44 protein-coding genes, 2 tRNA genes and 1 pseudogene are annotated in these 46,502 nt (G+C 59.5%); 13 read left to right on the top strand and 34 right to left on the bottom strand.

What is annotated here, in order from left to right; translation table 11 throughout:
• The 9 genes and pseudogenes from ACEN2R_RS17415 to ACEN2R_RS17375 all read right to left on the bottom strand — a co-directional run.
• A pseudogene (locus ACEN2R_RS17415) lies at positions 1–77 on the bottom strand (succinyl-CoA--3-ketoacid-CoA transferase); the annotation flags it as partial.
• Positions 74–910, bottom strand: a complete 837-nt coding sequence (locus ACEN2R_RS17410) for a 3-keto-5-aminohexanoate cleavage protein (RefSeq protein ID WP_442043958.1) — start codon at positions 908–910, stop codon at positions 74–76. The gene ACEN2R_RS17410 and the pseudogene ACEN2R_RS17415, both read right to left, overlap by 4 nt.
• Positions 911–918: 8 nt before the next feature.
• Positions 919–1,941, bottom strand: a complete 1,023-nt coding sequence (locus ACEN2R_RS17405) for a branched-chain amino acid ABC transporter permease (protein WP_442043957.1) — start codon at positions 1,939–1,941, stop codon at positions 919–921.
• Between the two features lie 3 nt (positions 1,942–1,944).
• Complete coding sequence (locus ACEN2R_RS17400; RefSeq protein ID WP_442043956.1) at positions 1,945–2,811, bottom strand: branched-chain amino acid ABC transporter permease; 867 nt, start codon at positions 2,809–2,811, stop codon at positions 1,945–1,947.
• Positions 2,811–3,527 carry an ABC transporter ATP-binding protein gene (locus ACEN2R_RS17395; RefSeq protein WP_442043955.1) on the bottom strand — a complete coding sequence of 239 codons (717 nt, stop codon included), beginning with the start codon at positions 3,525–3,527 and terminating at the stop codon, positions 2,811–2,813. The genes ACEN2R_RS17400 and ACEN2R_RS17395 overlap by 1 nt, the downstream gene beginning before the upstream one ends.
• Positions 3,524–4,267 (bottom strand): ABC transporter ATP-binding protein, encoded by a 744-nt coding sequence (locus tag ACEN2R_RS17390; RefSeq protein ID WP_442043954.1) that lies wholly within the window; start codon positions 4,265–4,267, stop codon positions 3,524–3,526. Before ACEN2R_RS17390 ends, ACEN2R_RS17395 begins: the two co-directional genes overlap by 4 nt.
• A gap of 43 nt (positions 4,268–4,310) precedes the next feature.
• A complete protein-coding gene (locus tag ACEN2R_RS17385; protein WP_442043953.1) occupies positions 4,311–5,606 on the bottom strand; it encodes an ABC transporter substrate-binding protein in 1,296 nt (431 codons plus the stop codon).
• Positions 5,607–5,646: 40 nt separating this feature from the next.
• The gene (locus ACEN2R_RS17380) at positions 5,647–6,504 is read right to left on the bottom strand and encodes an alpha/beta fold hydrolase (RefSeq protein ID WP_442043952.1); all 858 of its coding nucleotides are present in this window, start codon (positions 6,502–6,504) and stop codon (positions 5,647–5,649) included.
• Positions 6,501–6,881, bottom strand: a complete 381-nt coding sequence (locus ACEN2R_RS17375; protein WP_442043951.1) for a hypothetical protein — start codon at positions 6,879–6,881, stop codon at positions 6,501–6,503. The genes ACEN2R_RS17380 and ACEN2R_RS17375 overlap by 4 nt, the downstream gene beginning before the upstream one ends.
• A gap of 264 nt (positions 6,882–7,145) precedes the next feature.
• Between ACEN2R_RS17375 and ACEN2R_RS17370 the strand changes: the two genes are divergently transcribed.
• The 3 genes from ACEN2R_RS17370 (at position 7,146) to thpR (ending at position 9,579) form a co-directional block, all read left to right on the top strand.
• Positions 7,146–8,021, top strand: a complete 876-nt coding sequence (locus tag ACEN2R_RS17370) for a dioxygenase family protein (RefSeq protein WP_442043950.1) — start codon at positions 7,146–7,148, stop codon at positions 8,019–8,021.
• A 95-nt stretch (positions 8,022–8,116) separates the two neighbouring features.
• Entirely contained in the window at positions 8,117–9,013 is an 897-nt protein-coding gene (locus tag ACEN2R_RS17365) for a LysR family transcriptional regulator (protein WP_442043949.1), read from the top strand.
• Positions 9,014–9,036: 23 nt separating this feature from the next.
• Positions 9,037–9,579 (top strand): RNA 2',3'-cyclic phosphodiesterase, encoded by a 543-nt coding sequence (gene thpR / locus ACEN2R_RS17360; protein WP_442043948.1) that lies wholly within the window; start codon positions 9,037–9,039, stop codon positions 9,577–9,579.
• Between the two features lie 9 nt (positions 9,580–9,588).
• Here thpR and ACEN2R_RS17355 read toward each other — a convergent pair whose 3' ends face one another.
• The 19 genes from ACEN2R_RS17355 to ACEN2R_RS17265 all read right to left on the bottom strand — a co-directional run bounded on the left by ACEN2R_RS17355 (position 9,589) and on the right by ACEN2R_RS17265 (position 30,262).
• Entirely contained in the window at positions 9,589–10,287 is a 699-nt protein-coding gene (locus ACEN2R_RS17355; protein ID WP_442043947.1) for an ABC transporter ATP-binding protein, read from the bottom strand.
• Entirely contained in the window at positions 10,280–11,023 is a 744-nt protein-coding gene (locus ACEN2R_RS17350; RefSeq protein WP_442043946.1) for an ABC transporter ATP-binding protein, read from the bottom strand. The genes ACEN2R_RS17355 and ACEN2R_RS17350 overlap by 8 nt, the downstream gene beginning before the upstream one ends.
• A complete protein-coding gene (locus ACEN2R_RS17345; RefSeq protein WP_442043945.1) occupies positions 11,016–12,008 on the bottom strand; it encodes a branched-chain amino acid ABC transporter permease in 993 nt (330 codons plus the stop codon). Before ACEN2R_RS17345 ends, ACEN2R_RS17350 begins: the two co-directional genes overlap by 8 nt.
• Before the next feature lie 4 nt (positions 12,009–12,012).
• Positions 12,013–12,882 (bottom strand): branched-chain amino acid ABC transporter permease, encoded by an 870-nt coding sequence (locus ACEN2R_RS17340; protein ID WP_442043944.1) that lies wholly within the window; start codon positions 12,880–12,882, stop codon positions 12,013–12,015.
• 65 nt (positions 12,883–12,947) lie between these two features.
• Positions 12,948–14,114: an ABC transporter substrate-binding protein gene (locus ACEN2R_RS17335; RefSeq protein WP_442043943.1), complete on the bottom strand. Its 1,167-nt coding sequence runs from the start codon at positions 14,112–14,114 to the stop codon at positions 12,948–12,950.
• 39 nt (positions 14,115–14,153) lie between these two features.
• A complete protein-coding gene (gene benD / locus ACEN2R_RS17330) occupies positions 14,154–14,930 on the bottom strand; it encodes a benzoate diol dehydrogenase BenD (RefSeq protein ID WP_442043942.1) in 777 nt (258 codons plus the stop codon).
• A complete protein-coding gene (gene benC / locus ACEN2R_RS17325) occupies positions 14,927–15,946 on the bottom strand; it encodes a benzoate 1,2-dioxygenase electron transfer component BenC (RefSeq protein WP_442043941.1) in 1,020 nt (339 codons plus the stop codon). The genes benD and benC overlap by 4 nt, the downstream gene beginning before the upstream one ends.
• Positions 15,947–16,027: 81 nt before the next feature.
• Positions 16,028–16,552 carry a benzoate 1,2-dioxygenase small subunit gene (gene benB, locus ACEN2R_RS17320; protein ID WP_442043940.1) on the bottom strand — a complete coding sequence of 175 codons (525 nt, stop codon included), beginning with the start codon at positions 16,550–16,552 and terminating at the stop codon, positions 16,028–16,030.
• A 5-nt stretch (positions 16,553–16,557) separates the two neighbouring features.
• Entirely contained in the window at positions 16,558–17,943 is a 1,386-nt protein-coding gene (gene benA, locus ACEN2R_RS17315; RefSeq protein WP_442043939.1) for a benzoate 1,2-dioxygenase large subunit, read from the bottom strand.
• A 50-nt stretch (positions 17,944–17,993) separates the two neighbouring features.
• Complete coding sequence (locus tag ACEN2R_RS17310) at positions 17,994–19,145, bottom strand: muconate/chloromuconate family cycloisomerase (protein ID WP_442043938.1); 1,152 nt, start codon at positions 19,143–19,145, stop codon at positions 17,994–17,996.
• A 295-nt stretch (positions 19,146–19,440) separates the two neighbouring features.
• Positions 19,441–20,844: a UDP-N-acetylmuramoyl-L-alanine--D-glutamate ligase gene (gene murD / locus ACEN2R_RS17305; protein WP_442043937.1), complete on the bottom strand. Its 1,404-nt coding sequence runs from the start codon at positions 20,842–20,844 to the stop codon at positions 19,441–19,443.
• Entirely contained in the window at positions 20,845–21,927 is a 1,083-nt protein-coding gene (mraY, locus tag ACEN2R_RS17300; RefSeq protein WP_442043936.1) for a phospho-N-acetylmuramoyl-pentapeptide-transferase, read from the bottom strand.
• Positions 21,928–23,376, bottom strand: coding sequence for a UDP-N-acetylmuramoyl-tripeptide--D-alanyl-D-alanine ligase (locus tag ACEN2R_RS17295; protein ID WP_442043935.1), 1,449 nt, complete (start codon positions 23,374–23,376; stop codon positions 21,928–21,930). It lies immediately after the preceding gene.
• Complete coding sequence (locus tag ACEN2R_RS17290; protein WP_442043934.1) at positions 23,373–24,863, bottom strand: UDP-N-acetylmuramoyl-L-alanyl-D-glutamate--2,6-diaminopimelate ligase; 1,491 nt, start codon at positions 24,861–24,863, stop codon at positions 23,373–23,375. The genes ACEN2R_RS17295 and ACEN2R_RS17290 overlap by 4 nt, the downstream gene beginning before the upstream one ends.
• An 18-nt stretch (positions 24,864–24,881) precedes the next feature.
• Positions 24,882–26,666 (bottom strand): peptidoglycan D,D-transpeptidase FtsI family protein, encoded by a 1,785-nt coding sequence (locus tag ACEN2R_RS17285; RefSeq protein WP_442043933.1) that lies wholly within the window; start codon positions 26,664–26,666, stop codon positions 24,882–24,884.
• Positions 26,663–27,010 carry a cell division protein FtsL gene (gene ftsL / locus ACEN2R_RS17280; protein WP_442043932.1) on the bottom strand — a complete coding sequence of 116 codons (348 nt, stop codon included), beginning with the start codon at positions 27,008–27,010 and terminating at the stop codon, positions 26,663–26,665. The genes ACEN2R_RS17285 and ftsL overlap by 4 nt, the downstream gene beginning before the upstream one ends.
• On the bottom strand, positions 27,003–28,016 hold the full coding sequence (gene rsmH, locus ACEN2R_RS17275) for a 16S rRNA (cytosine(1402)-N(4))-methyltransferase RsmH (RefSeq protein ID WP_442043931.1): 1,014 nt from the start codon (positions 28,014–28,016) through the stop codon (positions 27,003–27,005). The genes ftsL and rsmH overlap by 8 nt, the downstream gene beginning before the upstream one ends.
• 3 nt (positions 28,017–28,019) lie before the next feature.
• Entirely contained in the window at positions 28,020–28,523 is a 504-nt protein-coding gene (gene mraZ, locus ACEN2R_RS17270) for a division/cell wall cluster transcriptional repressor MraZ (RefSeq protein WP_442043930.1), read from the bottom strand.
• Positions 28,524–29,176: 653 nt separating this feature from the next.
• Positions 29,177–30,262: an Mrp/NBP35 family ATP-binding protein gene (locus tag ACEN2R_RS17265; RefSeq protein ID WP_442043929.1), complete on the bottom strand. Its 1,086-nt coding sequence runs from the start codon at positions 30,260–30,262 to the stop codon at positions 29,177–29,179.
• Positions 30,263–30,568: 306 nt separating this feature from the next.
• Between ACEN2R_RS17265 and ACEN2R_RS17260 the strand changes: the two genes are divergently transcribed.
• Complete coding sequence (locus ACEN2R_RS17260; protein WP_442043928.1) at positions 30,569–30,784, top strand: DUF1127 domain-containing protein; 216 nt, start codon at positions 30,569–30,571, stop codon at positions 30,782–30,784.
• A gap of 529 nt (positions 30,785–31,313) precedes the next feature.
• Here ACEN2R_RS17260 and ACEN2R_RS17255 read toward each other — a convergent pair.
• Entirely contained in the window at positions 31,314–31,766 is a 453-nt protein-coding gene (locus ACEN2R_RS17255) for an Lrp/AsnC family transcriptional regulator (RefSeq protein ID WP_442043927.1), read from the bottom strand.
• A gap of 72 nt (positions 31,767–31,838) precedes the next feature.
• Here ACEN2R_RS17255 and ACEN2R_RS17250 point away from each other — a divergent pair, with 72 nt between their 5' ends.
• Complete coding sequence (locus ACEN2R_RS17250) at positions 31,839–32,450, top strand: LysE family translocator (protein WP_442043926.1); 612 nt, start codon at positions 31,839–31,841, stop codon at positions 32,448–32,450.
• A gap of 53 nt (positions 32,451–32,503) precedes the next feature.
• Here ACEN2R_RS17250 and ACEN2R_RS17245 read toward each other — a convergent pair whose 3' ends face one another.
• Positions 32,504–34,885: an ATP-dependent helicase gene (locus tag ACEN2R_RS17245; protein ID WP_442043925.1), complete on the bottom strand. Its 2,382-nt coding sequence runs from the start codon at positions 34,883–34,885 to the stop codon at positions 32,504–32,506.
• Positions 34,886–34,987: 102 nt separating this feature from the next.
• Between ACEN2R_RS17245 and ACEN2R_RS17240 the strand changes: the two genes are divergently transcribed.
• From ACEN2R_RS17240 to ACEN2R_RS17225, 4 genes are all read left to right on the top strand, one after another.
• The gene (locus ACEN2R_RS17240; RefSeq protein ID WP_442043924.1) at positions 34,988–36,118 is read left to right on the top strand and encodes an alpha-hydroxy acid oxidase; all 1,131 of its coding nucleotides are present in this window, start codon (positions 34,988–34,990) and stop codon (positions 36,116–36,118) included.
• Between the two features lie 115 nt (positions 36,119–36,233).
• A complete protein-coding gene (locus tag ACEN2R_RS17235) occupies positions 36,234–39,674 on the top strand; it encodes a pyruvate carboxylase (protein ID WP_442043923.1) in 3,441 nt (1,146 codons plus the stop codon).
• A 163-nt stretch (positions 39,675–39,837) separates the two neighbouring features.
• Positions 39,838–39,912 (top strand) — tRNA-Gly (locus tag ACEN2R_RS17230).
• Positions 39,913–40,048: 136 nt separating this feature from the next.
• Positions 40,049–40,123 (top strand) — tRNA-Gly (locus ACEN2R_RS17225).
• 77 nt (positions 40,124–40,200) lie between these two features.
• On the opposite strand, the gene ACEN2R_RS17220 is transcribed toward ACEN2R_RS17225, so the two are convergent.
• Both ACEN2R_RS17220 and ACEN2R_RS17215 read right to left on the bottom strand, forming a co-directional pair.
• Complete coding sequence (locus ACEN2R_RS17220) at positions 40,201–40,470, bottom strand: hypothetical protein (protein ID WP_442043922.1); 270 nt, start codon at positions 40,468–40,470, stop codon at positions 40,201–40,203.
• Between the two features lie 201 nt (positions 40,471–40,671).
• Entirely contained in the window at positions 40,672–40,899 is a 228-nt protein-coding gene (locus tag ACEN2R_RS17215) for a hypothetical protein (RefSeq protein ID WP_442043921.1), read from the bottom strand.
• Between the two features lie 43 nt (positions 40,900–40,942).
• Between ACEN2R_RS17215 and ACEN2R_RS17210 the strand changes: the two genes are divergently transcribed.
• From ACEN2R_RS17210 to ACEN2R_RS17200, 3 genes are all read left to right on the top strand, one after another.
• Entirely contained in the window at positions 40,943–41,431 is a 489-nt protein-coding gene (locus ACEN2R_RS17210; protein ID WP_442043920.1) for a helix-turn-helix domain-containing protein, read from the top strand.
• A 79-nt stretch (positions 41,432–41,510) separates the two neighbouring features.
• Positions 41,511–41,984, top strand: coding sequence for a hypothetical protein (locus tag ACEN2R_RS17205; RefSeq protein WP_442043919.1), 474 nt, complete (start codon positions 41,511–41,513; stop codon positions 41,982–41,984).
• Between the two features lie 141 nt (positions 41,985–42,125).
• Positions 42,126–43,118, top strand: coding sequence for a hypothetical protein (locus ACEN2R_RS17200; RefSeq protein ID WP_442043918.1), 993 nt, complete (start codon positions 42,126–42,128; stop codon positions 43,116–43,118).
• 351 nt (positions 43,119–43,469) lie between these two features.
• Here ACEN2R_RS17200 and ACEN2R_RS17195 read toward each other — a convergent pair whose 3' ends face one another.
• Together ACEN2R_RS17195 and ACEN2R_RS17190 are read right to left on the bottom strand one after the other, a co-directional pair.
• Positions 43,470–44,036 carry a DUF6680 family protein gene (locus ACEN2R_RS17195; protein WP_442043917.1) on the bottom strand — a complete coding sequence of 189 codons (567 nt, stop codon included), beginning with the start codon at positions 44,034–44,036 and terminating at the stop codon, positions 43,470–43,472.
• Positions 44,023–44,382, bottom strand: a complete 360-nt coding sequence (locus ACEN2R_RS17190; RefSeq protein WP_442043916.1) for a hypothetical protein — start codon at positions 44,380–44,382, stop codon at positions 44,023–44,025. The genes ACEN2R_RS17195 and ACEN2R_RS17190 overlap by 14 nt, the downstream gene beginning before the upstream one ends.
• Before the next feature lie 369 nt (positions 44,383–44,751).
• On the opposite strand from ACEN2R_RS17190, the gene istA reads away from it, so the two are divergent.
• A complete protein-coding gene (istA, locus tag ACEN2R_RS17185; protein WP_442043915.1) occupies positions 44,752–46,305 on the top strand; it encodes an IS21 family transposase in 1,554 nt (517 codons plus the stop codon).
• Positions 46,306–46,502: the final 197 nt, after the last annotated feature.

Raw genomic sequence — 46,502 nt, 5'->3', positions numbered from 1 at the left:
CCCCCCGCCGCGATAAGCATGCCGTCAAACAAAAGGCCATCCAATGCCTCTGCCGCCGTGCCGTAAACCTTTTTCATGCGTCTACCTTTCGCAGTCCAAGTATATCCCGTGCTTGCTGCCATGTGGCGACGGGGCGGTGGTATTTCTCGCAAAGCCCGACCGCACGTCTGACCAACGCGGCATTCGACGGCGCAAGCCTGTCGCGATCCAGCCGGACGTTATCCTCCAGGCCGGTCCGCGTATGGCCACCCTTGGAAATCGCCCATTCGTTGATCACATATTGCGCGGGCCCGATCCCTGCCGCGCACCATTGCGCTTCGGGAGCAAGCCGGTTCAGGGTTCTGATATAGAAGTCCAGAATGGGCTCGTCTGCGGGCATGGCGTTTTTGACCCCCATGACGAATTGCACATAAAGGGGCCCGGCAAGGCGACCATCGGCGGCCATCCGAGTGGCCTGCACGATGTGGCCCAGATCGAATGCCTCGATTTCCGGTTTCACATTGTATTTCAGCATTTCAGACGCCAGCCAATCTACCAGATCAGGGCTGTTTTCATAAACGCGGGTCGGAAAGTTGTTCGACCCGACTGAAAGCGACGCCATATCCGCACCCAGCGGCAACATGCCGCCGCGGTCTTTGCCCGCCCCCGAACGGCCACCGGTGGACAGCTGCACGATCATGCCCGGGCAATGCTTTTCGATGCCCGCCTTCAGGCGCGCGAACCGCTCCGGGTCCGACGTTGGCTTGCCGTCATCATCGCGGACGTGGCAATGAACAATGCTGGCGCCCGCCTCAAATGCCTCGTGTGTGCTTTCGATCTGTTCGGCAATGCTGATCGGCACGGCTGGGTTGTTCGCCTTGGTCGGCAAAGACCCCGTAATCGCGATGCAGATGATGCAGGGATTGGTCACTGAAGTCGTCACGTCAGGCTCCTTGATGGCCGGGGGGATGTGGCGTTTATGGTGTTACGTCCAGACAGACGCGCCGTGGGAAACAGGACCAACGGGACATGGCGTGTGACAAGCCCCCACAGGCCTTTCGGTTCCAGCAACATGATCGCAACAGAGATCGAGCCGAGGATAATCATGTACCAGGTGCCCAGATCGGCTAGCGTTTCGCGCAGCAAGAAAAACAATATGCAACCAAGGATCGGACCTTCCAGCGACCCGATACCGCCGATCACGACGATGAAAATCACCAGAACCGACCAGTCGTTCACGCTGAAGGCCGCCTCTGGCGTAATTCGCAGCTTTTGCAGGAATACCAGCGCGCCGATCAATCCGGTCATGCCCGCAGTCCCCACATAGACGATCATTTTCAGGCGGGATGTCCTGACGCCCACGCTTTCGGCGGCACCTTCGTTGTCGCGGATTGCCGCAAGCCCAAGACCGGCACCAGAGCGCATCAGAGCCCAGACCCCCAGCACGACGGCAAGCATGATGGCCAGCGCGATCCAATAGGTCAGATCCTCGCGCGCACCACGGCTTGCCGCCATGTCCTTGACCAGTTGCACGGGCAATGAAATGCCCGAGCCACCCCCCAAAAGCGTGATTTGCGCAAAGCCCAGACGAAAGACCTCGGCGATGACCCAAGTTCCGATGGCGAAATGCGGACCGCTTAGGCGGAACGCGACAAGGGCAGTCGGGATCGCCACCAGCGCCGTCAAAACACCGGCCAGCGGCAGCGCGAGCAGGACAGGAACGCCGGCGAACATCGCCAGCAGGAACAGCAGATAGCCGCCAAGCCCCACAAAGGCTTGCTGACCGACGGAAAGCAGCCCCGCATAGCCTGCCAGCAGGTTCCAAAGCTGTGCCAGCGCCAGAAAGTAGAACACCTCGACCAGCATCCGCTGCGTGCCGCCGCCGGCCCAGAATGGACCTGCGATCAGGATTGTGACGGCACAGAAAATGACAGCGCCTCTAATGATATTAGCTGTCTTCATGGTCTAGCCCCTTTGCCTTGCAAACAGACCCTGCGGACGCAGGACAAGAATGAAGAGGAACACGATATGCCCCGCCAACACCTGAAAACCGGGGTCGATCTGTGCGCCAAGCCCCTGACTGACCCCAAGGATCACACCGCCGGCAAGGGTCCCCCAAAGGCTGCCAAGGCCCCCCATGATCACCGCTTCGAAGGCGAAAAGCAGACGGATCGGGCCCGTTGCCGGGTCGAAATTTGTCTTGATCGCCATCAGCACGCCCGCAATTGCGACCACCGCACTTGCCAAAGAGGTGGCGATTGCGAACAGATGCCGCCTGTCGGCCCCCATGAGTCCGACAATCTCGGGGTCATCGGATGTTGCGCGCAGCAGCCGTCCGGTGTTCGTTTTTGCCAAGAACCAGCTTAACGCTCCCAGAACCACAACCGCCGCGACAAACATAAGAACTGGCACCGCGCCTATCGACAGCCCCTGCCCCAGGCTAAGGTTCGCCGTATCAAGCGCACCTGCCGAAATTCGTTGGCTATCGGCGCTGAACGCCTCTTGGAGCAGGTTTTGAAGGATCACCGCAAACCCGAAAGTCACAAGGATCGGCGGCAGGATGTCACTGCCAACAAGACGGTTCAGGATCAACCGTTGCCCGACATAACCGATCGTCGCCATCACTGGCACCAACACGATCAAAGTCCACAGCGGGTTGATTCCCGTGGCGTCGACCAGCGCAAGCGCCCCGAATGCCGCCAGCACGATAAAGTCGCCATGCGCCAGATTGACGAACCGCATGACCCCGAACATCAGCGAAAGGCCCGCGGCGAAAAGCGCGTAGAGCCCGCCAAGCAAAACACCCTGCACGACTGCATTGACCCATTCCATCACGCTACATCCCTTGTCTTGCCAAAATATGCTGCCGAAAGCATCGCCCTATCCAGATCGGCGGATCGTCCGGTCAGGCTGACACGTCCCTCTTGCAGGCAATACAGGCGGTCGGACACGGACATGGCGGTCCCGATATCCTGCTCGACCATGATCACCGCCGCGCCGCTGTCCCTGATCTGCGGCAGGGCTGCATAGATGTCGCGCACGATCACGGGGGCCAGCCCAAGGCTCACCTCGTCAAGCAACAGCAGTGCAGGGTTGCTCATCAAGGCGCGGCCAATGGCCACCATCTGTTGCTGCCCGCCCGACAAGAGCGTGGCAGGCACAGCGGCTTTTTCCCTCAGGATCGGAAAGAGGCCGCGCACCGTATCCAGCGTCCAGTAGCCATTGCGACCAACCGTTGCGCCAAGCAGCAGGTTTTCCTCGACCGAAAGCGACGGGAACAAGCGCCGACCTTCAGGTGACAGGGCCATGCCCAGCCGCGCGATCCTGAACGCCGGCAGACCGGCGATTGGGGCACCCTGAAATGTGATGTCCTGCCCCTGCGTCGCAAGCAGTCCGGTCAGGCTACGCAAGAACGTCGTCTTGCCCGCGCCATTCGCGCCGACAAGCGCCACGACCTCGCCCTCGGCAATTTCAAAATCAACGTCAAAAAGGGCCTGAAAATCACCATATCCAGCGTTCAGTTTGCGGGTCTGAAGAACATCGCTCATGCTTCGATCCCCAGATAAATTTCCTGAACCTCGCGGCTGTCAAACGTCGCCTGCGGTGCCCCCTCGGCGATTTTGGCACCAAAACTGATCACCGCCAGCCGGTCCACAACCGCCAGAAGGGCATGCACTACATGTTCAATCCAGATGATCGCCACGCCGCTTTCGCGGATCTCGCGGATGGTTGCGATCAGGTTGTCGCATTCCAGATCGGTAAGCCCGCCCGCGATCTCGTCCAACAACAATAGCCGCGGCTTTGTCGCCAGCGCCCGCGCCATTTCCAGACGCTTACGCTCCAGCAGGCGTAGCCCGCTGGCCGGACAGTCGGCCAGATCCCCCAGTTCCAGCCGGTCAAGGATCGCAAGGCAATCGCGCCTGGCGTCACGCTCCCGCTCTCCGCCTCCGAACCGCGCTGCAACAAGCAGGTTTTCCAATACCGAAAGGCCGCTGAACGGTTTGGGGATTTGATAGGTGCGACCGATGCCGTCACGGCACCGTTGCGCCGCGCCTTTGCGTGTCACATCAATGCCGTCGATTTTCACTGTGCCGGCTCCGGGGGCCATGGTTCCGGCGATCAGGTTGAACAATGAGGACTTTCCGGCGCCGTTCGGCCCGATGATCCCAAGGGCCTCACCCGCGCCCAGCGACAAGCTGACATCGTCAACGGCACGCAAGGCGCCAAAATTCTTGGACAGACCATCGGCTTGCAGCAAAGGGGGCACAGCATTCACTTTCAATGTCATGAAAAGCGGCCCCGGCGGCAGCTGCCAGCCGGGGTCCGCAGGATCAATAGGTGATCAGGCGCATTTCGCCTGTGGTCGCGATTTCAGGGTGATCCCCGTTTTCGACGACAACAAGGCTGGGCTTGCCGTCCACCAACTGCCATTGACCACCGACCAGCGGCGTCTTTGAGATGTTCGGAACCGGACCGGTCTGAAAGTTGACGGGCCCGGCGACAGAGGCGTAATCTGTCGCGGCAATCGCGTCGCGGATCGAGGCTGCATCTGTCGGGTCCAGCGTGCGGCGCAGGGCGTCGACCGCCACTTCGAACAGCGAGTGTTTGAAGGCCAGCGGCATGGTCCATGGGTTGCCCGTCGCGGCCTCGTAGGCGGCGGCAAGTTCGGCAGAGCTTTGACCGGTGAAGCCCGACGAGAACGGGTGGTCCGGCGACCACCAGACTTCGACCGACAGCCCGTCGCCGCGATCACCAAGCGAGCTGATGACCTGCGGGAATTCCAGTGCCTTGCCGAAGGTGACAACCTTTGGGTGAAAATCCTGCTGAGCCGCCTGCAACCAGAAGGTGGAAAAATCGGGTGGCGGAACCACGCCGGTCAGGATTTCGACGCCAGCAGATTTAAAGGCGGAAATCTGGGTGCTGAAATCGTCGCTCAGCACCTGATAGCGGCCCGGATCAACCAGCGAATAGCCCATTTTCTCTGCCACGGGGGGAAAGCCGATTTCCGGGCTGCCCCAGGCGTTTCCATCTGGATCGTTTGGCCAAAGTGCACCGACCACCTTGTTGGTTTCAGTTTTTTCCCAGATGCCGGTGAAGGTCGAAATCACGTCCTCCAATCCCCAGAAAAAGTGATAGGTCCATTCAAACCCGACCTTCGGATCGCCACCGCGGCCGAAGAAATGCGGCTGCCAGGGGGTGTCGTTGGTGATGCAGGGCACGCCGTTCAGCTCTGCCTGATCGGCTACCGGATTGGTCGTATCGGGTGTCGATGTGGCAAGCAAAAGATGCACTTCATCGTCAAAGATCAGTTCCTGCGCGACGCTTGCTGCGCGGTTAGAACTGGATTGGCTGTCTTTTACGATGATCTCGACGGTCCATGTTTCACCATTGATCTGAAGACCATCGGCAAGCCCCTGACGGAACTGGTCCAACACAAAGGCGTCGGATTCCGCAAATACGGCCAGCGGGCCGGTTTGGGGCGTGACAAAGCCGATACGGATAGTTCTGTCCTGCGCATGTGCCTTGAATGGCAAACTTGCCGCCGCACCAAGGGCGAAAACACCCTGACCGAAAGAACGGCGGTTCAATTGGGCGAATCCTTGGTTGATCGGGCTGTTCGTGGTCATATTGGGTTCTCCTCCCCTGCCCCGGAAACGGGCTGTTGAATCAGCTTGTTGCCTGCTTGGCTGCGGGCATCTTTTTTAGTGCGTCAATGAAATACGGGCGGAACCCTTCGGGGTGTTCGGACATCGGGAAATGCCCCAGTTCGTCCATCACCGATAGCGTCGCGCCGGAAATGGCGTCGGCGGTGCGCCTGGCGTCCTCGGGCGTACAGGTCAGATCATAGGCCCCGACGATCAGGTGCACGGGTGTCCTGGTGGTGTCGATTTGGGCCAATCGTCCGATCAAGCTATCGTCGCGTGTGTAAAAGCTCAGATCGCCACGGAACACGCCCGGTCCAGATTGCATGAACATCCAAAGGGTGTTCCAGCGCTCTGCCTGAGGCGCATATGGCGAGATATTGGCAGAAACCAACGCCGCACCCATTTCGCCACCGTGCCCGTCGGGGCGGTGGAACCAGTCGATATCATACCAAGCCGGTTGAAAATCACTTGCCTCGATCGCGATAAATCCTGCGAATTTATGGCTGTGCAAAGCGGCCAACTGCAACGCGATCCGCCCGCCCATCGAGCAACCGGCCAGCACAGGGCGGTCAAGCCCGAGGCCGTCGATCACGGCGATAATGGTCTCGATATAAGCCTCGGTGGTCAGCAGATATTCCTGTGTCTCGAACCCCTCGGGCGGCAGAGATTTTCCGTGCCACGGCATGTCGAAGGCAATCATGCGATTGCCCGCAGTAACGTCAGCATCGTTCATCAGGTGACGCCACTGTCGCGTATCGGCACCTGCGGTATGCAGACACAATACCGGACGGCCCTGTCCGGCCTCCTCGAAATAGATGCGCTGCGGAACGCCCCCGATGGTAACAGTGACATAGCGGCCGGTTATAGGTTCAATGCTCATGCTGCGACCTCGCGTTGCGGGCGGCCAAGCGCCATGAATTCCTTGAAAAACCTGAGGTTCTGGACCAAGCACAGAATGTCGCCATCGACACGCCCGCGACCAATTTTCACCAATCCGAAGATGTCGTGAAATCCGGGGGCGGGAACCGGCTCCCAGAACCGGGCAAGGGCACCGGCATCGGTGATCAGCGCAAAACGCCATGGCGTCTTGCGGCTTGGTCCCGGTTGCACAGTGGTCAACAGCCCCTTCTCGAACGTCAGATAGAATTCGTCGTCTCCGACACGCAACAGGATTGTCTGCGAGAACAGCCGTCCCAGACGGGTCAGATGCGGCGTAGCGTTCAGCCGGGTCTGCATATCGTGCAGCGTGCTTAGCATGGGGGGCTCCTATCAGCGCAGTTGTTGACCAACCCTGTGCCAGCAGGTGGGGCCATAGCAATGTCGCTGCGGGTATCCATCAATACCCATGACGGCCATCTGCAGCTGCCCCGCAGAGGATTGGCGAAATTGGTATTGGCCGATACCGTGGCGGGCATTGGTCTGGGCATCGGCTTGGGGAAGTATCGCCAACATTCGGGCCCGCCGGTTTTGTTCCGGTGATCGTCCACACGACACCCAGATCCTTGAGGAGGAGGAAACACGATGAGCAATGTAACAATCGAGAATGTCACCGATGTGGTAATCGCGTCGCTTGGCGAGAACGGAGACATCTCCGGGCGCCAGCGCGAGATCATGACGGCGCTGCTGCGTCACCTGCATGGGTTTTGCAAAGACGTTAATCTGCAGCACAGCGAATTCATCGACGCCTGCATGTTCCTTGCCCGCGCTGGCGCGATTTGCGACGACAAGCGTCAGGAATTCATCCTGCTGGGCGATATTCTGGGTGTCGAAGTTTTGTGCGACATGCTGTCAAACCCGGTCGAAGGCAGCGAGAGCGAAGGCACGGTTCTGGGGCCATTCTACCGTGAAAACCCACCCGTTCTGCCAAAGGGGGCCTCGACCGTCCAGACCCATTTCGACAACGAGGAAACAGTTTACTTCGAAGGTTATGTGCGCGACGCCTCCGGTGCGCCGATCGAAGGCGTGACGCTGGATGTCTGGGAGGATGCCCCTAACGGTCTCTACGAGAACCACGATCACAATCAGGCTGATTTCAACCTGCGTGGTCGTTTCGTGACTGACGAAAATGGCCACTATGCCTTCCGCGCTGTCCGCCCGGTGCCCTATCCGATCCCGGACAACGAGACCGCAGGCGAGCTGTTGCGGTACATGGGTCACCATCCGATGCGCCCCGGCCACATGCACTTCATCGTCTCCAGGGACGGCTTTCGCACTTTGGTCAGCCAGATTTACGACTCGAGCAGCGCCTACCTCGACAATGACTCGGTTTTTGCGGTCAAGGACAGCCTTGTGGCCGACTTCAACAAGGCCGGTCCCGATCTCGACACCGATCTGCACGTCAAATTCGACTTTGTTCTGAAGGCAGAGTCGGCAAGCAAAGCAGTCGCCGCCGAGTAACTCCAATATCTCCTGATCAGTACCCCCGCTAAGGCGGGGGTATTTTTTTGCATAACACGCCCTGAACGGGCTATGCTGACGCAGGAGCGGGGGATGTGTTTGTGAACTTCAAGCAGTTGACGTACTTTATAGCCGTGGCCGAAGAACTGCATTTCGGTCGCGCGGCCGAACGACTGGACATGGCGCAACCGCCCTTGTCCCGTCAGATCAAACAAATCGAGGAAGAGCTTGGCGCCTTGCTGTTCAATCGCGGGCGCAATGCGATCACCCTGACACAGGCCGGGTCCAGATTGCTGGAGCGCGGCAAGACCATCCTGCGCGATTTCGAGGACACCAAGCTGGAAGTCAAACGTCTTGGTCAGGGCGCAGAGGGTCGCCTTCGGATCGGGTTTGTCGGGTCATCCACCTTCGGGATCCTGCCAAACATCATCAAATCGTTCCGCGCCAATTACAAGGACATGTCGCTTAGCCTCATTCCGATGAACAATGCGCAACTGCATCGCGCCTTGGTCTCGCGCGAGATTGACGTGGCCTTTGCGCGCCCGGCGCTGAAAGACAGTGAATTCGTGACACGCAAGCTGGGCGAAGAGCCGCTATCGCTCGCCGCGCCGGACACCTTGGAGACCACTTCGCGGGGGGCCGTCAATCTGGCGGAATTGATGGAGCAGAATTTCATCCTCTACCCCGAATATCCGCGCCCAAGCTTTGCCGACTTCGTGCTGGACAGCTGCAAGGATCAGGGTCTGACGATCCGCAACCGTGTTTTCACCATGGACCTGCAAACCGCTCTCAGCCTTGTGGCGATCGGCGAGGGCGTCTGCATCGTGCCTGCCTCGGTCGGATCGGCACATCGCAATGGCGTGCGGTTCCTCAAAATATCGCCGCCGCTGGCCAATACCGAACTTTCACTGAACTACCGTCTGGACGAACAGGGCGTGCATGTCCGCAACTTCGTTCAGATCGCCCAAACGGTTGCGAGAAAGACGATTTAGGGTCGACTTTGAAGGGTGGAAAGATGCGTGCCTTCCTTGCCATAGACTTGCCCGATCCCGTCACCGATGCGCTGGTCGATCTACAGGAAACCCTGCCCCTTGATTGCCAGACACAAGCAGACAATTTCCATCTGACGCTGGCCTTTCTGGGCGAACAGCCAGAACGAATGATCGAAGACATTCACGACGCAATGCGAGAGGTGAACGCCCCGACGTTGGAATTGGAGCTTGCAGGTCTGGACACCTTTGGAGATCCTTACCCAAAGGTGCTGTTTGTCGACGTGGCAAAGAATACTGCGCTTGAACGTCTGCACCACAAGATCCGTGGCGCGATACGCGACGCCGGGCTACAACTTGCAAGGGAACGGTTTCGTCCCCATGTGACGCTGGCCCGTTTCCGGCGCCGGATGCCGCAGGCCGATCTGGAACGGTTGCGGATTTTCTTGCTGCACCATGCGCGTTTCCGATTGGAGCCGATCACCGTCGAGGGCTTTTCGCTTTACCGCTCAATCCTGCACCCCGACGGTGCAATTCACGAAAAGCTTGCCCATTATCCCCTGAAGTGATCAGGCATATCAGACGCCAAGCCACCGATGCTGCGCTTCGGTGTCGGCGCGGATCGCGTCCGGTGTGCCGGTCCAGACCACCTGCCCCTTGCTGACAATGACCACATCGTCAGCAAGCGAGGTGGCAAAACCGAAGTTCTGTTCGACCAATACCATCGACAAACCCGCAGTCCGCAAGTCTTGCAGCTTGTCATGGATCAACTTGACGATGATCGGGGCAAGCCCCTCTGTCGGCTCGTCAAGGATCAGAAGTCGCGGGTTCATCAACAGCGCCCGGGCGATGGCCAGCATCTGCTGCTCGCCGCCCGAAAGCTGCATGCCGCCATTGTCCATCCTCTCCCCCAGACGCGGGAACAGTTCCAGTACGCGGTGCATCGTCCAGCCGTCATCGCCGCCCGGAAATCGCTTTGAGGCAATCTCAAGATTCTCGCGCACGGTTAGCGACGGAAAGATATCGCGCGTTTCGGGAACATAGGCGATGCCTGCCCGTGCAATATCGTAGGGGCGGCGCGGAATCGGTTTGCCGTCAAAAGTCATGGACCCTTCCTTTGTCGGCAAGAGGCCCATGATGGTTTTCAATGTTGTGCTTTTTCCCGCGCCATTTCGTCCGAGGATCGCCAGAACGCGGCCCGGCCCGGCCTTGATTGACATGCCGTATAGCACTTGGGTTTCGCCGTAACCGGATTGTACATCACACAGCTCAAGCATTTTCCCAGCTCCCCAGATAGATTTCCTTCAGCAGGCTAGATCCCCGCGCGGCCTCCGGCAGACCGTCGAACACCACTTCGCCGTAGTTCAGAACGGTGATCGTGTCGGCCACATCAAAGGCCAGATCCATGTCATGCTCGATGATCAACAGGGTCAGGTCGCGTGGCAGATCGTTCAGCAGGTCGTGAAACCCTTTGGACATCTCGGGGCCAACGCCGGACGTCGGCTCGTCCATCAGAATGACCATCGGTTGCGTGGCCAGCGCCACCCCCACCTCTAGCTGGCGACGCACGCCGTAGGACACATCCATGACTCTGGCATGAAGATAGGGCATCAGCCTGACCTGCTCTGCCACCGCCCGGACGATCTCTCGCACTTCGGGTTTGGCCAGACTATCACTCCACATATTGGTAGAGTGGCCGGTTGCGACTGCGGCGGCAAGGCCCAGATTTTCCTCGACGGTCAGACCATCGAACAACGTGTTCTTCTGATAGCTGCGCGAAAGGCCGCGCTTGGCGCGCGCAGCCACATTCAGGCCGGTCACATCCTCGCCCGCCAGATGGATGCTGCCGGCGTCTGACGCCAATTCGCCCACCAACTGGTTGAACAATGTCGTTTTTCCCGCCCCGTTGGGGCCAAGGATCACACGGCGTTCGCCCCGCTCAAGTTTAATAGAGACGTCTTTGGTGACGTGGATTGCGCCAAAACTCTTGGACAGATTGCGTGTCTCAAGCATCGCTCATCACCTCCTTTGGCAGGGCACTCTGAATGCGCCTTTGACGTTTCGCCTCGACCAGATTCTCGACAAAACCGAACAACCCGTTGGCGCGGCTCATCACTACGGCGATCAGGATCACGCCAACGACAAGGTGCCAATAGTTGGTCAGGCTGCTGACTTCGTGCTTCAGCAGAACAAAGGCCACAGCACCGACAAGTGGCCCGACAAGCGTTCCTAGCCCCCCCAGAATAACGACAACCAGCGCCTCGCCTGAAACCGTCCAGGCCAATTGGCCGGGCGAAACAAACATGATGTGCTGCGCCGCGAGGGCCCCGGCCAGACCCGCGATCATACCGGACAGACCAAAGACATCGGCCTTGACCCGCCAGACGTTCAGACCAAGCGCGCGCATACGCTGCTCGTTGTGCATGACCCCCGTCAGACTGCGGCCAAGTCCCGACTGAAGCACAACAACGACAAGCATGTAGCACAGCGCCAGAAGCGCGCCGCAGAACAGAACGAAGGTCGTGCTGTCGCCCAGATCTATGCCCACCATCGAAAGATCAAGCCTTGGAATGCCTGCGAACCCATCGCTGCCGCCAAAGATTGGTGCCTCAAATACAAACGAATAGGCCATCTGCCCAAAAGCCAGCGTGGCCATGATGAAATAGATGCCGTGCGAACGGGCGCAGACTGCCCCGATCACCCAGGCAGCGCCACCGCCGACAGCCACTGCCGCCGCCATGGCAAGAGGTGGGCTAAGCCCCGTTTTAGCCGCCAGAAGGGCATAAGCATAGGCCCCGAGGCCCATCAACGCACCGTGGCAAAGTGAGACCATCCCACCAAAGCCCGCGACCAAATCAAGGGCTAGAACCAACATCGCAAGGATGATGATCTCTGTCAGGATTTCCAACCCGAAATAACTGGCGGTGAAGGCGCGGATCACAAGGACGGCCGTCAGAATGGAAAGTGTTGCATAACGCAGCGGAGTATGACGGAACATCAGGTCATCCTTTCGCGGGGAAAAGGCCCGCCGGCTTGATCACAAGGACCGCAGCAAGCAAGGCATAGATGAGGACAGAGGAGACTTGCGGGAACAGAACCGCGCCAAAGGTTTGCACAAAGCCGTAAATCAACGAGCCGGCAATCGCGCCTTTGAGGCTTCCAAGACCGCCGATCACGATGACAATCAGTGTCGGGATCAGGATTTGCAGACCCATTCCCGGCGATACCGACAAGAGCGGTGCAGCGACCGCGCCGGCAAGACCCGCCAAAGCGCAACCGACGCAAAACACGACAAAGAACATCCTCTCGACATTTATACCAAGACAGGCTGCCATTGCGTCGTTGTCCACGCCCGCGCGGATCATCGCCCCGATCTGGGTGCGGCCGAGAACAAAGGCGAGTATGGCAAGAACCACCCCCCCAAGACAGATGATGAACAGTCGATATGTGGGGTAAGCAACGCCAAGAAGAGCTGATTGACCCGACAGGATCTGCGGCACTTCTGCCGCAAGGGCGATATCGCCCCAGACGATACGGGTCAGATCAAACAATGCGAAAATCAGACCGAAGGTCACCAGCACCTGCGCCATGGGCCCGGATTTTCGCATCCGCTGGATCAACCCGCCATAAAGAACCACCCCAACGGCGGCGACGGCGATCGGTGCCACCAGCAGCCCGAACCAGAACCCGCCGATTGCAGAGGCGCTGGCTGCAAAATACGCACCAAGGGCGTAAAGCGCCCCATGCGCGAGGTTGACGAAATGCATCAACCCGAAAATCACGGTCAACCCGACCGAAAGCAGGAACAGCAGCATCGAAAGTTGCAACGCGTTAAGCGCCTGAAGCACCCAAAAACCGACATCCGTAGTCATCTGAACCTCCTCCGTTCGAGATAGGGATGCAGCCCCGCCCATGTTCGGGCGCGGCTGCGTTTGGCTTATTTCATCACACAGCCGTTTGCCGGATCAGCTTCGGCTGGCAGCGTTGCAAGAACCTTCTGGGTCAGACCGTTGTCACCTGCGACAGTCTCATAGACGTAGATCGGTTGAACCACGTTGTTGGTTGCCGCGTCGATAGACAGGGCACCGCGCGGGCCGTCGAATGTGACCTTCGGCAATGCGGCTGCGATTGTTTCGGCATCGGTTGCGCCAGACTTCACCGCCTCGATCAGGGCGCGGGCAGAGTCGTAGCCCTGCACTGCGAATTCGGACGGCAAGTGGCCATTGGCAGCCTCGAACGCCGTGACGAAGGCGGCGTTGGGGGCATTGTCAAGCGTCGGCACATAGTGCAACGCGGTAATAACCCCTTCGGCTGCGGGGCCTTCGGCCTTGACGTAGAGCGGCGAGGTCAGGAAGCCGGAGCCAAAAAGCGGCAGATCGGCCTTCAGGCCAAAACTGTCATACTGCTTGACGAACGAAATCGCTTCGCCCCCAGCATAGAAGACATAGACGGCATCGGCACCACTGGCCTTTGCCTCGGCAAGGAAGGGACCGAAATCTTCGGTTTTCTGGAACGGAGTGTAGGCTTGGCCGACAACTTCGCCACCAGAAGCCGTGTAAGATGCTGCAAAGGCGTCGATCATCTGATGACCAGCGGCATAATCGGGTGCCAGCGTGTAGACCTTCTTGATGCCCTGATCGAACATCCACCTACCCATGGGGCGGTTGACCTGCATGTTGGAAAAAGACATGCGGATAATGTAGGGGCTGCAGGACTCGCCGGTGGCTTCGTCGTTGCCGGCATTCGCAACGATCAATGGCACTTTCGCTCCGTCAACGACGTCGCGCACCGCCGCCAGAACACCCGAGGACACGACACCGGCGATCACGTCGACTTTGTCCTGCAAGATCAGCTTGCGGGCTTTGCCAAGACCAACACCGGGCGTCACTTCGGTGTCTTCGCGAACAACTTTGAAGGTTGCGTCGGTTTCACCGCCGAATGTCTCCAGTCCCAACTGAAAGCCGGCGTCGATTTCATTGCCGAGTGCGGCGTAGACACCTGAATAGGGCAGCAAAAGGCCGACAGAGATTTCTTCAGCGGTTGCCGTATGAGCGAGAATAGTGGTGGCAAGCCCCACAAGGGTCGCCTTTGTGATCGTTTTCATTGATTCCTCCAGGTTTAAAAAACAGCCGTCCTCTCCGGCCTATCCGAGATCGCCGCCCCCAACCGGCAACACCGTGCCGGTGATATAGGCGGCGTCATCCGACGCCAGAAACAGGATCGCGCCTGCCTGTTCGTCGAGTGTTCCATAGCGCTTCATCAGGCTCGATTGGACCGTCTGATCGACGATCGTCTGATACCAGTCAACGCGCTGTTCTTTGTCTGCGTTGGGATTGCGGGGCACGGCGCGCGGCGGGGCTTCGGTTCCTCCGGGGGCGGTGGCCACCACACGGATGCCGCGCTCTGCGACCTCCCACGCAAGGCTGGCGGTGATCGCGTTCACGCCGCCTTTGGCCGCCGCGTATGGCACACGGTTCAAACCGCGCGTCGCAATGGAAGAGACATTGACGATCACCCCCCGCCCCGCCGCCAGCATCGGTTCAAGTGCTGCGCGGCAGCAATAAAGCGTCGGGAACAACGAGCGCTGCACCTCTGCGTCAATCTCGTGCGGGGCGTAATGCTCAAAGGGTTTTGCCCAGATCGTGCCACCGACGTTGTTGACCAGAACATCAATCTTGCCGAATTTCGCAATCGCATGGTCTATGGCAGCCTTGCAGCCCGTCCACGTTTCAAGATCGACGTTGAGCTCTTCCGCCCGACCGCCTGCGTCTCGAATACCCTGCGCGACGGCAATGCGCATGTCGGATCGGTCCACGATCAGCACCTCGGCACCTTCCGCCGCAGCGCGTTCCGCGACACGCTGGCCGATACCTTGTGCAGCCCCTGTCACGACAAATGTCTTGCTTGCAAACCGTGTCATGCCGCGTCTGCCTTGGTCTCTGTCGGATTGAATTTCTCGAAGTGAAAGCTGGCAGGTTTGACGCCAGCGGCATCCAGATGCTGGCGCACGGCCTCGACCATCGGGGGCGGGCCGCACAGATAAACGTCAACGTCGCCGCCGTTCAGGTCCGCTGTGCTCAAGTGATCTGTCACGAACCCCTTGCGGGCGTGCTCTTCTTCAGCGGCCGCCAGAATGGTAATGACGGTGACATTGCCGATCTTTCCCGCAAGGGCCGACACGCGGTCCAGCTCGACCAGATCGGCGGCACGTGTGACCGCATAGTAAAGCGTGATCGGCTGGTCCGTGCCCTCTGTTGCAACAAGTTCCAGCATCGACAGAAACGGAGCAAGGCCAGTGCCACCAGCCAACCAAAGCTGCGGACGCGCCATCGGGCGAAGATAGAAGGCACCCATCGGTCCCGTCAGATCCACCGCATCGCCGGGTTTGGCCGTTTCGGCAAGCCAGGTGCTCATCAACCCGCCGGGGATATTGCGGATTAGAAACGAGCCATCCTCGCCCGCAGGTCCGGACGAGAAGGAATAGGAGCGGTGCTGCCCCGATCCGGGGATGGAAATATTAACATACTGGCCCGGCAAAAACGCGATCTGCTTTGCTGGTTTCACGCGCAACCCAAAAGAGGTGTCCGACAACCTGTCCACCGCGACCACTTCGGCGCTGACAGTCTCGGCACCGGTTTTGCAGGCCAGCGACGAGGTCGGCACGCGGATCACACAATCACTTTGTGGCATCATCTGGCACGTCAGGACATAGCCCTCTGCGGCCTCGTCCTCGGTCATCGCCTCGTCGAGGTAAAATTCCAGTTCGTACTCGCCTTTTTCGGCAAAGCACTTGCAGGTGCCGCAGACGCCATCACGGCAATCCATCGGGATGTTGATCTTTTGGCGGAAGGCCGCATCGGTGACCTTTTCGTCGTCATCGCAGTCGATGATCCGCGTAACACCGTCCTCGAAGTTTAGCGCGATCTTGTAAGTCATGTCAGATACTCCTCCCCTGTCCGCGCCCCCCCTTCCTCCAGGGTGGCGCGTCGGTCTGTGACTGGGATCCGTCAACCCGGATCAGATGTGATAGACGTCGATAACGTGGTGGATCGTATCGTTTTTCAGGACCACCTTCTTGAAGGTGATCAATGGCTTGTCGCCTGTCGTGTCGATCGTGTAGAACGAAGTGCCCCAGTGCTGGTCCGTCTTGTTGTAACGATAGTTCAACGTGAACCAGTTGAACCGCAGCGTGATTTCACCTTCATTCTGCGACAGCACTTCGATGTTGGATATGTTGTGCGACGTGCGCGGCTCTGGCAACGAGGTGGCCGATGATCGGTCGGTCTTGATCCGAAAAACCCGATCTTCGATCCCCGCCTTGGTCGGATAGTAGATCAGCGACATCTCGTTCAGCGGATCCTCGGTCAGGGTATCGAAATCATCCCAGGCGGGCATCCAGAAGACGCAATCATCGTGGTAAAACGCGAGCCAGTTGTCCCAGTCCCGGTCATCAAGACAACGTGCCTCTCGGAACAGGAATGTCTGGATATCATGATAGCTCAGGACATTTCCTGTGGTGCGTTCCAGCGTTGTTGTGGTCATATCCGTTACTCCGCAGCGATTGGGTTGATTTCGACTTCGGTCCGTTCTTTGGCAACGGCCGCAGTCATACGATCAACCCACTGTTTGTGCTGAACCACGAAAAGCCCCTCGTCCTCGGTTCGTGCGCCCGACAGGATCGGATTCAACCCGATGGCTTTGGCGTCTTCGTCAGGGCCAGTGATCCATTGCGTGGCACCACGGGTCAGATCATTCCATTTGGCAAACCGTGCACCGGCATAGCCGCGCTGGGTTGCACGGAACTCTTCCGTATCGTCGGGTGTTGCCATGCCAGAGGCGTTGAAGAAATCCTCGTACTGGCGGATCCGCAAGGTCCGAGCAGTCTGATCTTCGCCCTTCGGTGCGATGCAGTAGATCGTGACTTCGGTTTTATCGACGCTGATAGGACGGAACACGCGCAACTGGCTGGAAAACTGGTCCATCAGAAACAGGTTGGGATAAAGGCACAGATTGCGGAGATACCCGATCATCCAGTCGGCCTTGGCCTGACCGTATTTCTCGACCAGCTCCTCGCGGCGCGGTGCCAACGGGCGGTTAGTCGGATCGGCCCAGACGGTCCAAAGCAAGAGGTGACCATTCTCGAAGCTGTAAAAGCCACCCTTTTGCTTGTTCCACTTCGAGGCATCGACAGCCTTGATCTTGTCTTCTTTCTCTTCGCCGCGATGCGATGTCGTGGCGACATAATTCCAGTGGACAGCGCTGACGTGATAACCGTCGGCCCCGTTTTCAGCCTGAAGTTTCCAGTTGCCATCGTAGGTATACGTGGACGAGCCGCGCAGAACCTCGAGCCCCTCGTCGGACTGGTCGGCAACCATGTCGATCATGGTCTTGGCTTCACCCAGATAGTCGGACAGCGATGACACGTCTTTGTTCAGCGATCCGAACAGGAAGCCACGGTAGCTTTCAAACCTGGCGACCTTGGTCAGGTCATGGCTGCCGTCGCAGTCAAACTGCTCGGGGTAGCCTGCACCCTTGGGGTCTTTGACTTTCAGCAGCTTGCCGGTATTCGCGAAGGTCCAGCCGTGAAACGGGCAGGTGAACGTTGCCTTGTTCTGCCGCTTGAACCGGCACAGCATCGCGCCTCGATGCGAACAAGAATTGACCAGAGCATGCAGCTCGCCTGTCTTGTCACGAGTGATGACGATCGGCGTGCGGCCCATATGGGTGGTGAAATAGTCGTTGTTGTTCGGGATCTGGCTTTCGTGGGCAAGGTAAATCCAGTTGCCCTCGAAGATGTGCTTCATCTCAAGCTCGAACAGTTCTTCATCCGTGAACATATCGCGGCGCGCCCGGAAAATACCGTTTTCCGGGTCGTCCTGCACCATGCCGTCAAGGCGGCGATCCAGTTCATCAAGAGCGGTGAGTGTAAACATTTGTCTTTCCTCCTCCAATGGTCCGGCGACAGGCGCGCGAACCGAAATTCCTAGATTTTTGCGCCGACAACATGCAGGCTTTTGCTGCGGTCGCGCCGATAGAATTCGACCTTCTCCGGGTCGACTGTCACGCCCAGTCCCGGCCCGTCTGGCAGGTGAACATTGAAATCGTGATATGCGATCGGAGTTGCCAGGATCTCCTCCTTGAACAACAACGGCCCGAACAGCTCTGTCCCCCATTCGAGCGTCGGGATCGTCGAGAACAGTTGCAGCGCGGCTGCAGTGCCGACGCCGGCCTCCAACATAGTGCCCGCGTACAGTCCGATATTGGCCGCCTGTGCGATGGCGATCACCTCGCTCGCCCGCTTCAGTCCGCCCGATTGTGCGATTTTCACGGCAAACACATCGGCGGAACGATCGGCTGCAACATGCATCGCATCCTCCGGCCCCTGCAGCGCCTCGTCCGCCATCACGGCGATTTCGTAGCTGTCTGTCAGAGATTTGAGCGCCTGGGTATAACGGGCACGGATCGGCTGCTCGACCAGATCGACGCCGATCTCCTGCAAACCCGCCAGACCCCAGCGGGCATCAGCCACGTTCCACGCCTGATTGACATCGACGCGAATGCTGCCCTTGTCGCCCACAGCCTGCTTGATCGCGGCGACATGTGCAATGTCGTCCTTGACCGCACGCTTACCGATCTTGAGCTTGAAGATGTTGTGACGCCGCGCCGCGATCATCTCCAGCGCCTCGGTGATATCGGTCTGCGAATTGCCGCTGGCCAGCGTCCAGGCGACAGGCATCTCGGTGCGAACCGACCCGCCGAACAACTGCGCAACCGAAACGTTCAACCGCCGCGCCAGACCGTCCCAAAGGGCTGTTTCAACGGCGCAACGGGCAATCGGGTTGCCCCGCACCATCTTTTGAACGAGGTCGATAACCGCATTGATATTGTTGCCCTCCAACCCTTCGATGGCAGGAGCAATATAGGCGTCGATGGCAAGTTTGATGCTTTCCGGGCTTTCAGCTCCATAGCTCAATCCGCCGATGGATGTCCCTTCGCCCAAACCCTCGGAGCCGTCGGCAAACTTTACCCGCACCAGAACGATCGACTGCATCATCATCGTCGTCATCGACAGGACATGACCCCGAATGGTCGGAATGTCGATAATGCTCGTTTCAATCCGCTCGATCTTGGCCATTGGTTCTACCATTTCCACAAGTAATCCGATGACTTGTTTATGCAGAACCGGGGCCACAACTGTCGATAACTGCCACGGTCTTGGTTGATACCCTTTTGCGATGCGATTGCGACCAAAGCCACCGCTGCTCGGCGAGAGAAATCCTCGCTGCAGGACCGACTTGGCGGCCGACGGTTCCGAGGAAGGACACTAAATCAATCCGAGTGAGGGTCACACCACAGCCAGGTGCCCCGCAGCACCAGTAACGATGATGACGCCTTCGGCGAGGATATTTTTACCAAGAAGAACTGGCAGGTCAGTCGGCAAGACGCGCCTGAACCTGCTGCATAAAGTCCTCGCCGCGTTTTTCGAAGTTCGGATATTGGTCGAAACTTGCTGCGGCCGGGGCCAGCAACACCGTCTCGCCCGCCTGCGCGTCAGAGGCGGCAAGATCGACGGCCCGGGCCATTGTCTCGCAGATCTCATAGGGGGTGTCGCCCAGTTGCAGCGCGAAATCACGTGCGGAATGGCCAATGAGATAGGCTTTCACCACCGATCCCAAATGCGGCTTCAGCGCCTCGATGCCGCCATCCTTGCCCAGCCCCCCCGCAATCCAGCGGATGCCGGTGAAGGCTTGCAGCGCCTTTGCCGCACTGTCGACGTTTGTTGCCTTGCTGTCGTTCACATAGCTGACGCCGGCTTTTTCCGCGACGCGCTGGCTACGGTGCGGCAGACCTTCAAAGCTGTGGAATGCGGTCTCGATCGTGCGCGGTGCGATCCCCAGAGCGCGACAGGCGGCATAGGCGGAACAGGCGTTCTGGTGGTTGTGGGTTCCAGGCAGGCCGCGCACCTCTCGCAGGTCGATGCTGCCGGTTTGTCGGCCCTTGCGATATTCGGACAGGAAGCCCTTGCGGGCAAAGACGGTCCAGCCCGCATCGGTCAGCTTCCGCTCGACCGAAACGCGGATCACGCGGTCATCTTCGGGGACTTCGGCCAGTTGGTTGGCCAGATAGCGCCCTTCGTTTTCATCCACGCCGATCACGGCGCGGTCGGGCCCGCCCTCGGCGAACAGGCGGCGTTTGGCCGCGAAATAGCCGCCCATGCCACCGTGGCGGTCCAAATGGTCCGGGGATAGATTGGTGAACACTGCCACATCGGGCGTCAATGCCCGGGCAAGGTCGGTCTGATATGACGACAGTTCCAGCACGATCACCTCGCCATCGCGGGCGGGGTCCATATCCAACACACCGCGCCCGATATTGCCCGCAAGCTGGGTGGGGCGACCGGCGACGGTCAGAATGTGATGGATCAGGGCGCTGGTGGTGGATTTTCCGTTGGAGCCGGTCACGCAGATCACGCGGGGTGCGGTTTCGAAATCCTCGAATTCATATGTCGCAAAGGACCGGAAAAACAGGCCGATGTCATTGTCCACCGGCACGCCTGCATCCCATGCGGCCGCGATCACCTTGTTCGGTTCTGGATAAAGATGCGGAATACCGGGAGAGACAATCAGGGCGGCAACGCCATCCCACGCGCCGGCGCGCATCGGGTCGTGCGGCACAAAGCCTTCGGCCTCGGCCTTGTCGCGGGCCTCGATGCTGTCATCCCAGACCAGCGGCTCTGCCCCGCCGTCACGTAACGCGCGGGCGGTGGCAAGGCCAGAGCGGCCAAGGCCCAGAACAGCAACCTTGCAGTCTTCGAAACCAAGAACGGGGATCATTTAGCGGACCTTCAATGTGGCAAGACCGATCAGAGCAAGGATCAGCGAGATGATCCAGAACCGGATCACGATCTGCGGCTCTTTCCAGCCCTTCTTTTCATAGTGGTGGTGGATTGGCGCCATCAGGAACACCCGCTTGCCGGTGCGCTTGAAATAGCCGACCTGAATGATCACGCTCAGGGCCTCGACCACGAACAGGCCACCGACAATCGCCAGCACGATCTCGTGCTTTGTACTGACCGCGATTGCGCCCAATGCGCCGCCAAGCGCCAGAGACCCCGTATCGCCCATGAACACCGCGGCGGGCGGCGCGTTATACCACAAAAAGCCCAAGCCCCCCCCGATCAGCCCGGCGCTGAACACAAGGATCTCGCCGGTGCCGGGCACATAGTGGATGTCCAGATATTCGGAAAAATTCACGTTGCCGACGAAATAGGCGATGATGCCCAGCGTCCCCGAAGCGATCATCACCGGCATGATCGCAAGCCCGTCCAGACCGTCCGTCAGGTTCACCGCATTGGCGGCGCCCACGATCACGACCATCGCGAAGGGAATAAACAAAAACCCGAGGTTCAAGAGCGCCGTCTTGAAGACCGGAAAGGCCAGTTGGTGGGTCAGATCCGCCGGATGATAGACTGAGGCCCAATAGGCCGCGATGGCGGCAATCAACAGCCCGAGGCCAAAGCGGATCTTGCCCGACACGCCTTTGGTATTATTTTTCGTCACCTTGGCGTAGTCATCCGCAAAGCCGATCGCGCCAAACCCCATGGTCACAAACAGGATCAGCCAGACAAAGGGGCTGTCCAGACGCGCCCAGAGCAGCGTGGAGACCAGAATGGCGGCAAGGATCAACACACCGCCCATCGTCGGCGTGCCCGCCTTGGCAAAATGCCCCTCGGGGCCGTCATCGCGGATTGGCTGACCATGGGTCTGGCGGCGGCGCAACAAATTGATCAGTGGAAGGCCAAAGACAAAGCCGAAGACGAGCGCGGTAAAGAATGCGCCGCCCGCGCGGAATGTGATGTAGCGGAACAGGTTGAAAAAATCGCCCCCATCCGAAAAGGTCGTCAACCAGTAAAGCATTTACTCTGTCCCTCTTTGATCACTTTGCGCGGGATGGCCCAATTTGCGGATCGCGTCAACGACAAGGCTGACTTTGCTGCCCTTGGAGCCTTTGACAAGGATCACATCGCCCGCATCGACGATGGAATGGGCGCGCGCCGCCAATTTGGGGGCGCTGTCGAACCACAAGCCGCGCTTGGTGTCCGGCAGCGCCTCATAAAGGGCGCGCATCAGGGGGCCTGCACAATGCACCAACTGGATATTCTTCATCGCGGGCAAGGCCGCGATATCGGCGTGCAATTCCACCTCGTTCGTTCCAAGTTCCAGCATATCCCCCAGAATGGCGATCCGCCGGCCGCTATCATACCGGCCAAGCCCGTCGGTTGTTCTGGCAGCGGCCAGAACCTCGAGGCTGGCGGCCATCGAGGCGGGGTTGGCGTTGAACGCGTCGTCGATCAGGTCGAAGGTCATGTGGTCATCGACAATATCCATCGCCAGCCGTTCGCGGGTGCCGCGCCCTGCCGGCGGCGACCATTGCCCCAAAGCGCACAGCGCGCGGGCGCGATCCGCCCCAAGGGCGGTGGCTGCGGCGATCACGCCAAGCCCGTTGACCGCGAAATGCCTGCCGGGGGTCGAGACCTTCAGCAACATCGGCGTGCGCCAGGCGCGGGCGCGGGCGACGGTGCTCGACTCGCCCTGCGTCAGTTCAAGAATGCGGTGGTGGTTGCTGGCGCCCATCCCGAAGGTAACGATCCTGGCCCCTGCCTTTTTTGCCGCAGCAACCAGCAGCGGCGTGGTGTCCAGATCGCCGTTGATGATGGCGATGCCCTTCGGCTCCAGTCCCTCGAAAATCGCGGCTTTTTCACGGGCGATGCCCTCGACGTTCTCGAACGCCTCCAGATGGGCGGCGGCGACGGTGGTGATCATCGCCACATGGGGGCGGCACATGCGGACCAGCGGCGCGATCTCTCCGGGGTGGTTCATGCCGATCTCGAGCACGGCGAAATCGGCGTCTGCCGGCATCCGCGCAAGGGTAAGGGGCACACCCCAGTGGTTGTTAAAGCTTTTCTCGGCGGCATGCACCTTGCCCTGACGCCCCAAAACCGCGCGCAGCATTTCCTTGGTCGAGGTCTTGCCGACCGATCCGGTCACGGCAATCACTTTGGCGCGGGTGCGGGCGCGGGAATGGATGCCCATCCGCTCCAGCGCCGGCAGAACATCGTCGACCAGCAACAGCGGCGCATCGGCAGGAACCCCGTCGGGTATGCGGCTGACCAGCGCGGCAGACGCCCCGGCAGCCAGCGCCTGTGCGACAAAATCATGCCCGTCGCGAATGTCCTTCAGTGCCACGAACAGATCACCCGGCGCAATTTCGCGCGTGTCGATCGAAACGCCGTTTGCAACCCAGGCCGCCGTTGCGCGCCCCCCCGCGGCCCGCGCCGCGTCATCCGATGTCCAAAGAGCCGTCATGCCAGATGTCCGTCCAGTGCAGCCACCGCAACGCTGGCCTGTTCCACATCGTCAAAGGGGAAAACGTCATCGCCGACGACCTGCCCGGTTTCGTGCCCCTTGCCCGCGATCAGCAGGGCGTCGCCCGGCTGCAACGCGTCCACGCCGCGCAGGATCGCCTCGGCGCGGTCGCCGACCTCTGTGGCGTCGGGGCACCCCTCTATCACCATGGCGCGGATATCGGCGGGGCGCTCGGACCGGGGGTTGTCGTCGGTGACGATGACCACATCGGCATGGGCGTCAGCGGCAGCACCCATCAGCCTGCGTTTGCTTGTGTCGCGGTCACCGCCTGCGCCGAACACCACAATCAGGCGTCCCATCACATGCGGGCGCAACGCGGTCAGCGCGGTTTCCAGCGCGTCGGGCGTATGGGCGTAATCGACAAAGACTGCCGCGCCGTTTTCGCGTGTCGCCGCGTGCTGCATCCGGCCCCGCACGGTTGTCAGTTGCGGCAGAATCTGGAACACCCGCATGGGATCGGCGCCGCAGGCAATGGCCAGCCCGACGGCAATCATGATGTTTTCCGCCTGAAAACCGCCGATCAGCTTCAGGCGCACCTGATGGATGTTCCCGGCCCATCCGAACCGAAGATCCTGCCCTGTGGCGTCAAACCGCTGGCCGTGAATGCGCAAATCGCATTCGGGGCCGGACCCGACGGTCAACAGGTCCTGTCCCCGCTCCAGCGCGATTTCGGCCATGTCCAGCCCGCGCGGGTCGTCCATGTTGATGACGGCGGTGCCCTCTTCCGGCAACACCCTCTCGAACAGGCCGGCCTTGGCGTTGAAGTAATCCTCGAAGGTGGCGTGATAGTCGAGATGGTCTTGCGTGAAATTCGTGAACGCCGCGGCCATCAGGCGCACACCGTCAAGACGGCGCTGTTCCAGCCCGTGACTTGAAGCCTCCATCGCGGCATGGGTCACACCGGCACCCGCGATCTGCGCCAGAACTCTGTGCAGGGTGATCGGTTCGGGGGTGGTGTGGTTCAGCGGGGCCTCGAATGCGCCCTCGACCCCGGTGGTGCCCAGATTGACGGCGGAAATATCCAGAAGCATCCATATCTGGCGGGTAAAGGTCGCCACAGAGGTCTTGCCGTTTGTGCCGGTGACGGCCACCATGACATCGGGCTGCGCGCCGAACCAAAGCGCCGCGGCATAGGCCAGCGCCTGACGCGGATCTTCGGCGATTACGACGGGGATATTCGCCTTGTCCAGATCATTGCGCGCCAGGATCGCACCCTCCCTGTCGGTTAGGACAGATCCGGCCCCCATGCGAATGGCGTATTTGATGAATTCGGCACCGTGAACCCGCGATCCGGGAAGCGCCGCAAACAGATGCCCCGGCTTTGTCAGGCGGCTGTCAACGGACAGCCCCGTAACCTGCGCCTCGCGTCCGCCGCTTGCGGTCAGGCCAAGTGCTGCCAATGATGTCCCTAGTGCCGCGCTTGCCATGATATTCCCGTCCGAGTCCTAGTTGCTGGTAAGTGTTACCTCAACTGGGACCAAAGGTTCAATCTGTGGTCTCAAGCCAAGAAGCGGTGCCATGCGGCGGATCATCTCTGCCGCGACGGGAACCGCTGTCCAACCGGCAGTGCGCCGCGGCTCTTTGCCGGAATTCTCGGATGGCTCGTCCAGCGTCACGATCAGCACGTATTTAGGATCGTTGGCCGGAAAGACCGAGGCAAAGGTGGCGATCACCTTGTCTTTGTAATAGCCGCCGCCGTTTTCCTTCGGCTTGTCGGCGGTGCCGGTCTTGCCGCCCACCATATAGCCCTTGACCTCGCCGAAGCTGGCAGTGCCGCGCGTAACCACAGCCCGCAGCATGTCCCGCGCCACGGCCGACGTGTTCTCTGACACCACACGGTCGCCGTTCTGGCGCGCGTTCTGCTTCAGCAGCGTCGGTTTGATCCGCGTGCCGCCGTTCAGAATTGTCGCATAGGCGCTGGCCAGATGCAGCGGGCTGGCAGACAGGCCATGCCCGTAAGAGATGGTCATCGTCGACAGTTCTGACCATTGACGGGGGGTCAGCGGTTTACTGCCTGCCGCCTCGACCAGTTCGACCTGCGTCGGCTCCAGCAGGCCCAGCTTACCCAGGAATTGCTGCTGCCGCTCTGCGCCGATCTGCATTGCAATCCGGGCGGTGCCGATGTTCGAGGATTCAACGATGACATCCGTCACCGAAAGTTCCGGCCCGTAGTTATGAAAGTCACGGATGCGGAATTTGCCCCAGGTCAACGGCCCTTTGGTGTTGATCATTGTCGTCGGGCTGACCAGCTTCTCCTCGAGCGCCTGTGACACCGCGAAAATCTTGAAGGTAGAGCCAAGTTCGTACAGGCCCTGCACCGCACGGTTGAACAGCGGGCTGTCCGACGCATCACCCTTGGTCGCAATGGGCGGGCGGGTGTTGGGGTCGAAATCGGGAAGCGAGATCATAGTGACAATCTCGCCCGTATGCACATCCATCAAAACTGCGGCGGCGCCTTTGGCGTTCATCAGTTTCATGCCGGAATAAAGGACGCTGCGCGCGGCGGACTGCACGGTCAGGTCGATAGACAGTTGCAGCGGGCGCCCCTCTTCGGCGGGGTCGCGCAGAAAACCGTCAAAGGCTTTCTCGACCCCTGCGGTCCCGATCACCTCTGCCGAATGAACCCCTTCGCGCCCGAAGGACGCGCCGCCCAGAATATGCGCAGCCAGCTTGCCGTTGGGGTAAAGGCGCATCTCGCGCGGGCCGAACATCAAGCCGGGATCGCCGATATCATGGACCAGTTGCTTTTGCTCGGGGCTAAGCTTTTTCTTGATCCACAGGAACTTGCGCGGACTTTCGAACTGCTTCAGCAGCGTTTCTTCTTTCAGGTCCGGGAAAATCAGCGCCAGTTCCCTGGCCACTTTTGCCTTGTCGATCATGATCGGCGGCTGCGCATACAGGGAATGCGTGGTCAGGTTCGTGGCAAGGATACGACCGTTTCTGTCAACGATATCAGACCGCTGCGCAAGAATTGCGGCACCGCTGGCGGCGGCCTGCGGTTCTTCTGGTTCTGATGCGGACAACAGGCTCATGCGGGCGCCGACAACCGTGAAGGCGCAGAAAAAGAACACGCCCAGCACAAGAAGACGCCCCTCGGCACGAAGCCGCGAGCGGTCGCGCATGTCCTCGTGGCGCAAGCGGATATTCTCGCGTTCGATGGCGTCGGGGTTCTCGCCCTTGCTTCGGGCGGCCAGAATGCGGGCCAGAGGGCGAAGCGGTGTGCGGATCATAGCGGTTCCTCCAGCGTTCCCATCACATCCACAGGATCGGTGACCGGCAACATCGGCGGCGCCGGAAACGAGACCTGATCAATATTGCCGAACTGCTCTGGCATCAGGGGCAACAGGCCCAGCCGGTCAAAGTTGATCTCGGCCAGTTCGCGCAGGCGCTCCGGTCTGTTCAGATAGGCCCATTCGGCACGCAAAACGGCCGCCAATTCATGCTGTTCGCCGATCTGGCGTTGCAGGGCACCGACGTCCTTCAGGGCCTGCTGTGTCTTGTAGTTTTCCTGATAGGCCCAAAAAGCCAACCCCATGACGGCAAGTGCTGACAGGACGTAAAACAGGCTACGCATGGGACCGATGTCCTTTGTCCGGAATGCTGGGCATGCCAATCGCATCGCGATCAACGGGGGTCGCGGGGGCATCCGTGCGGACACCCACGCGCAGCTTGGCAGAGCGTGATCTGGGGTTTTCCGCCAGTTCTTCGTCATCGGCAACAATGGCGCGGCGGGTCAACAGCCTGAACGGGGCCGCCGCCTCGACGGTTTCGGGTGCATAGCGGTTGGCCCGCCCCGCCCCGCCGGATGTCACCGCGAAAAACCGTTTCGCAATGCGGTCCTCGATCGAATGAAAGGTCACGACAGCCAGCTTGCCACCCGGTTTCAGCGCGCGCATCGCGGCCTCCAGCCCGCGGGCAAGTTCGGCGTATTCATCGTTCACCGCGATGCGGATCGCCTGGAAACTGCGCGTCGCAGGATGGCTTTGGCCCGGCTTGGGGCGCGGCAGGCACCGCTCTACAATCCCCGCCAGACGCGCGGTTGTTTCAATCGGCGCATCGCCGCGCGCCGCAATGATCGTGCGGGCGATGCGGCGCGAGGCGCGCTCTTCGCCGTAATGATACAGGATGTCGGCCAGCGTCGCCTCGTCTGCGGTGTTTACCAGATCGGCGGCACTTGGGCCATCCTGGCTCATTCGCATGTCCAGCGGCCCGTCGCGCATGAAAGAAAAGCCGCGGTCGGGCTGGTCCAGCTGCATGGACGACACCCCAAGATCCAGCACCACACCATCAAGCGGCGCGTCGGTATATTCGTCCAGCTTTCCGAACGTGCCCTGTACCAGTGTCAGCCGGTCGCCGTATTCGTCGGCCCAGTCTTTGGCCATCTCGAACACCGCCGGATCGCGGTCAACACCGATAACACGGTCGGCGCCCGCCGCCAGCAGCCCACGCGTATAGCCACCGGCCCCGAACGTCCCGTCCAGCCACAGGCCGGTGATGGGGGCGCAGGTCGCCAGAATGGGGCGCAGCAATACGGGAATATGGGGGGCTGCGTCGGGCGTTTCGCGGGCTGGTCCAGCCATTGATCAGGCCCCTTTTGCAGTTTCCAGAAGAGAGAGAACATCGAAGTCCTCCGGCAGCTGGTCCAGCCACTCTTCGGTTTTATGGGTTTCGACCTCGGCGTATGTTTCCGGCTTCCAGATCTGGAAGGTGTCGCCCGAGGCAATGAAATAGGCTTCGTCGTCCAGCCCGATTTTCTCTCGCAGGGCCTTTGGCAGAACGAAACGTCCGGTGTTATCCAGCTGCGTCGGCAGCGACTGACCGTTGAACATGCGTTCCAGCATCCGGCGCTCGATAGAGCCGCGCGCAAGACCGGCGATGCGTTCGTCAACCTCTTGGATGGCTTCGATGGTATAGCATTCCAGGAATTTGCGGCGGTGATCGCCATAGACAATCACCATGTTCGGCAGAAGGCCTTCTTTCCAGTCGGGATCCGCAGATTCAAGCACACGGCGAAACGGGGCCGGAATGGAAACCCGACCCTTCGCATCTACCTTGTGGTGGCCTTCGCCTCTGAACCTCTGGCCCACTGTCCCGCGGCCCTTTCTGTTACAAAACCAAACCCGACCCCTGAAATGGAAAACGGCGGTTTGAGCTGCTGCCACTGCTCAAACCGCCGCCCTCGTCCCATTTCTGGGTGTGTCCAACTACGCGCGCCACCTGGGGGGATGTCTGCTCGCTCGCGCGTCGGATCTCTTCGTAGATGAAAGCAGGTGCCTGTATGAAACCTGACTTGGTGCCGTTTTCGGGATCTTGATTGTCCCTATTTTTTGTCTGCTCGCATCTTGTGTAATTGGTATCCCATGGGAATTCATGGAAATCAACAACTTTTAACGGGAAATACCTATCACATCGGCGTCCAAAGGCAGGTTCGGATCAAAGTTTGGGGCTTGCACGGCAGCACCAAAACCTCTTGTGGTGGCAACAATTCGCCTACGCACTACATTTAGTATCGCTAAGGCGCAGGATGTCAATTCCCATAAATTCCAAGATTTTTTGAACTTTTCGGGGGAACATGGCAGTGACGTGGCGGATTTTCAGAAATCTACGCCAATCAACGTCTGGATTCGATGCAATTTGCCGTGATTCCAGCGTGATTCACCCAAGTGATTCGCGATAGACCGGCCGTGGGGGCGCAGGCGTCCCACGTTTTCCCACGACCGGTCCCGTTATTTCCCCCGGATCAGGCCATGCCACCCAGAATCAACCCTTTTGCAAGGTTGGCATAGGCGTCGGCCAATGGCCCCTCGCCCGCAGCGATCGGTGTGCCCGAGTCTCCGGCCAGCCGAACCTCCAGATCCAGCGGCAGCTCTCCAAGAAAGGGGATGCCCAGCTTTTCGGCCTCGGCCTTGACGCCGCCATGGCCGAAAATATGCGCCTCGTGCCCGCATTTCGGACAGATATAGGCAGACATGTTTTCGATCAGACCAAGAACTGGCGTCTTGAGCGTTTTGAACATGTTCAAAGCGCGACGCGCATCAATCAGGGCAACATCCTGGGGCGTAGAGACCACGATTGCGCCGGTCAGTTCGGTCTTTTGGCACAGGGTCAACTGGACGTCGCCGGTGCCCGGAGGCAGATCGACAAGCAGCACGTCCAACTCTCCCCATTGAACCTGCCCCAGCATTTGCTGCAACGCCCCCATCAGCATCGGGCCACGCCAGACAACCGCCTGATCGGGGTCGACCATCAGCCCGATCGACATCATGGTGACGCCATGCGCCTGAAGCGGGATAATCGTTTTGCCGTCGGGCGAGGCCGGTCGTTTCGATACGCCCATCATGCGGGGCTGACTGGGACCGTAGATATCCGCATCCAGCAGGCCGACGCGCCGCCCCTGCCGCGCAAGCGCCACCGCAAGATTGGACGAGACGGTGGATTTCCCCACGCCCCCCTTACCCGACCCGATGGCCAGAATCCGGTCGATCCCTGCAACGCGCTGGCTGTTCTCTTGCGGTTTGGCATGTCCGCCGAATGTCATCTTGGGCGGGGCCGCGTTCGGGTTCGGTGCCTTCGACGCGGGGCCATGGGCCGTCAAAACAACGCTGGCCGAGGTGACGCCGGGCAATTTGCGCACCACTTGTTCGGCAGCAAGGCGCACAGGCTCCATCGCGCGGGCCAGTTCCGCGCTTTCCGCCTCGATCACGAATCGCACATCGCCGTCCTTGACCTGAAGCGCGCGAACGAGATCCCGTTCCACAATACTGCTGCCGTTGGGCAGGGTCAGCCTGGCAAGCGCTGTCATGATATCGTCACGCGTTACGGTCATAGTAATTGTCCTTCAATGTTCTCGGGCGGTGTTCCCGTGGAATGCCCCGGGGCCGCCTGTCAAATCCACCCCGCGGCAGCGCATTAGTTTAGCGCTTTGCCTTCAAGGACAAGCCCTGAACTGAATTGGCGTTCCCAATGCGCCCGAAAATCAGGCGCGATGCCTTACTTTAGGTCAACAATACGTATGCATTTTCTGCATAGCAGCATTGAAGCCAAAAGGGATTGTGCATCCGCAGCATTGGCCTATCTTCAATTGCAAGGACGAACGATGTTTCCTCCGAACCCGAAAGAAAGAGGCCCTGATATGGCAACCACAGCAAACATCCGCAGCATCGAAGCTGGCATCGTAGAGCGTACCGTCGCGCTGTTCAAGTTCGCCGCCGATCGCTACGCCCGCTACACCGTATACCGCAATACGATCAACGAACTGAGCGCGCTGTCTGACCGCGACCTGTCCGATCTGGGCTTGGGCCGTTCGATGATCAAAAGCGTCGCTTACGAGGCCGCTTACCTGGCCTAAGAGTTTTCTACAAACGGCCCTCTCCTCCTCCCTGGGCTGTTTGATCTAGCGGCGACATTGCCTCCTCCCTGATGTCGTCGCCCTTTTATTCGAAGCAATTGCTTCAAAAGAATACGGCCTTCTTTCTCCTCCCAGAGAACGGTCGTTGTAAAGACCGGCGGCGCTTTCTCCTCCCTGGCGCCGCCGATCTAAAATCCGGGGCTTCGGCCCCACACCAGATACGGTCCTCTTTCTCCTCCCAGAGAACGACCGTTGTAAAGACCGGCGGCGCTTTCTCCTCCCTGGCGCCGCCGATCCCAAAATTCGGGGCTTCGGTCCCACACCAGATACGGTCTTCTTTCTCCTCCCAGAGAACGGCCGTTGTAAAGACCGGCTGCGCTTTCTCCTCCCTGGCGCCGCCGATCGGAAATAAGGGGTTTCGACCCTGTGCAGATACGGTCCTCTTTCTCCTCCCAGAGAACGGCCGTTGCAAAGAGCGGCGATGCGGTCCTCCCCCGCATCGCCGTTTCTGTTTCAAAATCCCGATATGTCAGGCGCGGTCGTCCTTGGGCGAATCCATGACCACATAGGTCGTAATCGCGTTGACGAAGGGAATGGTGCCCAGCACCTCTGTGTGGAAAACCTTGTAGGCCACAAGATCCGCAGCCTCGACCCGCAACAGATATTCATAGGCGCCAGCCACATTGTGGCACTCGCGCACCTCGGCGGATCGCGCAATACAGCGTTCAAAGGTTTCCTGTGATTTTTTGGTGTGGTCCGACAGGCCAACCGTCACATAGGCGGTGAACCCAGACCCGGTTTTTGCCCGATCAATGACGGCGCGGTAGCCTTTGATCACACCGCTTCGTTCCAGTTCCTGCACGCGGCGCAGGCAGGCGGAGGCGGACAGATTGACCCGTTCGGCCAATTCGATATTGCTGATCCGACCCTCTCGGGACAGCTCGTGCAATATATTCTCGTTTATTGAATCCAGTTTGCTCATTAATTGCGAAAATATACGGAATTCAGCGCATTTGGCAATTCAATTGCGCTCGTAACCGCATAACCTTGCAAAATGTTTACGTTTAACCAGATAGCGGCACTGACCGCATTCGCCTTTGTCAGCTCGATCACACCGGGCCCGAACAACCTGATGTTGATGGCATCCGGCGCCAACTTCGGTTTGCGCAGAACCCTGCCCCATATGATGGGCGTGGGGCTCGGTTTTGTCCTGATGATCGTTCTGGTCGGGGCAGGATTGATGCAGGTGTTCGATCTGTATCCCGTCGCCCATGTCATTTTGAAAACCGCAAGCGTCATCTATCTTGTCTATCTTGCCTACCGGATCGCCACCGCCGGACCGCCGCGCGTAAAAGACGCCGGGGCAGAGGGAAAACCCCTGAGCTTCTTACAGGCCGCTGCGTTCCAGTGGGTCAATCCGAAGGCATGGACAATGGCGTTGACGGCCATCAGCGTCTACACAGCCGCACCGCATCATTTGATGGATATCGTCGGTGTCGCCCTGATTTTCGGCATCGTGAACCTGCCGTCGGTCGGATGCTGGGCCTATCTGGGCCAGCAGATGAGCCGGTTCCTGACAAGCCCCGCGCGCCTGCGTGCGTTCAATGTAACCGCAGCGGTTCTGCTGGTCGCATCGCTTTATCCGATCTTGTTTCCGCAGGGCTAGAAACAGATTTTTGCCTCCGGCGGGGCATATAGAGAAGTAAGAAAGACACGGATCTAGAACGGCACATCGTCGGCGCGGTCAGCTGGCACAACAAACCGGGACACCACTTTTTTCGCACCGGCCTTGTCGAATTCGATGTCGAGCTTGTCGCCCTCGACCCCCATGACCGTTCCGTAGCCGAACTTCACATGGAACACGCGGTCGCCTTGCGTGAAGCTGCTGACGACCGCCATGTCGATGGTGATGTTGCGCGCCTCGGAGGGTTGCGACATGTCCCGCGCCTGACTGCGGCCCTGACTGCGCGATTGCAACCGGCGCCAGCCCGGAGAGTTGTAGACATTCGCCTCGGCCGCGGCCTCGTGCAGGGTGCTTTTGACCTCTGTCATACCGGCAGCCCCAAAGCCACCGCCGTAAAGGCCGGGGGGGGTCAGGACATCCACATGGTCCTCTGGCAATTCGTCGATAAACCGCGAGGGCAGCGCCGATTGCCATTGACCATAAACGCGGCGGTTCGCGGCAAAGGAGATCGTGCAAAGCTGTTCGGCGCGGGTGATACCGACGTAGGCCAGCCTGCGCTCCTCCTCCAGCCCCTTTACTCCGCTTTCATCCATCGAACGCTGGCTGGGGAACAATCCATCCTCCCATCCGGGCAGGAAAACGACGGGGAATTCAAGCCCTTTGGCCGCATGCAGGGTCATGACGCTGATCTTTGCGCCTTCGGCCTCTTGCTCGTTGTCCATGATCAGGGAAACATGTTCCAGAAAGCCTTGCAGGTTTTCGAACTGTTCCAGCGCCTTGACCAGTTCCTTCAGGTTTTCCAGACGCCCCGGTGCCTCTGGTGTTTTGTCGTTCTGCCACATTCCGGTGTAGCCCGACTCCTCCAGGATTGTCTCTGCCAGTTCGATATGGCTGATCGCGCCCGCGCGCAGGTCCCGCGCCCAGCGGTCGAGGCCGTCGACCAACTGGCTCAGTTCCGCCCCCCCCTTGCCGCCAAGGCCCTTGGCCTCGACCAGAAGTTGCGCTCCTTCGACCAGCGACACACCGTTTGCGCGCGCCATCGCCTGAATTTTCTTCTGTGCGACATCGCCAAGCCCCCGTTTGGGGGTGTTCACGATCCGCTCGAATGCCAGATCATCCTCGGGGCTGACGGCAAGCCGGAAATAGGCCATCGCATCGCGGATTTCCAAGCGTTCATAGAATCGCGGCCCGCCGATCACGCGGTAGGGCAGACCGATGGTCAGAAAACGGTCCTCAAAGGCGCGCATCTGGTGGCTGGCGCGGACAAGAATCGCCATATCGTCCAGCGAATGCGGACCCATTCCGCGTGTGCCACGTTGCAGCGCCTCGGCCTCTTCGCCGATCCAGCGGGCCTCTTCCTCGCCGTCCCAATGGCCAATCAGGCGCAGCTTTTCGCCCTCTTGTTCCTCAGTCCAAAGCGTCTTTCCCAAGCGCCCCGCATTGCCCGCGATCACGCTGCTTGCGGCGGCCAGAATATGCGGGGTAGAGCGGTAGTTCTGTTCAAGGCGCACGACATGGGCCCCCGGAAAATCCTTTTCGAACCGCAGGATATTGCCAACTTCGGCACCACGCCAGCCATAGATAGACTGATCGTCGTCGCCGACGCAGCAGATGTTCTTGTGCCAGCTGGCCAGCAGCCGCAGCCACAGGTATTGCGCGACGTTGGTATCCTGATATTCGTCCACGAGGATGTATTTGAACCGGCGCTGATACTGCGACAGGATATCGTCGCGGGTCTGGAAAATCGTCACCACATGCAACAGCAGATCACCGAAATCGGCGGCATTGAGGGACTTCAGGCGTTCCTGATAGGCGGTGTAGAGGGCGACGCCCTTTTGGTCATAGGCGCCCGCCTCTGCCACGGGCACCTTGTCGGGTGTCCATGCGCGGTTTTTCCAGTTGTCGATGATCCCCGCCAGCATCCGCGCGGGCCAGCGTTTGTCGTCGATCCCGGCGGCTGTGATCAGCTGTTTCATCAGCCGGATCTGGTCGTCGGTGTCGAGAATGGTAAAGTTCGATTTCAGCCCGACAAGTTCGGCGTGACGGCGCAACAGCTTGACACAGATCGAGTGGAAGGTGCCAAGCCACGGCATGCCCTCGACCGTTTGGCCCATCAGGGCGGCCACGCGGTTCTTCATCTCGCGCGCGGCCTTGTTGGTAAAGGTCACCGCAAGAATTTCGTTCGGACGCGCGCGGCCTGTGTTCATCAGATGCACGACACGGGTGGTCAGCGCCTTGGTCTTGCCGGTGCCCGCCCCCGCCAGCATCAGCACGGGGCCGTCCATTGCCTCGACTGCGGCACGCTGTTCGGGGTTCAACCCGTCCAGATAGGGCATGGGCCGCGCGGCCATGGCGCGTTGCGTCAGGGAGGGCTTTACCGCCGCATCGAAGGCGTCATTCTCGTCAAAACTGCTCATGGCGGTCAATCTAGCCGGATCGGGATCGGAGGGAAAGAGGTGTTCACAGTCTGTTCCACCTGAATTGCTTGCGTGGCATGCCGTTTCGCGTAGAAATTCACCATGACCATGGATCAGACCTTTCCCGCCATCGCCGATCTGAAGGCGCGCGCACGTCGCCGCATCCCGCATTTTGTATGGGAATATCTGGACAGCGCCACCGGCACCGAAGCCACGCCGCGCCGCAATCGGGCCGCGCTGGACGCCGTCCTGTTCCGCCCTTCGGTGTTGCACGGCGAATTCACGCCGGACCTGGGCACAACCATGATGGGGCGCAAATATCCGCTGCCTTTCGGGATCGCGCCGCTTGGCATGTCGGGGCTGATCTGGCCGGGGGCCGAACAGATGTTGGCGCGGCTGGGGGCAGAACGGGGCATTCCCTACACCCTGTCCACCGTTGCCACGCAGCTGCCAGAGGACGTCGGGCCGCATGCGGGCGATCAGGGCTGGTTCCAGTTGTATCCGCCGCGCGATCCGGTGATCCGCGCCGATATGCTGGCCCGCGCCAAGGCCAGCGGATTTCACACGCTGGTCCTGACCGTCGATGTTCCCGTCGCCAGCCGCAGGGAACGGCAAACGCGCGGCGGGTTGAAACAACCGCCAAGGCTGACGCCGCGCCTGATGTGGCAGGCCGCGCAATGCCCCGCATGGCTGATGGGCATCCGCAGGACCGGCATGCCGCGCCTGCGCCTGATGGAAGGGTATTCGACCCACACCGGCACAACCGCCTCGAACGAGCATGTCGGTTACATGCTGCGCACCTCGCCCGACTGGACCTATCTGGACGAGCTGCGCGCCGCGTGGGACGGCAAGCTGGTGGTCAAGGGCGTGCTTGACCCCGCCGATGTGCCGCGCCTTGAAACGGCGGGTGCCGATGCGATCTGGGTGTCGAACCATGCGGGCCGCCAGTTCGACGGCGCCCCCGCCTCTGTCACCGTTCTGCCCGCCATCCGCGCGGCCACCGCGCTGCCGGTCCTGTTCGACAGCGGGATCGAAGGCGGGCTGGACGTGATGCGCGCCCTTGCCCTCGGGGCTGATTTTGTCATGCTCGGGCGGGCGTTTCATTACGGGCTTGGGGCTGCGGGCGCAAAAGGTGCGGGGCATGTCGTGGATATATTGCGCGCCGACATGGTGTCGAACATGGGGCAGATCGGGGCACGGCGGCTGTCGGACCTGAAAGACCGGCTTTTATAGGGCAAACCCCGGCGTTAGCGCTAACGCAAATGTAACAGAAACCTGAACTAACTGTTTACGGTTCGGCTTTTTGTTCCTACAAATTGCTGCAACTGCAAAATGGGGATGTTTTGACGTGGCCGACTTCAAGAAAATTCTAATCGCGAACCGTGGCGAAATCGCGATCCGCATCATGCGTGCGGCGAACGAGCTTGGGAAAAAGACCGTTGCCGTCTACGCCGAAGAGGACAAGATGTCGCTTCACCGGTTCAAGTCGGACGAGGCCTACCGCATCGGCGAGGGCCTTGGACCCGTTGCCGCCTACCTGTCCATTCCCGAAATCATCCGCGTGGCCAGGATGGCCGGCGCCGATGCGATCCATCCGGGCTATGGCCTGTTGTCGGAAAATCCAGATTTTGTGGATGCCTGCACCGATGCCGGCATCGCCTTTATCGGCCCAAAGGCCGAAACCATGCGCCAGTTGGGCGACAAGGCCAGCGCCCGGGGCGTGGCCGTCGAGGCGGGCGTGCCGGTCATTCCCGCGACGCCGGTTCTTGGCGACGACATGGATCTGATCAAGAAACAGGCGGCAGAGGTCGGCTATCCCCTGATGCTGAAGGCGTCATGGGGCGGCGGCGGGCGCGGCATGCGCCCGATCTACAAGGAATCAGAGCTTGAGGAGAAAATCCGCGAGGGCCGCCGTGAGGCAGAAGCCGCCTTTGGCAACTCCGAGGGCTATCTGGAAAAGATGATCCTAAAGGCGCGGCATGTCGAGGTCCAGATCCTTGGCGACAGCCATGGCCACATCTACCACCTTTTCGAGCGGGACTGTTCGGTCCAGCGCCGCAACCAGAAGGTCGTGGAACGCGCCCCGGCGCCCTATCTGTCGGACACCCAGCGAGAGCACATCTGCAATCTTGGCAAGAAGATCGCCGAACATGTGGGCTATGAATGTGCCGGAACCATCGAGTTCCTGATGGATATGGCCAGCGGAGAGTTCTACTTCATCGAGGTGAACCCCCGCGTTCAGGTGGAACACACCGTCACCGAAGAGGTCACCGGCATCGACATCGTGCGCGCCCAGATCCTGATCGCCGAGGGCAAAAGCCTGATGGAGGCGACAGGTACGGCGTCGCAATACGATGTCACCCTGTCGGGCCACGCGATCCAGTGCCGCGTGACCACCGAAGACCCGATGAACAACTTCATCCCCGACTATGGCCGCATCACCGCCTATCGCGGGGCCACGGGCATGGGCATTCGTCTGGACGGCGGCACCGCCTATTCCGGCGCGGTCATCACCCGGTTCTACGACTCGTTGCTGGAAAAGGTCACCGCATGGGCCCCGACCCCCGAGGCCGCGATTGCCCGCATGGACCGTGCCCTGCGCGAGTTCCGGATCAGGGGCGTCAGCACGAACATCGCCTTCGTCGAGAACCTGCTGAAACACCCGACCTTCCTGAACTATGAATACCACACAAAGTTCATCGACGAGACACCGGAACTGTTCCAGTTCAAGAAACGCCGCGACCGCGCGACAAAAATCCTGACCTATATCGCGGACATCAGCGTGAACGGCCACCCCGAGACCGAAGGCCGCCCCCTGCCCCGCGCCGAAGCCCGCGAGCTGCGCGCACCGGCACCAATGGGCGAGCCTGCCGCCGGCACCCGCACCCTGCTGGAGGCGAAAGGCCCACAGGCCGTGGCCGACTGGATGGCGGCGCAAAAACAGCTGTTGCTGACCGACACCACCATGCGCGACGGGCACCAGTCTTTGCTGGCAACGCGGATGCGGTCGATCGACATGATCCGCGTGGCGCCGGCCTATGCCGCCAACCTGCCGCAACTGTTCAGCGTAGAATGCTGGGGCGGTGCGACGTTCGACGTGGCCTACCGGTTCTTGCAGGAATGCCCATGGCAACGCCTGCGCGACCTGCGCGCCAAGATTCCAAACGTGATGACGCAGATGCTGCTACGCGCCTCGAACGGGGTCGGCTACACCAACTACCCCGACAACGTCGTGCAGTCCTTTGTCAAACAGGCGGCGGAAACCGGCGTCGATGTGTTCCGCGTGTTCGACAGCCTGAACTGGGTGGAAAACATGCGCGTGGCGATGGATGCGGTGATAGAATCCGGCAAGGTCTGCGAAGGCTCTATTTGCTACACCGGCGATATCCTGAACCCCGACCGCGCGAAATACGACCTGAAGTATTACGTCGAGATGGGCAAAGACCTGAAGGCCGCAGGCGCCCATATCCTTGGCCTGAAAGACATGGCGGGCCTGTTGAAACCCGCCGCCGCCACCGCCCTGATCACCGCCCTGAAACAAGAGGTCGGCCTGCCGATCCACTTTCACACCCATGACACCAGCGGCATCTCGGCTGCGACCATCCTTGCGGCCTCGGCTGCGGGGGTCGACGCGGTCGATGCGGCGATGGATGCGTTTTCCGGCGGCACCTCGCAGCCCTGCCTTGGCTCCATCGTCGAGGCCCTGGCCCACACGGACCGCGACACCGGCATCGACCCGTTGGTGATCCGCCAGATCAGCGACTATTGGGAAGCCGTGCGCGGCCAGTATGCCGCGTTCGAATCCGGCATCCCCGCCCCCGCCTCCGAGGTTTATCTGCACGAAATGCCCGGTGGCCAGTTCACCAACCTCAAGGCGCAGGCGCGGTCTTTGGGGCTGGAGGAGCGCTGGCACGAGGTCGCCCGCACCTATGCGGATGTGAACCGGATGTTCGGCGATATCGTCAAGGTCACGCCCTCGTCGAAAGTGGTTGGCGACATGGCGCTGTTGATGGTCAGTCAGGGCCTGACCCGTGCGCAGGTCGAAGACCCGGCAACCGACGTCTCCTTTCCCGAATCCGTGATCGACATGATGCGCGGCAGTCTGGGCCAGCCTCCGGGCGGGTTCCCCGCAGCCATTCAAAAGAAGATCCTGAAAGGCGAAAAACCCAGCACCGACCGGCCCGGCAAACACCTGCCGCCCGTTGACATCGAAGCCACCCGCGCCGACCTGTCGCAACAGCTGGACGGATACACCGTCGATAACGAGGACCTGAACGGCTACCTGATGTATCCCAAGGTGTTCCTGGATTACATGGGCCGTCATCGGCTTTATGGCCCCGTGCGCGCCCTGCCGACACAGACGTTCTTTTACGGTATGGAACCGGGCGACCAGATCGAGGCGGAAATCGACCCCGGCAAAACGCTGGAAATCCGGCTTCAGGCGGTAGGGGAAACCAACGCTGACGGCGAGGCCAAGGTGTTCTTCGAACTGAACGGCCAACCCCGTGTGATCCGCGTGCCGAACCGCAAGATCAAGGCGACCACCGCCAAGCGCCCCAAGGCGGAACTGGGCAACCCGAACCACATCGGTGCGCCGATGCCCGGCGTGGTGGCCAGCGTGGCGGCGGTTGCCGGCAAGACGGTCAAGCAGGGCGACCTGTTGCTGACCATCGAAGCGATGAAGATGGAAACCGGCATCCACGCCGAACGCGACGGCACCCTAAAGGCGGTGCACGTCCAGCCCGGTGCGCAGATCGACGCAAAAGACCTTTTGATCGAGATGGACTAGGCGCACTTGACGCAGCCTCTGGCCCCCGCCCGTCCGCACATGCGCACCGGGGGCCAGCCCCCCCCCGACCCGGCCCGAAATTCACGCCAAAAAATCCCTTGCCCGATGCGTTTTTCCCCTTGCAGCCGCGCGCGGGACTTTATATATCACTCCTCACAAGGATGCGGGCGTAGCTCAGGGGTAGAGCATAACCTTGCCAAGGTTAGGGTCGAGAGTTCGAATCTCTTCGCCCGCTCCATGTATAAAAACACCGGCCATGACAGTTGTCAGGCCGGTTTTTTTATGTCCGAAAATCCCGCCATGCCTTTGACGCAAAACCGAAATTTTCCCCTTGCAGCCGCCCTCGGGACTTAATACATCAATCTTACACGGACGCGGGCGTAGCTCAGGGGTAGAGCATAACCTTGCCAAGGTTAGGGTCGAGAGTTCGAATCTCTTCGCCCGCTCCAGTTTGGTCAGTGTTAACAGACACTTAGACAAGGCCGCCTTCGGGCGGCCTTTCTGTTGTTGCCATTTGTTGCCAAATTCATTTCGCATCCGCTGTCAGAACATCGAGGTCCAGCACCGCGCCCCGCACCGAATCCGCCGGAATGAACAGGTAGTTTTTCTCGGTCACACGCGAGTTCGGGGAGTGCCCGACCATCTTCCGGATCAGTTCCAACGGTGTGCCGCGCACCCACTGGTAGGAGGTGAACGCCTTGCGACCGAATTTCGGGGTGAACCTGATCGGTTGTCCATATCGCTGAACCCCCGATTTTTCGACAGCCGTCTTGAGCGCCTTGCGGTAGTTGTCCATCGGCTTGTCGGGATCACGGAAAGGGAAGCACGGAATTCACCATATAGGCCATCACCACGGGACGCTTCCATCATCGACGAAATGCATGAGCGCACTTTTGCCAGATCGGACGGGAACAGCGCCTTATAACCGAAGAAACCGAAGGCAAAGAGCCCAGCGATGACGAGGATGGATGCCACTGGCGATGGCTGGTCGGGTTCATCAGTCATCGGTCCCTCCCTTTGCATCGTCAATCTCTGCACCGATCCGCACCAGATCATTGGGGCTCACTCGCCCACCCGTGGCAGCATAGATGCGCAGCATCAGCGCCCGTCGTGGCACCACCAGACCATCGGCCACACGGCTGATCGTGCCCGCCGTGGACTTCACCTCGGTGGCGAACTGCGAGATGGAAAGATGGTTCTGTTTCAGGAACGCATGCAGATTCATATTTACGATTTACGTATTTCGTAAGATTAATGCAAGAAGATACATGATCGAGGGGTTTTATGGTCTTACGTTTTATGCAAAAATCACACATCCTCATCGCGGTCGTAACATCATGCGCATCCATCAAACCCTACGAGAAGCCCGTGAGTGGGCTCGCATGTCCCAGGAAGATGCTGCCGGTTTCCTTGGCATCTCGGGCGCATCGTTCAGCCGCATGGAAGCTGGTTTGTCGGCTGTCACCACAACGCGGTTGTTTCGGCTGGCCCAGCTTTACCAGGTGTCCGCCTCGTCGCTGCTCGAAGGGGTGGTTGTGATGCAGCCCTCAACCATCGACATGGAATGGCTTCGGCAGACGGTGATCGCGGTGGAAACCGTGGTGGCCAAGATGGCAACGCGCCCATCCCCCGAGAAAATCGCAGGGGTCGTGGCCGAAACATATCGGCGTGAGATCGATCACATCCTAAACAAGCCGAAGGAAAGGTTCACACCCGACCGCCACACCGCGTTTGTCGAACTGATGTTTACGGATTGAACAGCCGAGTGCAGACCGGAAGCGGCTCATCTCCGGTGGGACCTTTGACAGACAGCCAATTGAAAGAACATCGTTCCGCATGAAGAAACTCGCCATCATCGGTCTGTTCATCGGCGCTTCGGCAATGGCCCTGTCCTTATATGCTTGGACGCAATCCTCCGATGTCCGGCACTACACCGTCGATGAACTTGTGGGATTGACCTGCGAAGACCTTGGTCAGGCACATGAGGAAGTGATCGTATCATATCACGATGCAGCACTGGCCCGAGGGGGCCAAACAGGTTCCGTTGGAATCGATCTGGGTCTGCCTCAGGACGACGTTTTGCCATTCGTTATCCTGATGCGAAAGGTCATCGAGGACAACGATCTGGCCGGGTTCGATCCGGCCAAGCCGTTTTTCCATTCAACAACCGCCACCGCGCCAAGGCTGCACACCGATTTCTATGCAGAAGCCTCCAGCGTTTGTGCCACCAGCCCTACGATGGATGCGGTCGAGGCAATGGTGCAGGCGGCACGGAACTTGGGATTGATCGCTGCTCCTGCGAACCCATAGACGCATTGCCGCAGCGGATCATCCAATCACGGCTCTGACCCTCGTCACCGGCACCGCGATCAACGCTGCGGTGGACTTTGATGTCGAAGCTGATCACCATGGATGGGAGATCGAAAAAACTTGAACAAAAGGGATGGGTCGTTGGGGAATAATCTGGGTATCGGCCTGTTTTGTTTTGTGGCTCTCTTGGCCACCAATGCGGCAGCGGATTGCCCGCTGGATCAAGAAGTATTCACCTCCTGCCAGATCGAGGGTCGGGGCACCGAGGTATTTATATGCTTTGACAACCGGGTCACGACTTACAGCTATGGACCCATTGGCGGCGCACCGGACCTGTTCCTTTCGGAAACCATTGAACGGGTGGATTTCGAACCATGGTCCGGCGTGGGGACCGCGATCAGTGAAAGCGTCACATTCTACAACGGTGCATATGCCTATGACGTGGGCGGCGGTTTTGATCGACCGTTTTCCGTTGAGGAGATGCAGCAACCCATCAGGCGCTTCGGCTGGATCGAGGTGTCCGAGAACGGTGCCGTGGTTGCCAATCTTGAATGCACCCCGGAAACGGTGAGCGACGGTTTTGGAGACGGTATACATGACGCCAAGCTGGCTGCCGGTCAGACCTGGGACCCGGATTCCCTTACATGGATATCCGATCTGGTTCAACCGACGGTCCCCTCGCTTCTGATGGAAAGCCACCTCTATGAAACCGTCGAGGACTGTCTGCCCGCGACAGAGTTCAACCTGAACGACGTCAGCATGGGTGATCCATTGGACACGCTCGGCAAGCTGGGATCGCCGGAAACGGTCACAGACCCCTTCGGCAGCGGTGAATTGATCGACAGGATGTTCCTTGTTGGCGCGTCCATCGATATTTTTCAGGACCGGGTGTATGGTATGTCCGCCACTTCGCCAGATTGGCGCACACCCTCGGGCCTCAAGGTCGGCTTGACCCGTGGCGAAGTGATCCGCATTCTGGGGCGGGTTCCCAGCGGGTATGATGCCACCTCGGACGGGTTCTATACGCAGGTCTGTTCCGATACTCCCGATGCTGTCGATGCATGGTCGATCCTGATCGAGTTTGGCCAGAACAAGCGCGTGGAAACCATCAGCTTTGTGAGCCCTTCGTATTGATGGGTAACACCAGCATCTCGGGTGGGTTCAGGACTTCGGATATCCTACCATCGCGTATCATACCCGTGTGAATGCAGGCGGGATGTCAGGAGACAGGTATCCCGAGTGCAAGCGTTACATGATGGAAGGCAGCCCGACGCGGTCATCGTGCGGAACGACTATGTTGGCCAAAACAGACAGTGGCACAATACTGTGCGATGGGCTGATATGCGGACTTTCTTGCCGTTCACCGCGCCTGTGCCGATGTCTGCTTACGGACATCACGCTTGAATTGTGAATCGAATCCGCAGCAATATTGGATAGTATCCAATGGGGGTGAAACAACTAAGTCTTACGCACCATCGGCATTATCTATTGCTCTGGTTTTCTGGGCGGCTCAATTCTTGGTGGTTCAGGGTATGGGCTTTGAGTCCCAATGGAATGGGTAATGGGTATTGCTATTTTTCCAGACAAGAGTTGACCGAGCATCTCGGCATTTTTACGTTGCGTGGTTTGGTCACTATCCCATCCTTGCGGGACATAGCTGAGGCGTTCCAAGTCGCGTTTATCGAAGGCTAAACCAACAGAAGACCCCACTTCGAAAAGCAAATTCATAAATAAGTCAGAGCGTTGTTCGAAAAATCTGTCTTGTTCCTTCACTTCTGGCATTGGCGAGCTGAGATGTTGAATGTACGACTGAAATGCTTGGCGGACTTTCCCATCCTTGTAGAATTCAATCTCAACAACATTGAGCGCAGCAACGTGAACAGGGTCAAGCCGGACACCACGCGTCTGCATTAGGTTGCGGAATACATCTAACCTACGCCGCCGCTTTTCACGGGTGCCGTCAAGTAATCGCGTCACAAGCACGGCAATGATTGGACCAAGAGCTATTGCCGCGAGAGTTGCCAATACATACCAAGTTTCAGTCTGCAACATTTTCTCCAAACGAGACGTTTTTCACGAACTTGGCGTTTAATGGGCCAATCGGAGTAACAAAGAGATAAGTTTCGTTGGGGTCAATTTTCTCGGGAAGTGAAAGAGGAACCATGATGTTGCCGGAACCTTGTTCAAACGAAGCTCCTGTTATTGACTGCGATCCTGCGGGCATCCGAAAGCTTACTTCACCTATTAGTTGCGAATCTTTAACCTCGTAATTCCCTGAGAAAGTCAGCCCTGCAATATCAGCTCCTGCAATTTTTCCGTCTCTGAATACGAACATTGTCATTCCTTGTCCTGCCGCACCGGTCAAGTATGCAGTGTAAATTCCCTCAACTTCGCTCATTCTTAGACCTCACATTCACCCACTAAGTATCTACTGGCAATTGGCGAAAACATATGATGGCATTGTTGGGATTGAAAGACATTAAGCGGATTAGCCCTTTTTGGTCGTTTTGATCACCCTCGCAAAAGCTGACATTCCTGCTTCGCGCAGAATAAGTCGAAGTTGGGCTCGATCCGGACATTCGCTGCACGCCACACGAAAGACCGCTGTCGGGGAACGGCCCAAATTTTGCGAGCCCTGCATGCGGGTTTCGGTAAGTCCCGGACAGCGATTTCAGTAAGTCCCGGACAGTTCCGGGCGGTTTGACGGTTGGTCATTGCCAGCGATGTCGCGGCACTCTGTCGGTCTTGGAAGAGACCGGAGGGAAGCATGCCACGACGCAAGCAAGCGAGGCGAATGACCGTGCAAGACATACGAACGATTTTACGGCTGACGCATGAACAGGGTCTCTCGGTGCGAGAGATCGGGCTTCGGCTCAAACTGAGCAAGACGACGGTGGCGACCTACCTTTTACGGGCGCGAGAGGCCGGGCTGAACTGCTGGCCCCTGCTGGCTGGGCGCGACGATGATGCCACACTTGAGCGTGCCCTTTTCCAGCGGATGGGCCGTCCACCACAGGATATTCATGAACCCGACTGGGCCAAGGTTGCGACGGAACTGAAGCGCAAGGGCGTGACTTTGGTGCTGTTGTGGCAGGAATATCGGGCGACGCATCCTGATGGCTATGGGTATACGTGGTTTTGCGAACAATTCCGGGCTTTCGAGAGCCGCACCAGCCCGAGTTTCCGCAACCGGCATGAAGCAGGCGCGGTGATGCAGACCGATTATGCCGGCCACACGATCCCGGTCACCGATCCGGCCACAGGCGCTGTGCGGCAAGCACAGATCTTCGTCGCTGTGCTAGGCGCATCCAGCTATACCTTCGCCTGGGCCAGCCTGACCCAGACGCTGCCTGACTGGATCGAGGCGCAAGTCCGCGCGCTGAAGTTCTTTCGGGGTGTGCCAAAGGCGATTGTCTGCGACAATCTGAAAGCGGCAGTGGTCAAGCCACTCTGGTTTGAACCCGCGATTACCAAGACCTTCGCCGATATGGCGGCGCATTATGATACGACCGTGCTGCCCACGCGGCCGCGCAAGCCAAGAGATAAAGGCAAGGTCGAAGGCGCCGTGCTGATTGTCGAGCGCTGGATACTGGCCCGGCTGCGCAACATGCAGTTCTTCTCGGTCGAGGCGCTCAACATCGCCGTTGCAGAGTTGCTGGCCGAGCTGAACGACCGCCCGATGCGGCGGATTGGCCGGTCACGGCGGGAGTTATTCGAAGATATCGAACGCCCCGCCCTGCGCGATCTGCCCCCGGAGCCGTTTGAATATGCCGAATGGAAACAGGCCAAGGTGCATGCCGATTACCATGTCGATGTGCTGCACAGTTTCTATTCCGTGCCTCATCGCCTGATTGGCAAGAAGGTCGATATCCGGCTGACGCACCGCATGATCGAGATATTCCACAATCACGAGCGCGTCGCTGTCCATACGCGCCGTGGCACGCGGGGCGGCCATTCGACCGTGAAGGAACACATGCCTAAGGCGCATCAGCGGCATGGCGGCATGACCCCGCAATACCTGATCATGCGCGCGGGCCGCGTGGGCTACCACGTCGCTGTCCTTGTCGAGCGCCTGATGCGAGATCGACCTCACCCTGAACAAGGCTACCGATCATCCCTGGAGGTTCTGAGCCTTGAGCGCAGATTTGGCCGCGAAAGGCTGGAGGCCGCCTGCGACCGGGCGCTGACCCACAACACTGTCAGCTATGTCTCGGTAAAATCGATCCTGGTCACAGGCCTCGACAAAGCCGCCATGGAACCGGCCACGGTCATGCCCACCCCACGTCACGACAACATTCGTGGCGCCGCCTACTACCAGTAACAGCAGAAAGGATAAAACGATGCTGACACATCCCACCCTTGATCAAATGGCCAGTCTTGGCCTGAACGGCATGGCCGCCGCCTGGCGCGCCCTTGCCGAACAGGACCCTGCAGAGGCGCTTGATCGCAACGAATGGCTAGGCATGATGCTTGATCGCGAAGTTGCACATCGCGCCGACAAGCGATTTGCCAACAGGC

This window comes from Pseudogemmobacter sp. W21_MBD1_M6, assembly GCF_052119585.1.
GTDB lineage: Bacteria > Pseudomonadota > Alphaproteobacteria > Rhodobacterales > Rhodobacteraceae > JBGQOJ01.
Note: the sequence above shows the minus strand (reverse complement) of the source record. Positions and strands in the feature narration are given on the sequence as shown.

What these genes read in the sequence shown, in the direction of transcription:
- ACEN2R_RS17405 (WP_442043957.1), bottom strand. Translation starts at nt 1,941, where the DNA reads ATGAAGACAGCTAATATCATTAGAGGCGCTGTCATTTTCTGTGCCGTC.
- ACEN2R_RS17400 (WP_442043956.1), bottom strand. Translation starts at nt 2,811, where the DNA reads ATGGAATGGGTCAATGCAGTCGTGCAGGGTGTTTTGCTTGGCGGGCTC.
- ACEN2R_RS17395 (WP_442043955.1), bottom strand. Translation starts at nt 3,527, where the DNA reads ATGAGCGATGTTCTTCAGACCCGCAAACTGAACGCTGGATATGGTGAT.
- ACEN2R_RS17390 (WP_442043954.1), bottom strand. Translation starts at nt 4,267, where the DNA reads ATGACATTGAAAGTGAATGCTGTGCCCCCTTTGCTGCAAGCCGATGGT.
- ACEN2R_RS17385 (WP_442043953.1), bottom strand. Translation starts at nt 5,606, where the DNA reads ATGACCACGAACAGCCCGATCAACCAAGGATTCGCCCAATTGAACCGC.
- ACEN2R_RS17380 (WP_442043952.1), bottom strand. Translation starts at nt 6,504, where the DNA reads ATGAGCATTGAACCTATAACCGGCCGCTATGTCACTGTTACCATCGGG.
- ACEN2R_RS17375 (WP_442043951.1), bottom strand. Translation starts at nt 6,881, where the DNA reads ATGCTAAGCACGCTGCACGATATGCAGACCCGGCTGAACGCTACGCCG.
- ACEN2R_RS17370 (WP_442043950.1), top strand. Translation starts at nt 7,146, where the DNA reads ATGAGCAATGTAACAATCGAGAATGTCACCGATGTGGTAATCGCGTCG.
- thpR (WP_442043948.1), top strand. Translation starts at nt 9,037, where the DNA reads ATGCGTGCCTTCCTTGCCATAGACTTGCCCGATCCCGTCACCGATGCG.
- ACEN2R_RS17355 (WP_442043947.1), bottom strand. Translation starts at nt 10,287, where the DNA reads ATGCTTGAGCTGTGTGATGTACAATCCGGTTACGGCGAAACCCAAGTG.
- ACEN2R_RS17350 (WP_442043946.1), bottom strand. Translation starts at nt 11,023, where the DNA reads ATGCTTGAGACACGCAATCTGTCCAAGAGTTTTGGCGCAATCCACGTC.
- ACEN2R_RS17345 (WP_442043945.1), bottom strand. Translation starts at nt 12,008, where the DNA reads ATGTTCCGTCATACTCCGCTGCGTTATGCAACACTTTCCATTCTGACG.
- ACEN2R_RS17340 (WP_442043944.1), bottom strand. Translation starts at nt 12,882, where the DNA reads ATGACTACGGATGTCGGTTTTTGGGTGCTTCAGGCGCTTAACGCGTTG.
- ACEN2R_RS17335 (WP_442043943.1), bottom strand. Translation starts at nt 14,114, where the DNA reads ATGAAAACGATCACAAAGGCGACCCTTGTGGGGCTTGCCACCACTATT.
- benD (WP_442043942.1), bottom strand. Translation starts at nt 14,930, where the DNA reads ATGACACGGTTTGCAAGCAAGACATTTGTCGTGACAGGGGCTGCACAA.
- benC (WP_442043941.1), bottom strand. Translation starts at nt 15,946, where the DNA reads ATGACTTACAAGATCGCGCTAAACTTCGAGGACGGTGTTACGCGGATC.
- benB (WP_442043940.1), bottom strand. Translation starts at nt 16,552, where the DNA reads ATGACCACAACAACGCTGGAACGCACCACAGGAAATGTCCTGAGCTAT.
- benA (WP_442043939.1), bottom strand. Translation starts at nt 17,943, where the DNA reads ATGTTTACACTCACCGCTCTTGATGAACTGGATCGCCGCCTTGACGGC.
- ACEN2R_RS17310 (WP_442043938.1), bottom strand. Translation starts at nt 19,145, where the DNA reads ATGGCCAAGATCGAGCGGATTGAAACGAGCATTATCGACATTCCGACC.
- murD (WP_442043937.1), bottom strand. Translation starts at nt 20,844, where the DNA reads ATGATCCCCGTTCTTGGTTTCGAAGACTGCAAGGTTGCTGTTCTGGGC.
- mraY (WP_442043936.1), bottom strand. Translation starts at nt 21,927, where the DNA reads ATGCTTTACTGGTTGACGACCTTTTCGGATGGGGGCGATTTTTTCAAC.
- ACEN2R_RS17295 (WP_442043935.1), bottom strand. Translation starts at nt 23,376, where the DNA reads ATGACGGCTCTTTGGACATCGGATGACGCGGCGCGGGCCGCGGGGGGG.
- ACEN2R_RS17290 (WP_442043934.1), bottom strand. Translation starts at nt 24,863, where the DNA reads ATGGCAAGCGCGGCACTAGGGACATCATTGGCAGCACTTGGCCTGACC.
- ACEN2R_RS17285 (WP_442043933.1), bottom strand. Translation starts at nt 26,666, where the DNA reads ATGATCCGCACACCGCTTCGCCCTCTGGCCCGCATTCTGGCCGCCCGA.
- ftsL (WP_442043932.1), bottom strand. Translation starts at nt 27,010, where the DNA reads ATGCGTAGCCTGTTTTACGTCCTGTCAGCACTTGCCGTCATGGGGTTG.
- rsmH (WP_442043931.1), bottom strand. Translation starts at nt 28,016, where the DNA reads ATGGCTGGACCAGCCCGCGAAACGCCCGACGCAGCCCCCCATATTCCC.
- ACEN2R_RS17265 (WP_442043929.1), bottom strand. Translation starts at nt 30,262, where the DNA reads ATGACCGTAACGCGTGACGATATCATGACAGCGCTTGCCAGGCTGACC.
- ACEN2R_RS17260 (WP_442043928.1), top strand. Translation starts at nt 30,569, where the DNA reads ATGGCAACCACAGCAAACATCCGCAGCATCGAAGCTGGCATCGTAGAG.
- ACEN2R_RS17255 (WP_442043927.1), bottom strand. Translation starts at nt 31,766, where the DNA reads ATGAGCAAACTGGATTCAATAAACGAGAATATATTGCACGAGCTGTCC.
- ACEN2R_RS17250 (WP_442043926.1), top strand. Translation starts at nt 31,839, where the DNA reads ATGTTTACGTTTAACCAGATAGCGGCACTGACCGCATTCGCCTTTGTC.
- ACEN2R_RS17245 (WP_442043925.1), bottom strand. Translation starts at nt 34,885, where the DNA reads ATGAGCAGTTTTGACGAGAATGACGCCTTCGATGCGGCGGTAAAGCCC.
- ACEN2R_RS17240 (WP_442043924.1), top strand. Translation starts at nt 34,988, where the DNA reads ATGACCATGGATCAGACCTTTCCCGCCATCGCCGATCTGAAGGCGCGC.
- ACEN2R_RS17220 (WP_442043922.1), bottom strand. Translation starts at nt 40,470, where the DNA reads ATGGACAACTACCGCAAGGCGCTCAAGACGGCTGTCGAAAAATCGGGG.
- ACEN2R_RS17215 (WP_442043921.1), bottom strand. Translation starts at nt 40,899, where the DNA reads ATGAATCTGCATGCGTTCCTGAAACAGAACCATCTTTCCATCTCGCAG.
- ACEN2R_RS17210 (WP_442043920.1), top strand. Translation starts at nt 40,943, where the DNA reads ATGATCGAGGGGTTTTATGGTCTTACGTTTTATGCAAAAATCACACAT.
- ACEN2R_RS17205 (WP_442043919.1), top strand. Translation starts at nt 41,511, where the DNA reads ATGAAGAAACTCGCCATCATCGGTCTGTTCATCGGCGCTTCGGCAATG.
- ACEN2R_RS17195 (WP_442043917.1), bottom strand. Translation starts at nt 44,036, where the DNA reads ATGTTGCAGACTGAAACTTGGTATGTATTGGCAACTCTCGCGGCAATA.
- ACEN2R_RS17190 (WP_442043916.1), bottom strand. Translation starts at nt 44,382, where the DNA reads ATGAGCGAAGTTGAGGGAATTTACACTGCATACTTGACCGGTGCGGCA.
- istA (WP_442043915.1), top strand. Translation starts at nt 44,752, where the DNA reads ATGCCACGACGCAAGCAAGCGAGGCGAATGACCGTGCAAGACATACGA.